Genomic DNA, 56,198 nt, shown 5'->3' on the forward strand with positions numbered 1-56,198 from the left:
CCTCCAACTTCCGCGGCGAGGTGCAGAAGATCCTCAACCAGAGCAAGGCCGAGGCGCTGGACGAGCTGGCCCTGCAGAGCGCCCAGGAGACGGGCGACGTGGTCGAGGGACTCGTCAAGGTGGCCGACGAGAACAAGAACTCGGACATCGGCGAGAAGGCGCTCTACGGCGCGTTCACCGCGGCGCGCGAGAAGCGGGACATGTCGCGCGAGCGCGAGCTGGGCGCGAAGCTGGTGCAGGACTACCCCAAGAGCCAGTACCTCTCGGACGTGCTGCTCACGCTGGGCCGCCACGCCGCCGAGGCCGCGGCCTTCCCGGAAGCAGCGGGCTGGTTCGAGCAGGTGGGCCAGAAGCTCGGCGCGGACTTCGCGGCGGTGGATGGCTGGCTGGCCGCCGCGCGCCTGCGCATGGGGCTGGGTGACTACAAGGACGCCGCTCGCAACCTGGAGATGGCGGCCGAGGTGGCCGGCGCGCGCAAGGGCGAGGTGCTGGCGCTGTTGGCCGACACGCGCCTGAAGCAGAAGGACATGGGCCGCGCGAAGACGGCGGCCGAGGCCGCGCTGAAGCTCGACAAGGGCAACGTGGCGGCCGCGGCGGTGCTCGCCGAGGTGCAGGCCACCACGGCGGCGAACGCGGCTCCGGACGCGCTCATCTCCACCCTCACCACCGCGGTGCAGGGCCCCAACGGACAGACGGAAGAGGCCGCCAAGGGCCTGTGGTTCCTCGGCGAAATCCTCTACCGCCAGTTCAAGGACCTGCCGGCGGACAAGGTCGAGGAGAAGGTCGCCGCGCTCCAGTCCATGGAGGGCGTGTACACGCAGGCCGCGTCGCTCGGGTACCCCGAGTGGGCGGTGGCCTCGCTGTGGAAGCTGGCGCTGGCGTACGGACACATCGCGGACGTCGTCGAGCAGACGCCGGTGCCCGCGGGCCTGTCCGCCGCCGAGTCCCGGCAGTTCCAGGATGCGGTGAAGCAGCAGGTGGGCCCGCTGAAGACGCGCTCCGAGGAGGCGTTCAAGGCGTGTCTGTCTCGCGCGGAGTCGCTCGAGGTGTACAGCACCGCCGTGCTGGGCTGCCGCAACCACACGGACGTGGCCTCGCTGCCGCTGCCGCAGCCGGGCACGCCCACGCAGCCCGCGGTCCTGGAAGACCTGCGCAAGAAGGCGGAGAAGGTGCTGTCCGCCGAGGCGCTGGAGGCCCTGGGCATGGGCTACCTGGACGCGCGTCAGTACGGCATGGCCCAGCTCACCTTCGGTCGCGTCACGGAGCTGCAGGACACGCGGGCCTCGGCGCACAGCGCGCTGGGCTGGGCGCTGCTCAACACCGGCGACGCCATGGGCGCTCGCGCCGCGTACGCCAAGGCGCTGGAGGCGGACCCCACCTACGACAAGGCCCGCATCAACCTGGCCGCCCTGCGCTGCCGCTTCGGCGACACGGACGGCGCGCGCCGCGAGCTGGCCGTCCTCAAGGACGTGGCCAACCTCAACGGCCCGGACGTGGACGCGGGGTGGAAGGCGTGCAAGTGAGCCCCTCTCACATCGCGGTGGCCCTGGGCGCGCTCCTGGGCCTCACCGCCTGCGGTGACAAGGAAGGCGGCGCCCTGGAGGGGAGCGTCACCCCGCTGCTCGACCTGCGCTACCAGCGCAGCGAGGCGCGGGTGGGCGAGGGCGAGCTGTCCATCAGCTTCCTCCAGGACCAGGGCGCGGGCTCCAACACCGTGCTCAAGGTGAGCGCCCGCGTGGACGACATGCTCCCCGAGGGCTACACCGACTCGCTCGACATCGACCTCGCGCAGGTGCTCGACAACGGCGCCCAGCGAGGCACGGTGGGCCGCAGCGTGCTGGACGAGCCGGTGCGCGACTTCCCCAAGCTCGCGCGCGGCAACCTCTTCGTGCGCACCATTCCCCAGCCGGGCAGTCGCGTGTCCGGCGAGTTCAACGTCACCTTCGTCAACGGCACCGACGTCTACTCCGGCCGCACCATCTTCGGCCGCTTCGAGGCGACCGTTCCATGAAGTCCTCCTTCCTGATCGCCCTGTCCCTCCTGGCCGTCGCATGCGGCCCCCGCTACGGCATGCGCGTGCCAGACGGGCTGGTGAAGAAGCTCCCGTACGAGTCCCGCATCGAGCTGCTGGAGGCGGAGAACGACCTGGCCCTGGCCATCGACCGCGTGGACGAGGCGGACAACGAAATCAACCGCGCGCGGGACAACATCCGCCGCGCCAAGTCCCGGCAGGCCGCCGCCGAGGACGAGGTGGACCGCGCCACCGACGAGGTGTCCCGCGAGGTGGCGAAGCTCGCCATTGAAGAGGCCGAGGCTCGCGTGACGTTCCTGCGCGCGCACCAGCGCCTCAACGTGGGCCTGCGCGACGTGGAGAAGCTGGCGCGGCAGTGCGCCTTCGCGAAGTTCGAGCTGGCGCGCCTCACCGCCGCGCGCAAGGCGAAGGTGCCGGGCAGCGAGAAGTTGGATCCAAAGGAGTTCGAGCAGCAGGTGTCCGAGTGCGATGCGGGCGTGAAGGCCGAGCGCGCCGACCTCGCCGAGGACACCAAGGAAGAGCAGACGGCGCGGGGGGCGTGGGAGACGAAGAAGGCCGCACTGGCGAAGAAGACCTTCGACGCACGAGCAAGTCCCTACGTGGAGAACCTGTGATGACGAGAGCCGGCGTCCTAGTCCTCCAGCTGCTCACCGCCCAGGCCCCTGCCCCCGAGGCCTCTCCGCCGGAACGTCCCGCGGCGGAGGCCGCCCGTCCGGACAAGCTGCCGGATGACCCGGACGCGCTCTACAAGCTGGGCACGGCGTTCCTGGCGCAGAATCAGCCGCGCCGCGCGGTGGCGCCCTTCACCAAGTTGGTGGGACTGACGCCGGACGGCATCCCCGCGCGCGTGGCATTGGCGCGGGCGCTGCGGCTGTCGGGTGATGCGGAGAAGTCTCGCGCGGTGCTGGACTCGGCCATCGCGAGCTTCCCCGAGGAAGCCACGCTGCGCGCCGAGCGCGGCCTGTTGGCCCGACTGCTGGACGAGAAGGACGTGGCCATCGCGCAGTACGCGGTGGCCACCGAGCTGTCCCCCAAGGACGCCGAGCTGCGCTTCAACCTGGGCGAGGCCCTGGAGAGCGCGGGCCGCACCGACGACGCCATCGAGGCGTACCGCGAGGCGCTCAAGCTGGATGGCGCGCTCAACGTGGCGCGCATCAACCTGGGCAAGGCCCTGGCCGACAAGGGCCTGACGGGCGAGGCCAAGGAGATGCTGCGCGAGGCCCTGCGCCAGAAGGCCACGGACGCCGAGGCCCACTACAACCTGGGCACGCTGCTCATGCGGGACAACGACCTCGCGGGCGCGGTGGCCGAGTACCAGGCCGCCCTCGCGGCGGACCCCAAGCACGCGCGCGCCCACAACAACCTGGGCGTGGTGCTGGACGAGCAGGGCAACCACCGCAAGGCCACTGAGTCGTTCTCGCGGGCCATCGCGTTGGATCCGAAGTACGCCGAGGCGCACTTCAACCTGGGGCTCGCGTACTTCCAGCTCGGAGAGAACGCGCGCGCGACCAAGGCCTTCGAGAAGGCGCTGCTGTTGGAGCCCCGGCGCTCCAGCGGGCCGTACACGCAGCTCGGACAGCTCTACCTCGCGCAGGGAAAGAAGACGCAGGCGGTGGAGGCCTTCAAGAAGGCCATCGAGAAGAGCACCGAGGACGGGAAGAAGACGCCCGAGGCGTACCAGGGCTTGGCGCGCTCCTACTTGTCGCTGGGCAAGGTGGATGACGCGGTGGCCACGCTCAAGACCGCCGTGGACGCCTTCCCGAACGAGGCCGGAGCGCACTCGGCCTATGGCGACGCGCTGAAGGCCAAGGGCGACCTGGACGGCGCCATCGCGCAGTACGAGGCGGGCGTGAAGCTGTCGCCCACGCCGGAGAATCGGCTGGCGCTGGCCGAGGCGTACTCGCGCAAGCACGTGGCGGCCAAGGCACGGCCTCTCTACGAGGCGATGCTGGCCGAGGATCCGAACCACCGCGCGGCGAAGCTGGGGCTGGCGGATCTGCTCCTGGCCATGGGCGACTACGCCGCCGCCGAGACGCTGCTGAAGGTGAAGGACGGCGAGGAGCCGGACACCGCGGCGCTCTCGCGGCTGGGCATCTTGCACTCGCGGCGCCAGCGCCCCGACCTCGCGGTCCCCGAGCTGGAAGCCGTGGTGGCCAAGGACCCCGCGCAGTTGGAGGCGCGCGCGGAGCTGGGCTTCCTCTACTTCCGCGGCGGAGATGAGCAGAAGGCCGTGCGCGTGCTGAGCGACGTGCTGGCGGTGGAGCCTCGCAACGCGCTGGGCCTCTTGTACCTGGGGCACGCGCTGTACCGGCAAGGCAAGGCGAAGGACGCGGAGAAGTCCTTCCGAGGCGCCGTGCAGGTAGACCCGGGACTCGGCGAGGCGCACTTCGCGCTGGGCCAGCTGCTGGAGGCCACCGGCAAGACGGACGAGGCGCGCAAGGAGTACGAGACCACGCTGCTCCTCCAGGCGAACCACGCCGACGCGAAGCTGGCCCTCAAGAAGCTGGGCGCGGCCACGCCTCCCTGAGGCCTCGCCTCACCCGGGCCAGCCGAGCAGCACCGTGCCCACCGCGACGAGCCCCGCGCCGGCGAGCTGTCGGCGCCCGAGGCGCTCGCCCTGCAACGCCGCGAGCCCCAGCGCGAAGGCGATGGAGGTGTTGCGCAGGGTCATCACCGCGCCCGCCCCCGTGCGCGAGAGCGCAATCAGCATGAAGGCGAAGGACAGCGTGCACACGATGCCCGCGGCCACCACCCGCGCGGGGCTCGCCAGCGCTTCTTGACGGAAGACGCGCCAGCCCAGCCGGTGAACGCGCTCGCCCACCAACATGGGCAGCGCCACGCACATGGAGAGGCTGAAGAGGGCGGGAGGTTGGGTGCCCGCGCCCAGCGCCAGCTTGTAGGACAGGTGATAGCTGGCGATGCACACCGCGGCCACGGCCGCCCACGCCACGCCCGTGGCCACGGGGCCCGTGGGCCGCGCGAGCTGCATGAGCAACAGGCCCAGGCCGATGGTGACGGCGCCCGACACGGTCCACACCGAGACGGTCTCCCCCAGCCACAACACGGACACGGGCCACACCCACAACATGGCCCCACCGCGCGACACCGTGTACGCGATGCCCAGCGGCGCGTGACGCAGCGCCCGCGCAAGCGACGCGAGATAGACGGTCTCGAAGACGCCCGCGGCCAACGTCCACGCCACACCGCGCGAGGACGCGAACGCGGGACCGTGAAGCCCGAGCGCCCACACGCCGCCGCCCACGAGGGACACGGCGATGACGCTCACCACGCCCACCTCGGGATTCGGGTGACGCTTGAGCATCGCGTTCCACGCGGCATGGAAGAACGCGGACGACAGGACCAGCACCAGCGCAACGCTCTCCACTGCCACTCCTCGCGAGCCGATGCGCCTTTGTAGCCCGCGCGCGCCTCGGGTGCAGGCAATCCCGCGTCCTCCCCGGGCCGCTCGCCTTGGAGGACCGAGCGGCCCAGGGAAGACAGCGGGTGCCCCCGTCAGCGAGGGCGGACGGCGGCAGCAGCGGGCACGACGAGCGGCCCGGGAGCACCAGGGCGTTCGAGCACCTCGACCCGGACGCCGAAGGTCTCGGAGATGAGCGCGGGCTGGAGCACCTCCGCCGGCGTGCCCAGCGCGACGAGCCGCCCCCCAGCCAGGACCGCGAGCCGGTGCGCGTAACGCGCGGCGAGGTTCAAGTCATGGAGGATGGCCAGCACCGACCCACCCGACTGAGCGAAGCGCAGCGCTTCTTCCAACACGAGGTGCTGGTGCGCCAGGTCCAGGCTCGCCGTCGGCTCGTCGAGCAGCAGGTAGCACGGGCCTTGCGCGGGCGCGTCCCAGAGCTGGGCCAGCACGCGAGCCAACTGCACGCGCTGGCGCTCTCCTCCCGACAGCGTGAGGTACGAGCGCTCCGCGAGGTGACGTGTGCCCGTCGCATCCAACGTCGCCAGCGCCACGCGCGTGTCGTCCTCGCCCGTGCCGCCGCCGAGGTGCGGACTGCGGCCGAGCAGCACCACCTCGCGCGCCAGGAAGCCGAAGCCCAGCGAGGCCTCTTGGGGCAGCACCGCCAGCCTTCGCGCGCGCTCGCGCGGGAGCCATGACGACAAGGGGCGGCCCTCCATCCGCACCTCGCCCATGGACGTCGCCTGCTCTCCAGCCAGCACCGACAGCAGCGTGGACTTGCCCGCGCCATTGGGGCCCACCACGGCGACGAGCTCGCCAGGATGTAGCTCCAGTGACATGTGGCGCAGGGTGACGCGGGCGCCTCGGCGGACCTCCACATCGCGAGCAACGAGGCTCATGCGCGACCTCCGCCCCGCGCGAGCAGCACGATGAAGGCCGGAGCGCCCAGCGCCGACGTCAGCGCGCCAATGGGCAGCTCCAGCGGCGCCACCACCGTGCGAGCCACCACGTCCGCCCCCACGAGCAGCGCGGCGCCCATCAAGGCCGAGGCTCCGAGCAGTCGCCGATTGTCCGGCCCCAGCACGAGCCGCAAGAGCGACGGCACCACGAGCCCCACGAAGCCGATGGTGCCCGTGAACGCCACCGCCGCGCCCACGCCCAGCGCGGCCGCGAGGATGAGTCGGCGCTGAAGCCGCTCCACATCCACGCCCAGGTGACGTGCCTCGCGCTCGCCCAGCATCAGCAGGTTGAGGCGCGAGCCCTCGCTCAGGAGAAGGACGAGCGCGGCCCCGAGGGGAATCACCGCCACGCGCACCGCCTCCCACGACGCCCCGCCCAGACTGCCCAGGTTCCAGAAGGTGATGGAGCGAAGCTGCGCGTCCGTGGCCACGGAGATGAGCAACCCCACGCACGCGCTGGCGCCCGCGGAGATGGCCACGCCCGCGAGCAGCACACGCGGCCCCTCGGTGCGCCCACCCCGCAGGCCCAGGCGGTACGCGAGGACGGTGGCGATCAGCGCGCCCAGGAAGGCCGCCGCGGGGACCGACAACGCGCGCAGCGGCCCCAGGTGCGAGGCGAGGACCGCGTCCAGGAGGATGGCGGTCACCGCGCCCACCGACGCGCCCCCCGTCGTCCCCAGGAGCCCCGGGTCGACCAGCGGGTTGCGGAACAGCGCCTGGAGCGCGGCCCCGCTGAGCGCGAGGACCGCGCCCACCAACATCCCCAGCAGCGCGCGGGGCAGCCGGATGGAGAGCAGCACCGCCTCCTGCACCGGCTCCAAGCGGTGCGCCGTGTCCACGCCCAGCGCCGCCAACACCGAGCCCACCAGCGACGCGGGCGGCACGGGCACCGCCCCCACCGCGATGCCCAGGAGGAACACTCCGCCCAACAGCCCCCCGAGCACGGCCCACGAGAGGCCGGGCCCGAGGGAGCCTCGCGCGCGGTGCCCCCAGGACGGGGCCGGCGCCACGTCCGGAACGCTCATGGCGCGCGCCGCGCGGGAGCCGGGGCTTGCAGCCGCTCTCCCAACTGGTTCACCGCCGTGCCCAGGCGAGGCCCCAGCCCCATGAAGTGAACATCCTCCACCGTCACCACGCGCCAGTCCTTCACGAGCGACAGGCCCGGCACTCGCGCCAGCCCCTCGACCCCTCCGGCGAGCGGCAGCGAACCCTCGGGCAGCAGGATGAAGTCAGGCGCGGCCTCGACCACCGCCTCTTGTGTCAGCGGCCGAGTGCCCGTCCACGCGGCAACGGTGTTCACGCCGCCCGCCAGTTGGATGAGCTGATCCGCCGCCGTCCCACCACCCGCGACCATCCAGTTGCCAGCGCCGCGCGCATAGAGCGCCAACACGCGCGGACGCCGAGCCGCACTCTTGCTCCGAGTCGCGGCCTGCTCCAGCTCACGGTTCATCGAGGTGACGAGCGCCTCGCCCTGCTCGACGCGACCCAGCAGTCGAGCCACCTCGCGGATGCGCCGACGCGTCGCCTCCACGGTGGGCGTGTTGGGCACGATGACCACGTCCACGCCCGCTCCGCGCAACTGTTCCAGCACCGTGGGGGGACCGGCCTCCTCGGTGGCCACCACCCGAGTCGGACGCAGCGACAGCAGCCCCTCGGCCGACAGCGCGCGCTGATAGCCCACGCGCCGCGCGCCCGCCACCCCAGGCACCGCCATGCTCATGTCATCCACACCCACGAGCCGCGCGCCTTGCCCCAACGCGATGACCGTCTCCGTGATGGCGGGACCCACCGACACCCAGCGAGGCTCGGCGGGCTCAGCGGCCAGCGCCACCGGAGCCATCGCGACGAGGCACAGCGCCAGCCAGCGCCCCACCGTCGCGCGGCTCATGACACACCTCCCGCGACGGGCTGCGTCCGCGCCAACTCCTCCGCGAGCGCGCGCCACGATGCATCCTCGGGGATGCCCGGCTTTCGCGCGCCGAAGAGCAGCGCGATGTTCTCGCCGTCGGCGTCGAACAACTCCACGGACGTCACCACGCCGTCGCGCGTGGGCTTGCGCACCACCCAGGCGCTGTGGATGTGGTCCGCGCGCACGTGCAGGTTGAAGCCCGGGTCCATGACGTTCATCCACGGCCCGAGCGGCCGCACCGTGTTCACCGGCCCCGTGTGAATCTGGATGGCGCCCGGGTTGCCCACGAACACCATGATGGACTGCCCCGACGCCGCGGCCCGCGTCAGCGTCCAGCCGAGCGCCTCCGTGCTCACGGGCTGCGCCAGCTCAGGCCCCGCCAGCCGCAGTGCCTGCACTCGGCCCGCCTTGAAACGCTGGAGCATGCCGAAGAACTCGTGCGTGTCCTGGAGCGCTCGCCACGCGGCGCGCATCCCCTCCGCGTCCACCTCCGCGTCGGGCCGAGGCGCGGGAGCCACCTTCCGAGGCTCCACGGGCGGCAGCGTGTAGCCCGAGCCCGCGGCCAGCTCCGCCACGAGCGACTCGAAGGCGCCCACGTCGCTGCCCTCCTGGAGGTGCACCTTGTGCACGGCCGTCCCGGCGGCGTCGAAGAACTGGAGGCTCCGCTTCACCGTGCCCGCGGCGCTCTCCCGCACCGCGAAGGCGAAGCGCCAGTGGGACAGGAACAGGCGCAGGTCGATGTCCGGGTCCAACACCAGCGCGCGCGCGCCGCTCAGCTCCACGTTGCGGTAGACGCCGCGCTTCTCATGCACGGCGTGCTCATTGCGCGTGAGCGCCATGACGGGCCCCAGCGACTCGAGGCGCGGCAGAATCACATCCAGGCGCGGCTGGAGGACGATGACGTCCTCGCCGATGCCGGTGGCGATGAGCTCGGCCTCGCTGACGCCCAGGTGCTCGGCGGCGTCGCGCACGCGCACGCGGGGCTGCTCGTCTCGCAGCGCGCGCCAGCGCAGACGCAACTGGACAGGGTCTCGGTGCTCTCCCGAAAGGGAAACGGACTGCATGGTGTCACCTCGTCGAAAAGAGGGAATCAGAAGTGGGTCGCGCCGGGACCGGTCCACGCATACTCGAGCGTGAACGCGCCGGACGCGTAGGTGAGGAAGCGCAGCTTCGCGAAGCCGCCATCGATGGTGCGCACCACGAACACCTGGGACTTGGGCGTCACCACGTGCGTGTTCACGTCGTAGTCGTACCAGGCGCCCAGCACGGCGTTGCCCGAGGCCTCGCCACTGCCCGGCGGGCCCGCCACGGGCCTCATCGCGTCCTGCACATAGGGACCCGTCGGAGCCTCGGTCACTTCGCCCAGCGAGGTGAACTCGGTGACGACCGCGCCCGCGGTGCCCGTGCCGCTCGTCCCGCTGTTGGTTCGCACCCACGTGCGGCTGAAGGAGATGTCCCAGTTCGAGCCGGGCGCATCCGCCGCCAGCGCGGCCACCGTCCCGAGCCCGAAGCGAACACCCACCACCTTCTGCGCATCCGAGGCGTCCACCGTGAGCTTCGTCACCCCCACGTCGACAGGCACCGCCGCGAGCTGCACGGTGTAGCGGCCCGCGGCATACGCGGTGATGCGCAGCCGCGCGTAGCCACCCGACGCCGTGCGCACGAGGAACACACGCGCCTTGGGCGACACCACGTGCGTGTTCACGTCGTAGTCGTACCAATCGCCCAGCACCGCGTTGCCCGGAGCCGTGTCACCCGTGGGCCCCGGCGACGTCAGCACCACGTCCTGCGCGTAGCCCACGCTGGGCGCACGCTGCACCGCCGCGACATCCGTCGAGTCCGCCACGCGCGCGCCACCCAACCCCGGGCCGCTGGCGCCACCATTGGTGCGCCACTGCGTGCGCCGCACCGCGATGTCCCAGTCGCGCGAGGTAGAGGAATCCGCCACCTGCACCACGCCGCGCCCCACCTGGAGATAGACCCACGCATCGGACGCGGAGGCATCGACCTGCAGCTCGCCGTTGCCCGGGGCCTGCACCTTGCCCCAGCGAAGCTGGAGCATGGCCGGCGTGCCCGCGGCGTCGTAGTACGTGAGCATCCGCACCTTGAACCAGGTGCCCTCATCCGAGCGCACGACGTACACGCGGTCGCGCGGGGACAGCTTGTGCGTCACCGCGTCGTAGCTGTACCAGGCATCGCCCACCTCGAAGGCGGTGTCCGGGTCGGTCCCCACGTCATCGCCGTCCGCGGCATCCGTGGCGTAGCCCGCCGTGGGCGCCTGAGACAGTTGCGCGAAGTCCGCGCCCGAGAGCGTGGCCACCTCCACCCCACCCTTCCCGTTCACGCCACCGCGCGCGCGGATGTGGAAGCGCTGGAAGGCCAGGTCCCACTTCGCGTCCTGCGTCGCATCCACCTGCCGGCCCGTGTCCAGGTCCAACGCCACCCAGACGTCCTTGCTCGTCGCATCGACGGTGGTGGTGAACGTGCCGTCGCCGTTGTTGGCGTGGTGCATGTTCGCGTCACCGCCGTCTTCGGTGGGCGTCTCGGGAGGGTCTCCCGGCTTGGGCTGAAGGTCGTCGTTGCAACCCGCGAGCAGACACAGCGGAAGGACAAGTCGGCGCAGCAAGGCGAGACCGGAGGACGGTCGGTACATGCGGTTCTCCTGAGGAAAGACAGACGGTCAGTGGCGGATGACGAGTCCGGCGCGGAACGAGCGCGGCGCGAGCGGCAGGTCGTTGGGGTTGCCCGCGCCCGTGAGGTTGGTGCCCTCGACGAAAACCTGGAGTCCCGCGGGGAGCTGGCGCGCCACGCGGGCATCCAGCGTCACGTAGGGAGAGGCCTCGTACGGGTCCGCGACGCCGTCTCCATCCGAGTCCGGAGCAAAGGGCCGCGCGCCAATCCAGGCGCCGCGCACCCACGTCTCCAGGCCCCAAGGACGGGAGCGCCACGTGGCCTGCGCGGTGACGCGGTGGCGCGCCTGTCCCTCCAGCGGCAACCCCGAGTCCTGGTCCTGCCCATCGGTGAGCGAGTAGGTGGCCTCCAACAAGAGGCCCCCGGGCAGGCGCTGCCGCGCGCCCAGCTCGCCGCCGCGCACCTTCGAGCGCGCCACGTTGACGTAGACGAAGTGCTGTCCCTCCGCGTCTTGCTGGAGCGACACGCCGATGCGGTCGCGCAGCGCATGCTGATAGACGCTGACCCACAGGAGTGAAGCGGGAGTCGGCCGCACCTCCACGCCCAGGCTCGCGCTGCGCGAGCGCTCGGGCCGCAGGTCCGGATTGCCGTTCACCGTGTATCCGACGGTGGGGTTCTCGAAGTCGAGCAGCAGCTCCTGGAAGCTGGGCGCGCGCAATCCCCAGCCGTAGCTGGCACGCACCGTGAGCCACTCCAGCGGATCCACGCGCACCGCGAGCCGAGGCGTGACCGCCGCGCCGAACTGCGTGTCCGCGTCCAGTCGAGCCCCGGGAACTAGAACCAAGCGCGGCGCCGACGCCACCGACCAACTGTCCTGCACGTACAGCGCGCCCCGGCCCCGCTCACCGCGCCCACCTTCCAGCCGGTCCGACGCGAGCCGCTCGCCGAGCAACTCCAGGCCCGCCACCAGCGCATGGGACTCTCCCAGTCGCGCGTCGAGCTGCGTGCCCAGTCGCCCCTGCTGCTCGCGCGTGTCCTCCACGCTGTCCAGCGCGGAGGCCTGTCGCTGATCTCTCAGCGCGCGCCGCGCGAACCACGCCACGTGCCCTTCGGTGCGGAGCGTGGTGGACTCGCCCAGTCGCCACGAGGGCGCCACGCGCGCGTTGAGTTCCTCGTCGCGGCTCGCCCGGTCGAAGACCGCGCCGGCCGTGCCCAGGTCCACCCCGCGCTGGATGCGACGCGAGATGGACACCGTGCTCGCCAGGTCCATGGCGCCCTGTCCGCGCAGGTCTCCGCGCGCCGAGAGCTGGAAGCCCTCCACGCTGCTGCCCGTCGTGCCCACGTCGCTGGGGTCCAGGTCATACGCGTTCCGGCGCTGCACGCCGCCGCTCACGCGCAGGCCCCACGTCTCGCCGCGCGCCTCGCCCGTGCCGTCCAACTCCAGACGCTGGAGGCTGCCGTACGACAGGCGCAGGTCCCCACCGAGCGGGCGCTGCGCGCGACGGGTGATGAGGTTCACCACGCCCGCGACGGCGTCACTCCCATAGAGCGCCGACGACGGCCCCTTGACGATCTCCACCTGCTCGATGTCCTCGAGCGACAGCCGCGACAAGTCCACGCTGCCCGCGACGCGGCCGGTGACGCGCTCGCCGTCCACCAGCACGAGCGCGTACTCGGGGCCCAGGCCCTGGATGCGCAGCGATGCGCCGGAGAAGGTGTTGTCCACCTCCAGCCCTGGATGGGCGGCGAGCAGCGACGCGACATCGCGCTTCCCGCTCGCCTCGATGTCGCTCCGGGTGATGACCTCCGTGGCCACGGGCGCGTCGACCAGCCGCTCCGGGCTGCGCGACGCGGTGATGACGGTGCGCGCGACGGGCACGTCCTCCACGCCCGCATCGGGGCTCGAGGGCAGCTCCTCGCCCATCACCAGGCCGGGCACCGCCCAGGCCACGACGAACACCACCCCACGCCAGGACATGCCGCGTCCTCCGGCTCACGGCCGGCTGGCCCTCCTCAGGGGAGGACCCATTGGGCGCTGGGCTCTCGGGCCTCGGGCCTCAGTCAATCCAACTCACGTCGTGCGCTATCCCCGAGCCGAGGGCACCGGGGACGGCGACGACTCCAACGGAACCACCTGGGTCCGATGACAGCGACGGCACTTCAGCTCCACGCCACCGGGGACCAGCCGGGCCAGCAGGCTGCCGCACATGCACCGCAGCTCCCCTTCCGCGCACCCATCCTTCATGCACCGCTCCCGGCTCGAAACGCCAAACACGATATTGATACTCATTATCAATGTCAAATGACCCACCGGACGATGCGGACACACGGAGAGCGGACGCGTGAGGGCGTCACGTCCCGCGCAAGTCCGGCCTCGGGTGAGGGGTCAGTGAAGCTTGGGGCGGGCACCGGCCTCGCGGGACGCGCGGGGCTTGCGCGTGACCATGCGGGCGATGCCGAAGTAGAGCTGTTCTTCGGTGTACACCTTGCGCACCCGGCGGCTGCGCGCGCCTGGGTGGTAGGCGGGACCGGGGCGCTCCAACCACTGGAAGATGCGCACCTCGCCGGTGTGCGCCAGCTCGGACAGCAGCTCCACGGGGCACAGCTTCAGGTAGCGACGGACGAGCGGGCGCAGCTTGCGCGAGAACTCGGCGCCGAGCACCGCGTGGCGGCGGCCCGCGTGCAGCGTGCCGTCGAAGCGGCGCGACATGTGGAACAGCTCGTGGATGACCGTCTCCACGCGCGCCTGGGCCGTGGAGCCTCGGAAGAAGAGGGGCCGCAGCGTGATGCAGTACAGCATCCGCCGGCCACGGATGCGCACCACGGGCTTGCGGCGTCCGGCGCGGTCCGCGGCCCGGCCGCCTCGGAAGCACAGGGGCTTCACGGTGCCACGCGACGCTCGCCTCGCTTCTCCGGCCACCACGAGAATGCGGCTGGCCTTCACGTGGCTGAACTCCGGCATGCGCGCCGCGATGTCGCGGATGAGGGCGCGGACCGTCTTGTTGAAGTTGGGGCGGCGGGGGGCCACGAGTGGTGGACAGTCTAGCGGAAAAACCCTTGGGGTCAGCCTTGGCGATACCCACAATGTCCACCGTGATGCGCTCGACCTGCCAGATGGCTCTCATGGCGGTGCTCCTCGCGGGGGTCGCCGGGTGTGCCTCGGCGCCCGTGCGGCCCGCCGGTCCCTCCGTCTTGACCGACCCGAGCACCTCCGTGGTGGCCCAGGGCCTCACGGAGACCACCCTGCGCTTCAACGGGCGGCTCACGAGCCCCGGCGCCGCCGTCCTGGACCGGGCCGAGTACGAGTTCGTGTCCGACGGGCAGGTGGTGAAGGCGGGCACCCAGTCACTGGGGCTCGCGCTGGCCCCGGGCACCCCCACGGAACTCGCGTTCCAGGAGGTGGCGCCCTACGCCCGCTCCGCCGAGGAGCTGGCGCGACTGGGCGACACGGGGGGCACGGTGCTCGTGGCCCTGCGGGGCACCTTGGTGGTGCGCGCGGGCGCGACCGAAGAGCGCCTCCCCTTCGCCGCGAGCCGCACGGTGCGCGTGCCCCGCCCGCCCGTGGTCGTGCTGGAGGGACTGGAGGGCGCGCGGTACTCCGCCGAGGAGGTGCAGCTCAACCTCCGGCTGGGCGTGCGCAACCCCAACCCGTTCCCCCTGCGCCTGGAGCGCCTGACGTACCAGGTGGGCATCGCGGGGAAGCTGCTGGAGGAGGGCACCGCCACGCAGGCGGACACCGTCGCGCCAGCGTCCACGGGCGTCTATCCGGTGGAGATCTCCGTGACGCGCGCCACCTGGGGCCCCGAGGTGCGAGCGCTCATCTCCAAGGGAGCGCTGCCCTGGACGGTGAAGGGCGAGCTGACGGGCCCCACGCTCAAGGTGCCGTACACGCTCGGCGGGGACGTGAAGCTCAACGTGTCCCGGTAGGATGCGGCGCACGGTGCCTCTCTACCTGCTGAGCGACGAACATCCGGAACTCTTCCCTCCCCCCGCGCGCGCGGACAAGTCAGGCCTGCTGGCGGTAGGCGGTGACCTGCGCCCCGAGCGGCTCCTCGCCGCGTACTCGCAGGGCATCTTCCCCTGGTACAGCGAGGGCGACCCCATCCTGTGGCACTCGCCCAACCCGCGCTTCCTGCTGGAGCCGGCGAAGCTGCACGTGGGTCGCTCGCTGCGCAAGGCGATGAACAAGCGCCCCTACGAGGTGCGCTACGACACGGCCTTCGAGCGCGTCATCGCCGCGTGCGCGCGCGTGCCTCGGCCCGGCCAGGACGGCACGTGGATCACCGACGACATGCAGCGCGCCTACGTCGCGCTGCACACGCTGGGCTTCGCGCACTCGGTGGAGGCGTGGGAGGGAGACACGCTGGTGGGCGGCCTGTACGGCGTGTCCCTGGGCGCGGCGTTCTTCGGCGAGAGCATGTTCGCGCTGGCGCCGGACGCCTCGAAGGTGGCCTTCGTCACCGCGGTGGAGCGCTACCGCGAGTGGGGCTTCCACTTCGTGGACTGCCAGGTGGAGACCGAGCACACCGCGCGCTTTGGGGCGGAGCACTGGCCCCGCCCTCGCTTCCTCGCCGCGCTGGGCCGCGCGCTGAAGGAGCCCACCCGTCGGGGCTCCTGGAGCTGAAGGCGCGCGCTACGGCTGCTTGCACGGAGACAGCGTGCGGCGGCTGTGCAGGCGCTCGTCCTCGGTGAGGCTTCCATACCGCACGGCCTTGGGCGCCGACTTGAGGCGCGCCGGGTCATACACGTACAGCGTGCCCTCCTTGCGGCTCAGCAGGTAGCGCAGGCCCGCCGCGTCGTGGAAGCCGCCGTAGAGGATGCCCCCGGGACGCAGCTCCTCCATGCTGGTGAGGTCCGGCCGCCGCAAGAGGAGCAGCGACGTGTCCTCCACCTGCCAGCCGCACGGGTCCCGGCCGTTGCGCTCCATCCACGACACCGTGAGGTCATAGGCGCCGGTGCCCTCCTCGAAGGTGGCGCCGAAGTGCTCCCACAATCGCGCGCAGTTTGGAGGCGCGCATTCGTGGTCGGGCACGCGGTCCGCCATGTCTCCGGGGAGCGGGTCTCCGTCCTTGCCCGTCTCCGTCCGGTTCGGGCGGCGCAGCTTGCAGCCCGTGGGCGCGTCCTTCTGGCGCAGCGCCACGGGCGTGCCGGACAGACGGCCGGGAGGCAGCAGGTCGCAGTCCACCTGCACCTCGGCCATGAGGTACGTCTGCCGGTCTTCGTCGGTGCCCATGCGCACGGCCCACCACGTGGTGGGCAGCGCGCGACACGGGGCCGCGTCCGACTTGCCGAACACCCAGAGCGGCACCTTCGGATCCGCCGCGCCCATCCGGCGCGCCTGGTCCTCGGGGACGGGCTTCACACCGGAGCGCGAGCGCTCGGCGCGCTGGAACCATCGGTCCTTGGCCTCGGGGATGACGGCTTGATGCGCCAGCCAACCCGAGCGCGGCAGTCCCGCGACGGACATCGCGGTGAAGGGGACCACGTCTGGCTTCGCGGGGCAGCCTCGGTCCATCTCGGGCGGAGGAATCACCACCGCCTCGCCATCATCCTGGGCGAACGCCGTCGCGCCTCCCACGAGCCACAGCACCCACGCGGCCAGCCCGGCGCGCTTCATCGCAGCCTTCATCGTCGTGCGACCTCCCCGCCCCGTCATACCGCACCGGCGCGCGAGGGCGCAGCGCCCAACCTCACCCCACCTCCCGCGACAAGGTCGAGAGTCCACCGCACCGCGTCCGGTAGCATGACGCGCCCACAGCTCTGCACCTTCGGGGGAATCGCCGTCATGCGCCACGCGTCGCCGCTGCTTCTCGCGCTGTTCCTGTCACTGCCTGCCTGCAAGGAAGAGCCGGTGCCGCAAGCCCCCACCCCGGTCCTCGTCGAGGACGGGGACTGGAACGACACGGGCGCCTTCGCGCCATGCCTCGTGGTGACGCGGGCCCCGTGCGGTGCGCGCAACAACTTCGAGTCCGGTGCGTGCGACCCCGCGAGCCTCGCCGCGTTCGACACCGAGTCCGCGTACACGATGCACGTGCGCGTCACCCGCCCCGCCTACGCGGAAGCGCTCGGCTTCATACCCCAGGCGATGCTGCCGTCGGCCTCGGACGCCGGCACCGCGGGGGGCTACCCGCTGACGGAGCGCGAGGTCACCCCGAGCAGCTTCTTCCTCACGTCCCAACACGAAGACCTCCAGGGCCGCGTCATCCGCCGCACATACCTGGGCTGTCGTCAGCCCACGCCGGGGCACCTGCAGGGCTGCTACGTCGAATGCACCAACGACACCGTGGCCGCGCACGGCACCTTCGATGCCTGGAAGTTCACCCCCGCCGCGAACGAGCCCGTCGCCTCGGGACTGGAGCAGGTCTCCGAGACGCGCATGGACCTGGGCACGCCCGCGGACGTCTACGTCACGCACGGCCACGCCTATGTGGTGTCGCTGCGCGGCGGCCTGTACGTCTACGACGTGCGGGACCCCGCCCACCCGGTGCTCACCGCGCACGTGTTCCGCGAGACGGACAACTACTGGAACGGCGTCTGGGCCAAGGACAACGCGCTGTACGTCGCGAGCGCCGCGCGAGGCGTGCTCGTCTTCGACCTCCAGGACCCGGCGCATCCGGTGCTCGCGGGCGCGGCCCCCACGCAGTCCATCAACGTGCACACGTTGTACATCACCGAGAACCTGCTGCTGGCCGCGTCGTCGGATCCCGACGGCGTGGTGCTCGTGTTCGACATCACCCAGCCGCTGCGCCCCGTGCTGCTGTCCCAGTTCCAGGCGAACGGCTTCAATCCCTCACGCTCCTATGGTCCGCACGACATGTTCGCCTTCGAGCGGCGCCTGTACGTGAACTACTGGGGCGCGGGCTACGTGGTGGCCTCGCTGGAGGACCCCACCGCACCGGTGGAGCTGGGCCGCTTCCGCTACGAACACTCCACCAGCCACGCCAACGCGGTGGGCCGCATCCAGGGCCGGCTCATCGGCTTCGAGGGCGGCGAGGACTGGGGCGCGCACCTGCGCGTGCTGGACCTCACGGACCCGGCCGCCCCGCGCCGTATCGGAGAGCACCAGCGCTCCGGCCATGTCTCCATCCACAACATGGTGCTGGTGGGCACCCGGCTCTACGTCGCGTGGTACCACGAGGGCGTGCGCGTGCTGGACGTCGCCGAGCCCGAGCACCCGCGCGAGGTGGCGTGGTTCAACACGTTCCGCGCGACCGACCCAGAGCGCGGCGTCAGCTTCTACGAGGGCACCATCGGCATTCGCGTGCCAGGGGATGGCTACGTCTACGCGGTGGACACGTCGCGCGGCCTGCTCGTGCTGCGCGAGCAGTGAGCTTCAGCGCGTCGGCTTGCGCTTGGGCAGTGGGGCAACAGGCGGCGGGCTCGCGGGCGGCGTGACGGTCCCCGCGTCCGGAGCGGGGGCGGCCGGAGCAGGCGCCTCCACCTCCACGCGGTCCTCCAGCGGCACGCGGCCCACGGCTCGGCGGAACAGCTCCCAGAGGGCCTTGTGGTGGGCCTCGGCGCTGGCCTTGCCCGACATCACCAGCCCCGCGCCGCTGTAGCGCACCGTCACGCCCGGCGGCAGGGCCGCGCTGAACGCGGCGAGCTGCTCCTGGAGCATGGCCACCTCGAACGTCAACTCCAACTCGCGCGCCACATACGCGTCCGTCCGGAACAGCTCCGAGAGCGCCGCGCGACATGCGGCATCCTTCACCGTCACGGAGAGGGAGCGCTCCGGCGTCGCCACTTCCTTCAGGTCTGGACACGCCTTGGTCGCGGCGGCGCGGCGGGACGCCACGTCCTCGGGAGCCTGCGGCCCCACGGTGATGCGCCACACCGCGAAGCGCCCCTCGGCGTACAGGAGGGCGAGCGTGCGCCCCGGCTTCTTCCCGGTGAGCAGCAGCTCGCCGCTGCCCGCGAAGGCCTCCACGCTGACCACGGACGGGTCCTCGACTTCCACCCAGTCCACCGCGGTCAGCTTCTGGAAGCGCTCCTGGCCGGGCTCCACTGAGACGCGCTGGTCCACCGGCCAGGCCAGGGCCAGGGCAGGCAGCAGGAGCGACAGCAGCCCTCCAACGATGGACATCCCACGTGCAAGCATCGCGCCTCCCGCCTGGGTGGTGGTGCGACCCTCTAGCACGGGTTAAGAACATCGCTCTATGCCAACCTGGACCCTCTGGGTCGCCTGCCTGGCCCTCAGCTACCTGCGGGCCCTGGTCGCCGCCGCGGAGTCCGCGCTGTACGGCACCTCGGACCTCAGCGCTCAGGAACTCGCCAAGACTCACGGCCGCGCGGGCCGCCGCGTGCTGCGCCACAAGACGGAGCGCGAGGCCACCGCCACCGCGCTGCGCCTGGGCACCCTCCTCAGCGGCTTCCTGGCCGCCGCCATCGGCGCGTTCGTCCCGCCGCGCATGCTCGACTTCAGCCGCTTTGGCGAGGCGGCCTGGGTGCCGCTCGCCACGGTGTGCGCGGGCGCCCTCTTCGTGGGCGTGCTCGCCAGCCTCATGGAAGTCACCATGCGCGGCCTGGCCAACGGCAACCCCGAGCGCTGGGCGCTGCGGCTGTCATGGTTGGTGTCGGGGCTGGTGACGGTGCTGTACCCGCCCATGCGCCTGACGCTGCGGCTGCTCAACCTGGGCGCGCGCACCTTCGGCCGCACGCTGCGCTTCGAGGCCCCGCCCCCGCCGCTGGAGGAGCTGGAGAAGCTCTTGGCCGCGCAGGCCGCCAAGAACGAGGTGGACAAGAGCGCCCCGCAGCTCATCCGCTCCATCTTCGAGCTGTCCGACAAGCGCTGCCGCGACGTGATGGTGTCCCGCACGGAGGTGGTGACGGTGGACATCACCACCACGCCCGACGAGGTGCTGCGCCTGCTGGCCGAGGAGAACCACTCGCGCATCCCCGTGTTCCGCGATGACGTGGACCACATCGTCGGCGTGCTGCACGCGCGCGACCTGATTCCCCTGCTGCTGCACCCGGAGCTCATCGTCCTGCAGGACATCATCCGGCCCGCGCACTTCGTGCCGTGGATGAAGCCCATTGGCGACCTGCTGCGCGACATGCAGAAGCGCAAGATTCACATGGCCGTCGTGGTGGACGAGTACGGCGGCTTCATGGGCGTGGTGACGCTGGAGGACATCCTGCGCGAAATCGTCGGCGACATCGGCGACGAGTTCGAGGTCGAGGAGAAGCAGGTGGAGAAGCTGGCCGACGGCAGCTTCCTGGTGGACGCCGGCATGGAGACGGACCGCTTCACCCAGGCCTTCGGCTTCCCCCTGCCCGAGGGCGACTTCGACACGCTGGGCGGCTACCTGTCCTCGCTGGCCGGGCACCTGCCGGACGTGGGCGAGCGCTTCACGTACAACGGCTGGCAGTTCGTGGTGTCCGCCAAGGAGGGCGCGCGCATCGACCGCGTCCGCCTGAGCCGCCTCAAGGCCCCGCCTCCCGCCAAGGAGGCCCCGCCCGCGAAGGAGAACACGCCCCGCCCCCCCGAGCCGCCCACGGCCCAGCTCAAGAGCTGACGCTCAGCGCTCGGCACCGGCCTCGGGAAGCAGCGCCCGAGGCACCGTCAACGCCGCGCCCAGCTTGAACGGCGCGCGTCGCTCCACGCCGCCAAAGCGCAGCACGACGCCGCCGTCGACCTCCACCATCGCGTCCTTGGCGTCCGGAAGCGCGTCGCCGCGCACCGAGGCTTGAGGGCGCGGGTTGGGGAGCAACAGCGTCACGTCCACCTTCACTTCGCGCTCGGCATCCACCGGCACGTCGAGGGTCTGCTCGGTGACGGCGAAGCCCCGGCCCGCCAGGCGCACGGCGAAGTCCACCCGCGTCAGCGTGGCCGCGTCCGAGGAAGGGTTGCGCACGCCCAGCGCCAGCAGCAGCTTCGCCGAGCCGTCCGGCAACCGCTCCACGCCGAGGCTGCGCACGCGGGCCGCGTCGTCGTAGGCGCGCGGCTGGAACGGCACCACGCCCAGACACCCGCCCAAGGGCACCGCCACCGCGAGCGCCAGCAGCGCCCGGCGCGAGCGCATCAGCCCCCCAGCAGAGGCTGCAGCGCCTCCACCGTCAGCGGCCAGCCCGCGCGGCGCGCCAGCACTTCCAGCGCCTTGAGGAACTCGCCCGCCGTCTGGAAGCGCCGCGCGCGGTCCGCGAACAGCGCCTTGCGCGCCACCTGCGCCGCGTAGTGCGGCAGCTCGGACGTCACGGACGAGAGCAGCGGCACGCGCGCGTCGCGCACCTTGTGCATCAGGTCCGCCTCGCTCTCGCTGTGGAAGAGGCGGCGGTTGGCCCACAGCTCCCAGAGGACGACGCCCACCGCGTACAGGTCCGTGCGCGCGTCCACCGGCTGCCCGAGCACCTGCTCCGGGCTCATGTACGGCAGCGTGCCGCGCAGCGCGCCGGCGTCGCCTCGCATCATCCCCTCCACCTCGGCCACGCCGAAGTCGGTGAGCTTCACGTCACCGTTGATGCCCAGGAGCACGTTGGCGGGGTTGATGTCGCGGTGGATGATGGTGGAGCCGTTCTCCGCCACCTTCGCCCGGTGGATGTAGTCCAGGGCCTTGAGCAGACACCACGCGATGTAGCAGGCGGACTCGGGCGGCATCGCCGTGCCGGCCTTGATGAGCAGCTCCTGCATGTAGCCGAGCGTCCGGCCACTCACGAGCTCCTGCACCATCAAGTAGTCCGGCCCCGCGCGGAACAAGCGGAAGGTGCGGACGATGTGCGGATTGCGCAGGCGGACGGTGAGCTTCGCCTCGTCGACGAAGGCCTTCACATAGCCAGGGTCACCGCGGAAGGACGGGTGCAGCCGCTTGATGACGACATCGTCCGGCTCGCCAGGGGAGCGCTGCGTGCCCTCACGCGCGCGCACCTGGTACACCTCGGCCATGCCACCCACGGCCAACCTGCCAACCACCTCGTAGCCACCCAGGTCCGGAGCTTCCGCCACGGCTGCAAGCCTACAGCCAAATTCGCACGGGCCCCACTATTCCGTTCACAAGGCTGCAAAGAGGGCTTCGTACCGCCGGGCAGACGCCGCCCAGGAGAAGTCCTTCTCCATCCCTCGGCGCCGGAACGCGGCCATCCGAGGCGGGTCCGCATAGAGGGCCAGCGCGCGCCGGATGGCGGCCAGGAGCGCCGCCGGGTGGAACGCCTCGAAGAGCAGGCCGTTGCCCTCCAGCCCGCCCTCCACCGTGTCCAGGAGCCCGCCCGTGGCGCGCACGATTGGCACCGTCCCGTAACGCAGCGAATACATCTGGTTGAGCCCGCACGGCTCGTAGCGGCTGGGCATGAGGAAGAAGTCCGCCCCCGCCTCCAGCAGATGGGACAGGCCCAGGTCGAAGCCGAGGTGCACGCCCACCTGCTTGGGGAAGCGGGCCTGGAGCGCGCGCAGGCCGTCCTCCAGCGGGCCCTCGCCGTTGCCCACCGCCACGAAGCGCAGGTCCGCCTGCAGCGCGGTGGGCAGCACGTCCAGCAGCAGGTCCACGCCCTTCTGCCAGGCCAGGCGCGTGACGATGCCGAACACGGGCGCGTCTCCTGGCGGCAGGCCAAAGCGCGCGAGCAGCTCCCGCTTGCACGCGGCCTTGCCCGTCAGGTCTCCCGCGTCGAAGCGCGCGGGCAGGAACGGATCCGCGCCCGGGTCCCACGCCTGCGTGTCGATGCCGTTGATGATGCCGGTGAGCGCGTGCGCGCGGCGGCGCAGCAGGCCGTCCAGTCCGTAGCCCTGCTCGGGCGCCTGGATCTCCCGCGCGTAGGTGGGCGACACGGTGGTCAGCGCGTCGGAGTAGACGAGCCCCGCCTTGAGGAAGTTGACCGTGTCGTGGAACTCCAGGCCGTTGTCCGCGGTGAACACGTCCCACGGCAACCCCAGCTCGCCCATCACGCTCTTGGGGAACTGCCCCTGGTACGCCAGGTTGTGGATGGTGAAGACGCTCTTGGCGCGAGACAGCGCCGTGCCCGCGTAGCCTCGCCGCAGCGCCAGGGCCGCCAGCCCCGCCTGCCAGTCATGGAGGCTGACGATGTCCGGCGCGAAGTCCAACCGCTGCGCGGCCTGGAGCGCGCCCACGGACAGGTAGGCGAAGCGCCGGGCGTTGTCCCCAAACTCGCCATGCATGTCGCCGTAGAGCCCGTCACGGCCGCCGTACAGCGCCTCGTTCTCCAGGAAGAGCACCTCCAGGCGCTCGGAGAGGCGGGCGGACAGGATGGGGCCCCGCAGCGCTCCGGAGGGGAAGCGCACCTCCAGGGAGGCGCCGGTGGGCACGAGCCGCCCGCCATCCCGCACGTCGCGGTAGCGCGGCGTGACGACCTTCACGTCATGCCCCAGCGCGGCCAGCGCCGCGGGCAGGGCCCCCGCCACGTCCCCCAGCCCTCCCGTCTTGGAGAAGGGGGAGACCTCGGAGGCAATGAAGAGAATCTTCATGCTCCCACCATCGCGTGTCCCACCCGCGAGTCAACCGCGAACGTGCGCGGCCAGCGACCGTTGCCTATGTTCCCCCCGTGTCCATTCCCCCTGACCCCATCCAGCGCTTCGCGGCCCTCTTCGAGCGGGCGAAACAGGCCATCCCCGTGGATCCGAACGCCATGGTGGTGGCCACCGTGGACGACGCCGGCCGGCCGAGCGCGCGCGTGGTGCTGCTGAAGGACTTCGATTCGCGCGGCTTCGTCTTCTTCACCAACCACGAGAGCCGCAAGGGCGAGCAGCTGCGCGCGCACCCCTTCGCCGCGCTCTGCTTCTACTGGCAGCCGCTCGACCAGCAGGTTCGGGTGGAGGGCCGCGTGGAGCGCGTGACGGACGCGGAGGCGGACGCCTATTTCCAGAGCCGTGCCCGGGGCAGCCAGGTGGGTGCCTGGGCCAGCCTCCAGAGCCAGCCGCTCGCGGAGCGGGAGCTGCTGGAGCAGCGCGTGGCCGACGTGGAGGCGCGCTTCGAGGGGCGCCCGGTGGAGCGGCCTCCTCACTGGAGCGGCTTTCGCGTGGTGCCGGATCGCATCGAGTTCTGGCATGCCCGCCCCAGCCGCCTGCACGAGCGCCATGTCTACCTGCGCGAGGCGGACGGCTGGCGCACACAGATGCTGTATCCGTGAGCGGCGCCAGGGGGCCGCTGGCCGAGCGCCGCTACCAGACGACCTCCGCGCCCTCGAAGTCAAAGAAGCGCCCGCTCTGCTCCGGCGTGAGCCCGTCGATGACACGCAACATGCCGCGCACGGAGACCTCGGGCACCACCGGCGCGTCCGGACCGCCCATGTCTGTCTGCACCCAGCCCGGGTGCAGCAGCACGCAGGAGAAGCCCTCCGCGCGCAAGTCCAACGCCACCGAGCGCACGCCCATGTTCAGCGCGGCCTTGGACATCCGGTAGGCGTACGCACCGCCCTCGGTGTTGGACGAGACGGCGCCCATGCGGGAACTCACGTACGCGACTTTGCGTACGGTGCCTTGTCTCAGGGCGGGCAGCAGCGCGGCCGTGATGCGCAGAGGACCGAGCGCGTTGACCGCGAGCGTGCGAGCCATGTCGTCATAATCCAGCTCGTGCAGGCCCACCCACTGTCCTGGCACACCGGCGTTGTTGATGAGCACATCCACCGGCTCGAAGCAGACATCCGCCGCGAAGTTACGGACACTGACCGGGTCCGACACATCGAGCGCATGGATGCGCAGGCGGTTTCCCGCGACCTGGTGAAACGGCTCCAGCCGCAGCGCCTGCTCCGGCGCGCGGACGCCCGCATCCACGGTGTCCCCTCGCCGCAGCAACTGCTGGACGAACTCGAGGCCGATGCCGCGACTTGCCCCTGTGATGACGTAGCGCATGCTCTGCATTAACGCGCCGAATGACAGTCCTTGGCAAAACACTCCCCATTGACCCAGGGGGAGTGCACGCTGACGACAGTCGGGAAGCGCTCGGAGGAGAGACAGATGACAGTCGCCGTCGTCGGAGGAGGTATTTCCGGGCTCGTCGTGGCGCAGCAATTGCGCGCGGACGGCAAGGCTGTGGTGTTGCTGGAGGCGGACTCTCGTCTCGGTGGAAACGTGCACACCCGCGCGCGTGACGGTTTCTTGCTCGAGTCTGGCCCGAACAGCTTTCTCGACCGCGAGGTGGTGACCCGCAGGTTGACGACAGCGCTGGGTATCACGGGTCGCATCCGCGCGGCGGACGTGGGCGCGAAGAACCGTTATGTGTACACACGCGGGCAGCTGCGCGCGGTGCCAGGCTCGCCGCCGGCGTTCCTGAAGTCTGATGTCCTGCCCTGGAGTGCGAAGCTTCGTGTGATGGCGGAGCTGTTCACGCCGAGGCGGCCCAACGCTGAAGATGAATCACTCGCGCAGTTCGGCCGCAGACATCTGGGACGTACCGCGACGCGAGTCCTCTTGGATGCGGTGCAGACCGGCATCTTCGCGGGCGACGTGGAGACGCTGAGCACGGAGGCCGCGTTCCCCATGCTCATGAAGCTGGAGCGCGAGCACCGCAGCCTCATCCTCGGTGCCATCCGCTCGCGTGGCGCGAAACAGAAGGCCCTGCCCTCTGGCACATCCGAGCCCGCGCTGAGCGGCGCGCTCAGCACCTTCGATGGCGGACTCCAGGTGCTCATCGACGCGCTGTCCACCGCGCTGGGCGAGGTGGCGCGCACGAACGCGCGCGTGCTCGCGCTGGTGCCCATGCCCAACGGCTGGAAGCTGACTGTGCGCGAGAAAGAGCAGACGTCGGAGCTGCTCGTTTCGCAGGTGGTGCTGGCGGTGCCCGCGCATGTCGCCGCGGAGCTGGTGGATCCCATCGACGACACGCTCGCGGACGCGGTGGGCAGCATTCCCTATGCGCCCATGGTGGTGGTGAACCTGGGCTTCGCGCCGGGCACGACGCCCGTGCCGGACGGCTTCGGCTTCCTCGTGCCGTCCGAGGAGAAGCGCGCGCTCTTGGGCGCCATCCACACGTCCACCACGTTCCCCTTCCGCGCGCCGCCGGGCCACGTGCTCTACACCTGCATGATGGGCGGGGCGCGCCAGCCCGAGCGGGCGAGCCAGGACGAGGACTCGCTGGCGGCCCTCGCGAGAGAGGAACTCCGAGCGCTGGCGGGCGTGACGGCGACGCCCGTGCTCACCGACGTGGTGCGCTGGCCGCGCGGGATTCCGCAATACAACGTGGGGCATCTGGCGCGCATGGCCGCCATCGATGCCCTCGTGTCGCGCTGGCCCGGACTCCACCTCACCGGCAACGCCTACCGCGGCGTGGGCCTCAACGACTGCATCGTCCGCGGCTGCGAGCTGGCCGAAAAGCTCGCCCCCCACTAGGCACCGCCGCCGCGCGACCGCCGGCTGTCCGCTACCGACCGTTCGGCGCGACCCGACTCGGGGCCCCCTGGGAGCACGTCAGACTGTCCTGGCATGCTTCGAGAATTCCGGGGGCCTCCATGTTTACACTTCCTTCGCCTCTTTTCGTTCTCGCGGCCATCCTGCTCTTCCCCGTCGTGCTGGCGGGCAGCATCGCGCTCGACGCCCTGGAGGCGGAGTGGGAGGGGCAGCCGTAGCGGCGGGCGCGGTGTAGGCTCCCGCCGGAGCATGCTGGAGCCGGCGGAAGCGTCCATTGTCCGCGCCACGTGGCGCGCCCTCGTCACGCCGCGGCGGCTGTTGCCCATCGTGTTGGTGTCCCTGCCGCTGATGTTCGCGCAGGTGCACTACAGCGCCGAGCGGCAAGCGGTGTGGCTGGCCCTGCTGCTGTGCCTGCTGTTCGTCGCGGTGGCGCCCGTGTCGTACCGCGTCCTGTTCCCCGAGGGGCTGGACCTGAGCCACGGCGGCATCCGGCTGGCGCTCTACGCCACGGTGGGCGCGGGCGTGGTGCTGGTCTCGGGCTTCGTGCTGCCGCAGTGGCTGGGCATGGGCCCCACCTTCCTCACCGAGCCCGCGAGCCTGATGGTCTGCGGCGCCCTCTTCCTCGTGGGAGGTTGGGGCCTGGGGCGAGACATCGGCTTCGAGGAGACGCTCGCGCGGGAGCGAGCGCGCGGGGCGCGGCTGGCGCTGGAGGCGGAGCAGGCGCAGCTGCTCGCGCTGCGCAGCCACTTGGACCCGCACTTCCTCTTCAACACGCTCAACGCCATCGCGGAGTGGTGTCGCGAGGACGGCGTGGTGGCGGAGTCCGCCGTGCTGCGGCTGTCCACCATGCTCCGCTCGGTGCTCTCGGGGGTGCGCAGCGCCACGTGGCCCCTGGCGAAGGAGCTGGAGTTGATGCGCACGCTCTTCGACCTGCACCTGTTGCGCGACCCCGCCCTCTTTCAGCTCGGCATGGAGGTGACGCCGGGCGTGGAGGACGTGCCCGTGCCGCCGCTCGTGCTCCTGCCACTCGCGGAGAACGCCGTGAAGCATGGGCCGGGGGCGGGACACCGCGGGCACCTCACCGTGGCGGTCTCCCGGCGCGAGGGCGGCGTGGAGCTCCTCATCGAGAATCCGGGCGCGTCGCGAGGTCCGCGTGAGGGCAGCGCGGGACTGCCCACCGTGGAGCGCCGGCTCGCGCTCGCCTATGGCGGCCGTGCGCACCTGTCGCTGACGAGCGACGGTGAGCGCACCCGCGTCACCGTCTTCTTGCCCACCTCGGGCCCTGTGCCGGGGGTCCTCACATGAGCTCCGCCCTGCGAGTCCTCATCGCCGATGACGAGCTGCTCGCGCGCAAGCGCCTGACCCGGCTGTTGGCCGCGCTCCCGGACGTGGAGGTGTGTGGCGAAGCCGCGGACGGCGAGGCGGCGCTCGCGGCCATGCGCGCGGGCGGCGTGGACGTGGTGCTGCTGGACATCCACATGCCGGGGCTGAGCGGACTGGACGCGCTGGCGCTGATGCCGGAGCGCCGTCCCCACGTCATCTTCTGCACCGCGCACGCCGAGCACGCCGTGGAGGCGTTCGAGCACGGCGCGGTGGATTACGTGCTCAAGCCCGTGGAGCCCGCGCGGCTCCAGAAGGCGCTCGAGCGCGCGAGGGAGCGGCTCGCCCCGGCGCAGCGGCCTGAGCCCACTCCGCCTCGGGACAAACCCTCGGCGGCGCTCGGACTGTCTCGACTGCCCATTCCCACGCGGCAGGGAATCGTGCTCGTGGATCCCGACACCATCTCTCACGCCACGCTGGAAGATGAGCTGGTGACGGTGTTCACCGCGCAGGGCGACTTCCTCACCGACTTCTCGCTGAACGAACTGGCGGAGAAGCTGCCCGCCGAGCGCTTCCACCGGGTGCACCGGCGCGCGCTGCTCAACCTCACCCACGTCGCGCGACTGGAGCCGCTGGAGACGGGCGGCTACCTGGCCAAGACCGCGCGCGGCCACTCCGTGGAAGTGAGCCGTCAGTCCGCGAGAGAGCTGCGGCGCATGCTCGGCCTGCGCAAGGGCTCCGAGGACGAGGGCTGAGCCGCTACGGCGTTCCGTACAGCCGATGAACCTGGCCCGCGTCCTCGCCCAGCACGTCCGCCAGCACCGCGCGGTCAGGGTCGGGCAAGGCCACTCCGGCGCGGGCGCAGCGCGCGGCTTCGTCTCGCGTCACAGCGGGAGACGTGCACCATGCGTCGCGCCAGCCCTCCACCAGCTTGCGCGCGAAGATGTGCTCGTAGCCCAGCAACTGGGCCTCCAGCCACGCGCCTCCCACGGGCAGGTTCGCCCTCCGAGGCGACACCCCGCCCGGCGTGAACGTCACGTCGTGCTCGTAGCCCGAGGCGGACAGCGCGTCCTCACCCTTCACCGCCAGCGGCGAGTGGGCCCCTCGCAACAGCGCCTCCGTCACCAGCACGAAGCGAAGATCCACGCCGCGCTGGAGCGCCTTGTAGTCGAAGGACCGCTGCTCATCGCGGTAGCGCGTCACCTCCACCGTCGTGGTGTATTCCACCGTCTGGTACTTCGTGACCTTGCGCGTCTTCGTCTCGTTCTTCTCTACGTACGTCTCCTCGACGGTGTAGGGCACCTCCACCGAGGCCTTGCGGTCCTCGTGGTCGGTGTACGGGACGCTCTCCGTCCACGCGGCGGTCAGCTCCACGGGCTGACTCCACGCGCGCTCCGAGAACGCGCCCTCCAGATTCAATGGAGCCTGACGCGGCGCTTGCGCCGAGAACCACGGAGAAGCCTCGAAGGCCCGCGCCAACCGCTCCTGGAGGAACGTCACCACGTGGTCCTCCATGCCCTCCACCGACACGTGCCAGGTGGGCACGCCCAACGCCTCCGGGAACACGGGCGCCTCGGGCGCCGCCTGCCGATAGTGCCGGCAGTAGCGCGAGACGAGCCCTACCCAATGAGGCCCTGCGTCCCCCGGCAGCGCCTTCAGTCGCTCGCACGTGGCGCGACCGCCCTGCTGCACGGCCTCCTCCAGATCGCGGCGAATGGGCGCCATCTCCGCGAAGGCGAGCAGCGCCTGCTTGCGCCCGAGCTGCGCCTCGGCGGTGAGCGCGTCACCTCGCTTCGCGGGCCCGGAGATGAGCAGCCGCAGGTGCCGGTGCGTGCTCTCCATCTCATCGAGCAGCGAACTCTCCAGCGCACCGTCCAGCTTGCTGCCCCACTGCGCGCGCCGGGTGAGGAACTGCTCCAGGCTCATCTCCGCCTCTTCGTCCCGCTCCTCGAAGCGAGACTGGCGCGCCTGCCCCAAGAGCTGCGAGAGGCCGCGCCAGCGCAGGTCATCGCGCGCCGTGAGCAACCCCGCGTCATTCGGCGCCTCGCGCAGGAGCTGATCGTAGAGGTCCGCGGCCTCCACGAAGCGCCCCTTCTTCGCCAGGTCATTGGCTTTGCCTCGCAGGGACGAGCACGCCGCCAACAAGAGCAGCGGGAGGACCACGGCGAGGCGACGTGAGAGGAGAAACTGGCTGGAGGCGTTCACGCTCGAGACCCTGACGGCACGCACGACACGGCGCGCGTCGGACGGGCGCGGCGTGCGGATATTCAGGCCGCCTTCTACTACTGCACCGGCCAGGTGTGCACGGGGGCACCGGAGTCCGCCTGCGCCAGGTACCGCTCCAGCATCGCGGCCAGGGCCTCATGGCGGGGCAGGCGAGCCTCCAGCTCCGCGAGTACCCGCCGCTGCCACCGAGCCCCCGTCATGCCGCGCGCCAGCCGCTCCGCCACGAGGTCCAGCTGCGCATCCGCCTCCCCCGCGTCCACGCCCGCCAGCAAGAGGCCCCGCCTCGCCACCGGCAGCAGCCGAGGCACCAGCGCCGCCACCGACTCCGGCCGCGGACTGGGCGCCACCTCCGAGGGCCACATCAGGACCGCATCCAGTCCCGAGCGCGCGGCACGGAAGAAGTTGCTCCGAGCCTGCGAGAAGGGCAGCGCCGGCAGCAACGCGTCCATGCGCTCCATCAACCCCAGCGTCAGCCCCAGCAGGAACGCGCCGTTGGCCACCATGTCCGCCACGGACGGACCCGCGGGCAGCGCGCGCATCTCGATGCGCAGGTGGCCACCGCAGAGCGGGTCATAGATGGCGCGGTTCCAGCTCCACACCGTCCCCTGGTGCAGCCGCAGCTCCGCGAGCCGAGGCAGGCACTGCGTCGCCACGCACTCGAGTGGGGACTCCTCCGCCAGCACGGGCAACAGCGGCGGGTAGAGCGCCACCGCCTCGCAGAACAGCTCGTAGGCTCCTTCGCGCGCCCACCCATGGCCGAACGACACCCGCGCGTGCGGAGGGATGTCACCGGACTCGCGCGCGCCTCGGTCATCGGTGGCCTGACGGAAGAGGGCCACGCGCGTCTCGTCCCAGAGCCGCCTCCCGAGAAACAGCGGCGAGTTGCCCGCCACCGCCAGCACCGGCGCGGTGGCCAGCTGCGCGGCGTTGTAGGCGCGCGCGAAGTCCGCCGGGCGCACGCGCAGGTGGTACTGGAGCGACGTGTTCGCGCCCTCCAGCGTCACGTCGTCCCAGGTGAGCGCTAGCGAATCGTCTCCGTGGATGGCCACGTGGAAGGGCACCTCCGCGCGACGCTGGCGGATGGCCGCGGACAGCGCTCGATAGCGAGGCTGCGCGGTGAGCGCGGTCCGGCCCAGGTCCTCCTCGCGCAGCGTGGGCAGGATGCCGATGACGGCCACGCGCGCGCCTTGAGTGGCCGCCGCCCGGCGCACCTCCGCGAGCGTGTCCTCGAACTCCGAGCGCAGCGCCGTGAAGGGCCGGCCCGCCAGCGCGCACGGACGCAGGTTCGTCTCCAGGTTGAACCGGTCCATCTCCAGCGTCACCCGAGGGTCCATCGTCCGGGCCAACACCTCGCGATTGAGCGGCAGCGGCTGGCCTCGCGCGTCGACCAGGAACAGCTCCAGCTCGGCCCCCACCGTGGCGGGCCCCTCGCCGAAGCCCGGTCGTCCCAGGAGCAGGCGCAGCGCCTCCAGGCACTCGGCGAGCCGCACCGAGAACGCCTCCCTGTCCTCGGGGCCAAACGCCTCCTGCTGGATGAGCAGACCCATGGCCTCACAACCATGCCCATGGCCCGGCTCCCTCGGCGGTGGACACTTGAGGCTCGGCCGTTCGGGCGCCCGGCGAACGGGCCCGGGCCCGTCCGCGCCGGCTGTGTTATCTGGCAGTTGGCCATGCCGTCCGAGACCGCCACGCCCGCCCCCCACCTGCACGACCTCACCCGCCCCGCCCTGGGCGCGCTGCTCGCGGACTGGGGCTTCGGTGCCTACCACCGCGACCTGCTGTGGACGGGGCTGTACCGCCAGCGGGCGGAGTCACTCGACGCGGTGGAGGGCCTGCGCCCGGACCTTCGCGCCGCGCTCACGGAGCGCACGCGCCTGGAGCCGCTCGTCGCGCCCCACCACGAGAGCTTCAGCAGCGACGGCCTCACCCACAAGCTCCTGCTGCGCCTTCGCGATGGGCAGACCATCGAGACGGTGCTCATGCGGTTCAAGGGCCGCGCCACCGTGTGCATCAGCACGCAGGCGGGCTGCGCCATGGGCTGCGTGTTCTGCGCCACGGGGCAGATGGGATTGGCGCGTCACCTGACGCCGGGAGAAATCGTGGGGCAGGTGCTCCACGTCACGCGCATCCTGGACGCCTCGGGCGAGTCGCTGCGCAACATCGTCCTCATGGGCATGGGCGAGCCGCTGCACAACTACGAGCACACGCTCGCGGCGGTGGACATCCTGGTGGACGCGCTGGGGCTGGCCATCGGGCCGCGCTTCATCACGCTGAGCACCGTGGGCGTGGTGCCGGGCATCCGCCGGCTCGCGGACGAGGAGCGCCCCGTGCAGCTCGCGGTCAGCCTGCACGGCGCCACGGACGCGGAGCGCGCCGCGCTGGTGCCCGCGGGCCGCCGCTGGCCCTTGGATGAGTTGATGGACGCGTGCCGCTACTACATCGCCAAACGCGGCCGACGCATCTTCTTCGAGTGGACGCTCATCGAGGGGCGCAACGACACCGCGGAGCACGCGCACACCCTGGGCCGGTTGCTCGGAGGCATGGACGCGCACGTCAACGTCATCCCCTTGAATCCCACCGTGGGCTACGACGGCGGACCCAGCACCGCGCCCGCCGTGCGCGCGTTCCAGGACGTGCTCGCCACTTACGGCGTGCCCAGCACGGTGCGTCAGCGGCGCGGAATCGACATCGACGCGGGCTGCGGTCAGCTCAAGGCCGAGGTGGAGCGGAGAACGCGGCGTTCACTTCCGATCGCACCGTAGGCGCCCCGAACAAGCGCGTCACCCAGCTTCGCTAAGGTGCCTCCTCCCGCTCTACGGAGGACCTCATGCCCTCAGTTCCTTCGTCGTCTCCTCGCGCATCCACCGCGCCGGGTCAGCGCGCACTCGCAGGTGCTTCGCGTCGCTTGCCTGGCCATGCGGCCGTGGCGCGGGTCCACTCCAACACCCCGGGCGTTCGCCACGCATCGTCACTGGCGGATACCTGACGGGAAACCTGAGGTGGGGCCCTTGCACCGCACATGGACGTGGGCACATTCTTCCCAGCGGCTTCACCGTCGGAGGTGAGCGATGCTTTCCATCCAGGAGCATGGAACGGTGGAAGAAGCGAGCAACAACCTGCTCGACTTCATCCTCCTGCCGGACAACTGGCTCGCGGCATCCTTGGCGAGCCCCCGCCCGCAGGCCTGGCCTGCACCAGACATCCAATACCAACGTCGCGTCGGCCCGCTGCGCATCTGCGCCTCGGTCGACGTAGCGCCCTCGCTGGACGTCGTGTTGCACATCGCCTTCCGAGCACCCGGCCTCACACCCGTGAAGGCCGCGGACCACCTCGAGGATTTCCTCAAGCAACGCCTGCCGCTCACCCCGAACACCGAGTGGCAGGTGGAGGTGGACGAGCGCCGGTGGATCCACTTCACGCGGCGCTACGTCAGCGCGCACCTGAAGGCCTGAGCCGGCGCGCTATCGCTGCAGGCGGAAGTGCCGCAGCGGGTGTGCCACGTTCTTCACGGGCGTCTCCGTGAGCGGACCGAACTGAAGCTTCTGAATGAAGGGCTCGCGCGAGGTCCGCAACGCCTCGCGCGCGCTCTCCATCACCAGCGTCTCGCGGAAGCCCGCGAGCGACTGGAGGCGCGCGGTCTGGTTCATCCCGCTGGAGAACGCCGTGTAGTTGCGGTTGGGACCGAACAGGCCGCAGTTGGCGTTCGCCAGGTTCACGCCCACCGCCACGCCCAGCCCGGGCAGCTTCACGCGCTCGCACAGCGCGGCCACTTCCTCGCGCGCGCCCATGGCGGTGGTGAGGTCCTGGATGTCGCACGCGGCGCGGAGCGCGGCCTCGGCGCGGCGCACCCGGTCTCCCTGGAAGAAGGGCGGACCGAACAGACCGATGACGCAATCACCCACCATCTTGTCGAAGACGCCGCCGTGCTCCCAGATGCAGCCCACGGCGCGCTCGCTCCACTCGTCCACGAAGCGGCCGATGCTGCGCGGGCTGTCGAAGCCTTGCTCGCAGATGCGCGTGAAGCCGTTGATGTCCGCGAACAGGATGCCGACCTCCTGGTCCTGCGCCCGCAGGTGCTGCGCGTAGTCGGGGTCCTGGAGGAGCGCGTTGATGACGCCCGTGGGGAAGAACTGCGACAGGTGGATGCGCTCGCGGTGGTAGTCCAGCAGGCGCTGGCTGAGCGTGGAGGCCAGCACCCGGATGAGGTCCATCGTGTAGGCGGAGAAGCCGTCGTCGCTCCAGACGACAATCTTCCCCAGCGGCTCGCTGCCCGCGGCGGCGGCGATGAGCACCGCCTCGGTGGTGCGCCCGGGGAACAGCGTCCGCAGCACGCCCGGCTCGCCGGACAACAGCCGCGTGCCGTGCTCGCGCAGCACCTGCTCCAACGGGGCACTGGGCTGCTCGCCGCTCTCGTACTCCAGATGGCCGTGGCGGTACGTGCGGTAGTGCAGCTCCTGCGGGCGCACGGCGTCGCGGTACAGCAGGAGGAAGCCCGGCAGCCGCACGCGCTGCGACAGCGTCAGCACCGCCTGATCCATGCCCGCCTCGAACACGGGGTTGGCCAGGTGCTGGTTGCAGTGGAGGATGAGCTGGTGCTTCTCCGACGCGGTGTGCACGAGCACCAGCACCGTGTCGAGCTCCTCCGCGATGGCGTCCAGCATGCGCAGCCTCCGCCCGACGAGCTCGCCATCTCCCGCGTCTCCCGCGAAGCGCAGGCCCAGCGTGCCCACCCGCGTTCCGGCCACGTCCAGCGCCTGCGTGACGAGCGTGTCCGCGTCCAGCCGCCGCGCGCCCTCGGGCCCCTGCAACAGCGTGCCGGGGAAGCGGTCGCCCCAGTCGCCCTCGCTCCAGGTCTGCTCTTGGAGTTCCTCGTCGCGCGTGGTGACCGCGACGGCCTTCGCGCCCGTGAGCGCGAGGACGGACGGGAAGCAGCGGCGGAAGGTGCGCGTCAGGTTCTCGCGCTCGCGCAGGCTCTCCTCCAGCAGCGCGTCCACGGCGCGGCTCAGCTCGCGCAAGGCCTTGTACTCCTCCACGGACAGGTCGGCGGTCAGGGACGAGAGGGTGGGAGCATGGCGCATGGGCGCCCTTCTACCGCCGAGGCCCCCCGCTGTCACAAACGGGGGACGTGCCGCTGCCCGCCCACCACCGCGCCACCCGACACCTCGATGAGCCAGCCGCCCTCGTGGCCTGCTTCCGTCGACGAGCCCGCGCCGAACAGGTGCGGGCGGTCCGCCGTGGCGGGCAGGTGATAGCGCTGGTGGATGTGGCCATGCAGCACGGCGAAGCGAGGCCCGCGCAACAGGCCCAGCAGCGCGTCCGCGTCACGCAGTCCGTGGAGAAAGTGGTCCGGCTTGTCCTCCGCCGTCCGAGGCGCGTGATGCACCGCCACGAGCAGCGCGCGACGGGCCAGCCGGGAGTCCGCCACCACGGCCGCCAGCCCCTCGAGCTGCGCCTTCCCGACGTAGCCCCCGGCAATCCCGGGCGCGGGCGGCACGCGCGCCGAGCACAGCCCCACGACGGCGGCGCCCTCTCCCACCAACCGCACGAACGGATACGCCCCCTCCCGGCGATGCTCGGGCAGGTCGCTCTCCATCAGGTGTCCGAAGTGGCGCGCGAAGCGACCCGCGCGTTGGCTGCCCGGCGTGAAGACATCGTGGTTGCCGGGGATGACCGTGCAGCGCCGAGGGTCCGCGGCGAGCGAGCCCAGCGCGGAGCGCGCCCCCTGGAACTCGGCCTCCAGGGCATAGGCGGTGAGGTCTCCCGAGAGGATGAAGTGCTCTGCCCCGAGCGCGCGCGTATCGGCGGCCAGCGTGGCGAGCGTGCGCCGTGCGTGTCGGTACGCTCGCGCGCGTCCTCCCACCGACAGCTCCGCGAGCGCGAGCCACCGCCGCCACCCCAGCTTGCGCCAGGGCAAGGCGAGGTAGTCCTCGGTGATGTGGACATCGGAGCAGTGGAGGAAGCGCATGGAACCGACTCCCCGGGTCGAACGACCGGACCCTCGGGGCCATTCTGGCGGGAAGCGGCGAGCAAGAAAGGCCCACCTGTGCATGCAGTGACGGTGGATGTCGTTCCGACGATGAACTGTTCCCTCTCACGGACCGGCGCGCCATTCTCGGGGGCGCCGGACGCCGAGGAGGTGGATGCCCATGGACGCGCTGGCGGACCTGCTGGAATCCCAAGCCGGGGAGCTGGCGAAGCGCTGGAGCGCGCGGCCCCTTCCCCTGCCGAGAGACCTGCCCGGGCTCCTGCGCGTGCTCGCCGAGGCCCTGCGCGCATCCTCCTCCGCCCCGCCCCCCAGCGCCGAGCCCGTCTCCGCGCCCACGATGGACCCCGCGTCACGCGTGCGTGCGTATGCACGACTGCGGAGCCTGCTCTTCGCGTGGTTGGACGCGCAGCCCATCCCGGTCCGCCTCTCGCAAGTGAGCGCGCTCACCGCCACGCTCGATGCCGCGCTGGAGCAGGAGCTGTCGGAGCACGGCACGCCGACGCGGGCGAGCAAGGCGTCCGCGGAGCTGGAGGCCATCTTCGCCAGCATGGTGGATGCCGTCTACGTGGGGACCCGCGATGGAATCACCCGCGCCAACGGGCCCGCGTTGGAGCAACTGGGTTACGACAGCATCGAGGACCTCAATCGCAACATCGGTGCGCTCGCGCAGGAGATCCAGACGCGGCGGGCGGACACGGGTGAAATCCTCTCGCTGGAGGACCAGGCCTTCAGCCACGCGCTGAACGGCGAGCGGGACGTGCAGGAGGTGCTCATCCGCCACCGCAAGACCGGGGAAGACCGGGTGGTGCGCGCCGCCTGCGGCCCCATCGTGATGAACGGGCAGGTGGTGGGCGCGGTGGCCATCAACACGGACATCACCCAGACCCGGCGCGCGCGAGACGCCCTGGCACGCACCGAGCGAGAGCTTCGCGAGCTGGCCGAGTCCATGCCCCAGTCGGTGTGGATCGCCACGCCAGACGGAGACATCACCTACGTCAACCGGGTGATGGAGACCTTCACGGGCTGCCCGCGGGAGCTGCTGCTGGGCCGGCACTGGGAAGACATCATCCACCCGGACGACCAGGCGCGCTCCTGGGAGCACTGGAAGCACGCGCTCGACACAGGCTCGTTCTACGAGGTGGAGCATCGCTCGCGGCGGCACGACGGCACCTATCGCTGGTTCCTCGCGCGGGGCCGGCCCCTCAAGGACGAACGTGGGCGTGTCCTCAAGTGGCTCGGCACCAGCACGGACATCCACGACATGAAGATGGCGCAAGAGGAGGCGCGGCGGCGCGCGGGCTTCGAGCAGCAGCTCATTGGCATCGTGAGCCACGACCTGCGCAACCCCATCAGCGCCATCCTGCTGGCGACCACCGCGTTGACTCGCCACTCGGAGGCCCTGGATGAGCGGACGCTCAAGGGGCTCTTGCGCATCCAGGCCATCGCCGAGCGCGCCACGCGCATGGTGCGCGACCTGCTGGACTTCACCCAGGCGCGGCTCGGTGGCGGACTCGGCGTGCGCAAGGCCCGGCTCGACCTGGCGGTCCTCGCGCGGCAAGTGGTGGACGAGGTCAAGGCCACCCACGTGGACCGGGACGTCCACCTGGCCATCCAGGGCGAGACACGCGGCGCATGGGACGCGGACCGACTCGCGCAGGCGCTCATCAACCTCATCACCAACGCGCTCCGCCATGGGTCCTCGACCGCGCCCGTCATCGTCACCGTGCGCGGGAATGGGCAAGCCGTGAGCGTGGGCATCCACAACGAGGGGCCCCCCATCCCGGCGGAGCACGTGAGCCGCCTCTTCCAGCCGTTCCAGCGCGGGGCGCCGGATGCGGACTCCGCGGGGCGCAGCGTGGGGCTGGGGCTCTACATCGTGGACCAGATCGTGCGGGCCCATGGCGGCACCGTCGACGTGCGCTCCACCCGAGAGAAAGGCACCACCTTCACGGTGCACCTGCCGAGAAACCTGGGCTGAATGACGCGCGCGCCAGCGCTATGGTCCCCGCCGATGCGCACCGCGCTCCTCCTCAGCCTGCTCCTGGCCCCCGCGTCCTTCGCCGCACCTCGCAAGGTGGCCGTGCTGCCCATCCAAGCGCTCTCGGGTGATGTCCCCACGCGCGCGGGCCCTCGCGTGACCGCGCGGCTCGCCTCGGAGGTGCGCGCCGTGGAGGGACTGTCGCTCTCCGAGCCTCCCGCGACACCGGCGCCCTCCGACGCGCTCACCCGCGCCCGCGCCGCCATGCGACAAGCCACCGAGGCGCGCGAGGCCCATGACTTCCCTCGCGCGGAGGCCGCGCTCACCGAGGCCCGAGACGCCTACGCCGCCGGGGCCTCGGGCCTCACGGATCCGGGTGAAGTGGCGGACGCCTACGCCCTGAGCGCCGCCGTCCGCTACGCCACGGGCCAGGACGACGAGGCCGAGCGGCTGCTCACCCACGCCCTCACCTTGGCCCCGGGACGGACGCCGCCGCTGGCCGCGACCTCGCCCTTGTTCGCGCGGACCGTCGAGCGCACGCGCGCGGCCCTCCAGGCTCGGCCCCCCGGTGTCGTGAGCGCGGCATCCATCCCTCCGGGCGTTCCGCTCTCGCTCGACGGTCGGCCCGTGGGCGTCACGCCCCTGCGCATCACCGAGGTGCCTCCTGGCGCGCACCTGTGGCAGGCCCGGCTCCCCTCGGGCGAGGTCGCCGGCGGCGTGGTGGTGGTCGCGCCCGGGAGCGAGACGCGGGTGGACATCGCGCCCACCGCGAGCACGGGACCGGACTCCGTGCTCGCCAGGGCCCTCGCGGGCAACACGCTGGATGCGGCCTCGCTCGAAGCGGCGACCACGTTGGGGCGCGCGGCGGGGGCGGACCTCATCGTGCTGGGCGCCGTGTCGCGCGCGGGCGGCGGGCTCGCCTTGGATGCGTTCGTGTTCGCGCCCGGTGACGCGGCTCCGCGCCGGCTGCCGCGACTGGCGCTGGACAATGAACTGCTCGACTCGGGCGAGCCGCTGCGCCAACTCGTCGCCACGCTCGTGTCGCGAGAGCTGGCGGAGGCCACACCCGTGACGCTGCCCGCGTTGGCATCCCGTGAGCCGTTGCCCACGCCGCGCGCCACGCTGGCCCCCTACCCCACGGGCGAGGCCCCGGCCCGTCCGGTGGACCGCTCGCAGACAGCGCCGATCCGACGCCCGTTGGTCAAGCCATGAGCGGCGCGCGGGGACGCTTCGCGCCCAGCCCCACGGGGCGCATGCACCTGGGCAACATCCGCAGCGCACTGCTCGGCTGGCTCCAGGCGCGGGCGGCGGGCGGCGCGTTCCTCCTGCGCATCGAGGACCTGGACCGCGCGCGCTGCAAGCCCGCGCATGTGGACGCGCTGAAGGAGGACCTCGGTTGGCTGGGCTTGGACTGGGATGAGCCCCCGCTCATCCAGAGCGAGCGCGACGCGGAGTATCGCGAGGCCCAGGCGCGACTGGAACGCGCGGGGCTCGTGTATCCGTGCTTCTGCACGCGCGCGGAGATCGCCCGCGCCGCCAGCGCGCCTCACGGATTGACGGACGAAGGCCCGCGCTATCCCGGCACCTGCGCGCACCTCACCGCGGAGCAGGTGTCCGAGCGCTCCCGCACGCGAGCGCCCGCCTACCGATTCCGAGCGCAGCCCGGCGAGGTGCGCTTCGTGGATGGGCTCCTCGGCCCCACCACGCAGGACGTGGAGGCCTTGGTGGGGGACTTCGTCATCCGGCGCAACGATGGCGTGGCCAGCTACCAGCTCGCGGTCGTGGTGGACGACGCGGCCAGCCGCATCACGCACGTGCTGCGCGGCGACGACCTGCTGACGTCCACGCCCCGCCAACTCCAGCTCTACGCGGCGCTGGGGTTGAGCGCTCCCGACTTCCTCCATGTGCCCTTGGTGCTGGGTGAGGACGGCAAGCGTCTGGCCAAGCGGGAGGGCGCGTTCGCGCTCGCGGAGCTGCGGGAGCGGGGGGTCGCGCCCGAGCGAGTGCTCGGGTTGCTCGCCTCCTGGAGTGGCCTGGGGGATGGCGCTCCGGTTCACCTCGACGAGCTGGTGCGCCGCTTCCGAGTCGAGTCGCTGCCACGCGAGCCCGTGGTGGCGCGCGAGGCCACGCTGCGCGAGGCGCTGGGCCTGGGCTGAGCCTGACGCCCCGCGCTCCGAGGAAGCATCCAGGCCCTGCGTACCGTGCCGTAGCGAACACGCGTCCCATGTTTGCCGCGGATGCGGGCGCGCCGTCGGCAGGCGAGCGCGCTCCCTCATCAGTGGGAGCAAGCAGCCATGGCAGCCATCGTAGAGACAGAGAAGACCGGCTTCATCCCCGCCACACCCGGCACGCCGTACAAGCTGAGCTGGGGGGCCATCCTGGGAGGCGCCTTCGTCGCGCTCGGGATGTGGATCCTCCTGTACTCGCTGGGGCTCGCCCTGGGGCTCTCGTCAGTGGACCCCAACAATCCGGGCAGCGCGCGCGCCGCGGGCATCGGCACGGGCATCTGGAGCCTGCTGGCGCCGCTCATCGCGCTGTTCGTCGGCGGCATGGTGGCCTCGCGCACCGCGGGCGTGGTGGACAAGGCAGGCGGCGCGCTCCACGGCGCGGTGCTGTGGGGGCTGACGACGCTGGCGGGCGCGGTGCTCATGGGGGCGGTGCTCTCATCGCTGCTGGGCGCCGTGTTCAGCGTGGGAAAGACGGCGGTGGGTGCGACGGGCGCGGCCGTGGTGGGCGTCGCGAGCCAGGGAGGACAGGCCGCCCAGGCGTTCGGCTTGAATGCCAATGACGCCATCGCCCCGCTCAACCAGCGGCTGCGCGAAGCGGGCAAGCCCACCGTCACCGCCGAGCAGCTCCAGGCGGCCACGCGCGACGTGGTGGGCGACGCGGTGCGAGCGGGCCATCTGGACCGGGAGATGCTCGTCACGTCCATCGCGCAGAAGACGAACCTCTCGCGCGCGGACGCGGAGGACGTCGCCAACCGCGTGGAGGACCAGTTCAATGTGGCCCAGGGCAAGGCGCAGCAAGTGGGTCAGCAGGTGCAGCACGGCGCCCTGAAGGCAGCGGACCAGACGGGGCACGTCTTCTGGGGCGTGTTCTTCGCGCTGCTGCTCGGGCTCGTGTCAGCGGTGCTGGGCGCCACCTTGGGCGTCAGCAAGCGGCAGCGGATCCGCGCCGAGGGCGTCCTCACCGCGACCTCGCGCCGCGAAGTCTACCCCTGAGGGCGACGGCGACAGCCCGACACCGGGGATCCGCTCGCCATGTTGAGCCCTCCGCGACGGAGCGCTGGGATATCCTCCCGCGGTCGTCACGGAGGGACACCGGGGCCATGAGGCGCCGCGAGGACACGTCCCCTCCGTCTCGCAGGGGTGGATTCTCGTGAGCCGAAACGCCGTGCTGTCGTCGCTCGTCCTCGCCGCGCTGGCCCTGGGCGGGTGCAGCTTCATGAAGACGGACGTCCTTCTCGACACCCTCAACAAACCCACCCCACCCGACCCCTCCTCGCCGCCCGCGCGCGTGACGCCCGTCGAGCGCGTGGCGTCCCTCACCCGCGCACAGCTCGTGGACGCCTATGTCGATCCGCACGCCGTGGCCGGCTGGATGACGGGGCTGGGCAACGCGCCCGCCATCGTGCTGGACATGACGCAGTGCCTGCTCGACCGGGCCGGCGGCAACAGCGGCGGCTGCTACGAGGACACCACGCACCCTGGCTTCATCGATCGCGCCGTGAAGGCCTCCGCGTGGGGAATCCCGCGAGCCCCCGCGTCGGTGAACGCGAACACGCCGGACCCGGTGGAGGTGGATGCCCAGCGCTTCCTCTCCAACGCGATGACCCTGGCGCCCTCGCTCATGGTGCTCCAGCAGTCACTGGCCCAGTCGCTCACGCGTGACGAGCTGGCCACGGGCATCAAGCTGGGCGCCGCCTCCGCCGCTCGCTACGTGGAGGCCCGAAGCTGGCACCGGATGCTGCAGCGTCCCTCCAACGCCCTCGTGCTGAGCGGCGGCGGAGCCAACGGCGCGTTCTCGGCGGGGGCCGTGTGGCGGCTCCTGGGCATCCTCCAGCAGTGTCGCGGCAAGCCCGCGCCGGAGGGCTGCGCAGACGCGCGCATCGACCTGGCGGCGGGCACCAGCACGGGCGCGCTCATCAGCACCATGGTGGACCTGTTCCACACGCCGGGCCAGGAGCAGGCCGCGCGCGACCTGCTGGTCAGCAACTACACGTGCACGGTGGAGTCGGACCTGTACTGCGTGAACTCGACGTGGCTGTGGAACCTGGCCAAGAACACGCGGGGGCTCGTGCGCTTCGACGGCGTGGTCTCCAAGCTGGACACCGCCATCCATCCCGAGATGCTGCACAACGGCACGGAGCTGGTGGCCGTCTCGGTGGACTTCCCCACGGGCGACGTGTTCGGCATCAGCGACCAGGACCCGGCGGACTTCGAGCCCGAGGCGTCCGACCTGGAGCGCAAGCACGGCCTCACCCAGGCGATCGTCGCGTCCATCGTCGAGCCCGTGTTGTCGGATCCCATCGAGGCGCTGCCCTCGCGCTCAGGCAAGCGCTGGAGCGCGTACTTCGATGGCGGGGTGCGCTCGGGACTGCCGCTGCTCCAGGCCGTGCAGCGCGGCGCCGAGCGCGTGCTGGTCATCTCCACGGGGGGCCTGACGCCTCCCATGGCGGCGAAGCCCGCGCACGCGATGGACGTCCTCATGCGCACGCTCGACCTGTTCATCGCGCAGCCGCGCATGGGCGAGGTGCAGCAAGCGGAGCTGTCCGCGGTGACGCGCCGGTTGGCCGAGTACAACGTGTGCGCGCTGCGCCTGGGGCGCGACGACACCGGCAACATCGAGGCCTTCTGCCGGCGCACTGGCACGGCCTTCCAGCCGCACGCGCTGCGCGCTCCGGAGGCCGGCATCCCGCTGTGGATGGGACCTGCTCGCTTCGAGCAGGTGGCCACCAGCTGGCGCACGTCCTGGATGTTCCGCCCGGAGAGCGACCTGGAGTCGGCGAGCGGCTACGCGTTCTCGCCGGACGTCATGCAGCCGCTGTTCGTGCAGGGCGTGGAGTCCTTCCAGAAGCGCTGCATGGAAGTGATGACCCTCTTCAACATCCAGGGCACCCTGGCGACGCAGGAGTGCGAGCGCGGCCCGCAAGAGGTCGCGGCGGAGGCTCGCGCGGCGCTGCCCTCGGCCGCTCAGTGCAAGCAGGGCAAGCCCGCGCGACGCACCTGCGAATGACCTCGCTCGCTCGGCGCGGGGACTGGGCCCGAGGCCTCGGCGGTTTCTGGTAAGGGAGCGACTGACCTCCCGCGACGCGACATGCCGAAACGCCACTTCATCCGCTGGGTCCTCATTCCCGGCCTGAGCCTGGGCGCGCTGGTGCTCAGCGCGGCGCTCGCCGCCTGGCTCACGCGCCCCGCCCCCGCGCCCGCGCCCACCCCGCCCGCGCAAGAGGCGCCCCCGCCCACGCGCGAGCCCCTCACGCCGCCTCCGCACCTGAAGCCGCCCACCGTGGCGGCTCCGCCCGCCTTCCCTTCGCCACCGAGCGCCGTGCCCGGCCTCGCGGGCGCCCCGAGCTGGGACACCCGCCGCCTGGAGGACGCCGACCTCGTCATCGAGGATGCCTCCGGTCGCATCGACCGGGCAGACATCCGCGTGGCCGTGCGAGCGGTCTCCCCCTTGGTCCAGCAGTGCTTCGAGGACGTGGCCCAGCGCAACCCAGGCCCGCAGGAAGTGAAGCTGCGCTTCACCGTGCAGGGCAGCGGCGAGGCGGGACAGCTCACCCATGGCGAGCTGCTGTCGAGCACCATCGCCGACCCCATGGTCCAGGCGTGCGTGCTGGACTCGCTGCTGGACGCGCAATTTTCCGCCCCCTCCGGCGGTGGGAAGGCGACGGTCGTCTACCCGTTCCGCTTTCGGACACCCGGGGAGGCTGGCCCGTGAGGTCGGCTTTTGCGTAAGGTGGCCGGACCGCTCCTTTCGCGCCCCCGAGGCCCCTCGCCAGCGAATGCCAGTCACTGTCGAACAGCTCGGCCCTCAGGACATGTCCGCCCTGCGGACCCTGTTGGCCAAGGACCCGGTGCACAACCTCTACCTGCTGGGGTTGTTGGAGGAGTTCGGCGTCTCGCCACGCGGAGGCAGCGTCCAGTTCGCCTACCACGGCCGCTTCGACAAGGGCGTGCTGACGGCGGCCGTCTTCGTGGGCGGAGACGGCGGCCTCGTCGTCCCCAGCGCGAGTGACGCCACCGCCACCAGCATCATCGCGGACGCGCTCGCCGCCTCGCTCCGCATGCGCGCCACCGTGGGAGACAAGGCCGCCGTGGACGCGCTGGTGCGCAGCCTGTGCGCGGGCAAGCCTCGGCTGTCGCGCACGCAGCGCTTGTTCAGCGTGTCCGCGGATGACCTGGGCCCCTTCACCAACCCCACGCTGCGGCTGGCGCGCGAAGAGGACGTGCCCCGGCTGATGCCGCTGGCCCAGGGCTACGTGCGCGAGGCGATGGAGCGAGACCCCCTCCAAGAGGACCCCGAGCACTTCGAGTCCCGCGTGCGCCAGCGCGTGCGTCAGCGCCGCACCTACGTGCTGGAGGAGAAGGGCGAGCTCGTGTTCAAGGTCGACATCGGCAGCCGCTCGCAATACGGCGCCGAGCTGGAGGGCCTCTACACCCTGCCCTCCGAGCGTCACCAGGGCCACGCCACGCTGTGCCTGGGCCAGATTTCCCGGCACCTCCTGTCCTCGCTGCCTCGGCTGACGCTGCGAGTGGATGAGCGCGACGAGCGCGCCGCGCGCATCGCGCGCAAGGTGGGCTACCTGGCGGGCCGCACGCAGCGCCTGGTGCTGGTCGAGTGAGTTACAGTCCGCGCGCCCCATGAGCCGTCCCACGCCGACCCGCCGTCCCCTCTCTGGAGAGGGCCCCGTCATCCTCCACGCCGCCACCGACCCGCGGTGGCTCCCCCTGGCCCTCGAGCGCTTCGACGAGGTGCTCGTCGACCACGCCCACTGCGAGAAGAAGGCCGCGGCCAACGCGCTGTCCATGCTCCAGGCGTACCCGGACCTGCCGGGGCTGCCGGCGCAGATGGCTCGGCTGGCGCGCGAGGAGAGCGCCCACCTGGCGCGCGTGCTGGACTTGATGGCCGAGCGCGGCTTGACGCTGACCAAGGACGCGGGTGACCCGTACGCGCAGGCCCTCCAGAAGCAGGTGCGCACGCCCGGCCCCGAGCGCCGCGTGGACCGACTGCTCGTGGCCGCCATCATCGAGGCCCGCTCCTGTGAGCGGCTGTCGCTCCTGGCCGAGGGCCTCACGGACCCCGCCCTCGCCCGCTTCTACGGCGAGCTGGCGCAGTCCGAGGACGGGCACCAGTCCCTCTTCTTCCGCCTCGCTGTGACTGCGTCCGGAGGAGACGAGGCCGCCGTGCGCGCCCGCATGGAGACGCTGCTCGCCCGCGAGGCGGAGGTCATCACCGAAGTGGGCCTGCGCGCCGCCATCCACTGAGCCGTGAGCCTCAGGGCTGGAAGGGCCACATCCAGGGCACGGCCACCGCGAGCAGCACGAGCAGCACCACGGTGAGCGGCGTGCCCAGGCGAAAGAAGTCACTGAAGCGATAGTGCCCGGGCCCGTAGACGAGCACACAGCTCGGCTCCAGCGGGGTGATGAACGAGCAGCTCGCGGCCAGCGCCACGCCCATGGCGAAGGGCCGCGCGTCCACGCCCAACCTCCGGGCCACGTCCACCGCCACCGGCAGCACCACCAGCGCCGCGGCCTGGTTGCTCATGGGCGCGGACAGCCCGAGCGTCAGCACCATCAGCAGCACGAGCACGCCGCGAGGCCCACCGGACGCGCCCAGCCGGGCCACCACGCCGCCGAGGAAGTGCCCCGCGCCGCTCACCTCCATGGCCACGCCCAGCGCCATCATGCAGCCGATGAGCAGCACCACGCGCCAGTCCACGCGGAAGGCCTGACGCGCATCCACGCAGCGCGTGGCAATCATCGCGAGCATGCCCGTCAGCCCCGCCACCGACAGCGGCAGCACGCCGAGCGAGCCCGCCGCCAGCGCGCCCAGGAACAAGGCCACCGCGAGCGCCGCCTTGCCATAGCGCGGCGGCTGGTACTCGTGGCCGCCGAGCACGACCAGCTGCGTGCCGCTCGCCAGCGCCTCCACCTTCTCGCGAGGGCCGCGCAAGAGCAGCACGTCCCCCACGGACAAGGGCAGCATGGACATGGAGCGCTCGCCGAAGACGCGGCCCAGGAGCTGGAGCTTCGTCGCGCGCTGGATGGCGGGCCGCCGATGCAGCGCCAGCGCCACCAGTCCGTAGCGCTCCACGAACGCGACCTCCTTCAAGCCGCGCCCCACCAGCGGACTGCCCACCGGCACGCTCGCCTCCACGAGCAGCGCGTCGGGTGCGCCCAGCTCACCCTCCGCCAGACGCACGTCGGGCCGCAGCTCGATGCCCCGCAGGTCCTTCACCCGCAGGATGTCCTCGCGCTGCCCTTCGATGAGCAGCCGCTCGTCTCCTCGCAGGCGCAGCGAGGGTGTCGCGGCCAGCGTCCGCCCCTCGCGCAGCACGCCCACCACGCGCAGCCCGAGCCCCTCGGTGAGCTCCGCCAGCTCGCGCCCCGTGTAGCGCGAGCCGGGCGGCAGGATGGCCTCCGTCAGGTAGTCGCGCAGCGTCCATCCGCCCTCGGCGTCCTTGCCCTCGCGCGCGGGCAAGAGCCGAGGCCCCAGCAGCACCACCACGAGCAGGCCCACGAGCACCACGGGCAGCCCCACCGGCGTCAGCTCGGTGACGCCCATGGGCCGCATCCCCAGCCGCTTGAGCGCGGCGGACACCACCAGGTTGGTGGACGTGCCGTACAAGAGCAGGGTGCCGCCCAGCATGGACGCATAGGCCAGCGGCAGCAGCACCTTGCTCGTGGGCACCTTGGCCCGGTTCGCCGCGCCAATGGCCACCGGAAGGAAGGCCGCCGTCGTCACGGTGTTGGAGATGATGGAGGAGAAGGCCGCCACCGTCACCATCATCGCCAGCAGGAAGCCGCGCTGGCCGAAGCGCGCGAAGAAGGCCAGCCGCTGCCCGATGAGCTGCACCACGCCCGTGGAGGCGAGCCCCTGGGTCATCGCCAGCAGCGTGAAGATGAAGATGACCGTGTCGTTGCTGAAGCCCTCGAAGGCCTGCGCTGGCGTCAGAACCCCCGTCAGCGCCAACAGGCACACCACGCTCAGCGCGCTGAACTCGAGGGGGATGGCGTCGAACGAGAAGAGCACCAGCGCGACGAGCACCAGGCCCAGGACGATGGCGATGTTCATGGGGTCCACGCCCCACCCTGGAGTCGCGCTCCGCGTGAAGACAGTCCCCTGGCGCACTGCGCCGTCAGCTACTGGATGACCGCCTTCTCATAAGTGGAATTAGTGCGGACCGGGGCCGGGGCCGGTTGACTGCCGGACGCCAGTTGCTTTTGGAGCGCCGCTCCAGAAGGTTTGTCGCTCTTCCGCAAGTAGGGTGATCCCCCCTTGGACCAGACGCGGGAGACCCTAACTTGAGACAACACGAGGAGACTCCGATGGCTACGACGCAAGCGGCCGCCGTGGCGCAAAACGCGCCCACGAAGAACCCCACGCTGCTGGCCTGGGTGGCCAAGATGGCGGCAATGACCCAGCCCGATCGCATCGTCTGGTGCGACGGTTCTGAGGCTGAGAAGAAGCGGATGACGGAGGAGGCCGTGAAGGACGGCACCCTCATCCCGCTGAACCAGGAGAAGCGCCCGGGCTGCTACCTGCACCGCTCCAACCCCAACGACGTGGCGCGCGTCGAGCACCTCACGTTCATCTGTACGCCCAACAAGACGGACGCGGGCCCCACCAACAACTGGATGGAGCCGGACGAGGCGTACACGAAGCTGGGCCAGCTCTTCGATGGCTGCATGAAGGGCCGCACCATGTACGTGGTGCCCTACGCCATGGGGCCGCTGGGCAGCCCGTTCACGAAGATTGGCGTGGAGCTGACGGACAGCAACTACGTGGTCCTCAACATGCGGATCATGACCCGCATGGGGAAGGCCGTGCTGGACCTGCTGGGCGACAGCGATGACTTCAACCGCGGCCTGCACAGCACCGGCGACGTGAACCCGGACCGCCGCTACATCTGCCACTTCCCCCAGGACAACACCATCTGGAGCTTCGGCTCTGGATATGGCGGCAACGTGCTCTTGGGCAAGAAATGCCTGGCGCTGCGCATCGGCAGCTACCTGGGCCGCGAGGAGGGCTGGCTCGCCGAGCACATGCTCATCCTCGGCGTCACCAGCCCCCAGGGCGAGACCACGTACGTGGCCGCGGCCTTCCCGTCCGCGTGTGGCAAGACCAACTTCGCCATGCTCATCCCGCCCAAGGAGTACAAGGGCTGGAAGATCGAGACCGTGGGCGATGACATCGCGTGGATGCGCCCGGGTCCGGATGGCCGCCTGTACGCCATCAACCCGGAGGCCGGCTATTTCGGCGTGGTCCCCGGCACCAACTACAAGACGAACCCCAACGCGATGGAGACCATCGCCAAGGACACCCTCTTCACCAACGTGGCGCTGACGCCCGACGGTGACGTGTGGTGGGAGGGCAAGGACGGCGAGGTCCCCGAGGAGCTCACCGACTGGCAGGGGCGGCCCTGGAAGAAGGGCAGCGCGGAGAAGGCGGCGCACCCGAACAGCCGCTTCACCGCGCCCATGACGAACAACCCGGTGCTGAGCGCCAAGTCCAACGACCCGATGGGCGTTCCCATCAGCGCCATCATCTTTGGCGGCCGTCGCTCCAACACCGTCCCGCTCGTGCTCCAGGCCTTCAACTGGACCCACGGCGTGTTCCTGGGCGCCACCATGGGCAGCGAGACGACCGCCGCCGCCACCGGCAAGGTGGGCGTGGTGCGCCGCGACCCCATGGCCATGCTGCCCTTCTGCGGCTACCACATGGGCGACTACCTCCAGCACTGGCTGGACATGCAGAAGTCCATCCCGCAGCTGCCGAAGATCTTCCAGGTCAACTGGTTCCGGCAGGACAAGAACGGCAAGTTCCTGTGGCCAGGCTACGGCGACAACATGCGCGTGCTCGAGTGGATCGTGAACCGCGTCCACGGCCGCGTGCCCACGCAGGAGACGCTGCTGGGCTGGGTGCCGCGCAAGGACCAGGGCCTCAACCTCCAGGGCCTGGACGTGGCCCCCGAGGCCATCTCCGAGGCCACCTCCATCAAGGAGGACGAGTGGAAGACCGAGCTGAAGAGCCAGGAAGTCTTCTTCGAGCAGCTCGGCACCAAGGCGCCCGAGGCGCTGATGCTCCAGCGCAAGCTGCTGATGTCCCGCCTGGGCGGGTAGTCGAGCACGCCTGACGTTCGAGTGAGTGCCCGCCGGGGCCGCCCTCACCCTTCCACGGGGTGCGCGCGGCCCCGGTTCATTTGCGGGGACAGGTGGGCGGGTGTTCGCTGGCGGAACGATTCAGCGCTAGGCTGCCGGCCCCATGAGACTGGTCTTCGTGTTGACGGTGGCCCTGGCCCTGGCGCCCGCGGCCGCGCTGGCCCAGCGGGGCGGCACGGCGAAGAGCGCGAACGCTCCCGCCCTCATCAAAGAGGGCGAGCGCCTCTACAAGGCGGGCAAGTACCGCGAGGCCGCCGACGTGTTGAAGAAGGCGAACGAGGCGCAGCCGCACCCCAAGCTCCTCTTCAACATCGCCGTGGCGCTGGAGTACGCGGGCGAGCTGCGCGAGTCGCTCACCTGGTACCAGCAATACGTGGGCAGCTCCGAGGGCACGGACCCGGAGCTGCTCAAGAAGAGCACCCGCTACATGGAGCGCGTGCGCGCGCAGCTCGAGCGCGAGGAGCACGCCCAGTCCACCGCCGACGCGGACCGCAAGCGCCTGGAGGCGGAGGCCGAGGCCTCGCGCCTCAAGGCCGAGCAGGAGCAGCAGGCCGCTCGCCGCGCCGAGGAAGAGAACCGGGTGCGTCAGCAGGCCGAGGCGGAGCGCGAGATGAAGTCCTACAAGCGCCAGCGCCTGGGCGCCTTCGCCGCGGGTGGCGTGGCGGTGGTGGGCGTGGGCGCGGGCGTGCTCTTCGGCATGCAGGCGCGGGACGCGCGCAAGCAGTTCGACTCGGCGACGAAGCTGGCGGACAAGGAGAGCTTCAAGAGCGACACGCGCAGCAAGGCGCTCCTGGCGGACATCGGCTTCGGCGTGGGCCTGGTGAGCGCCATCACCGCCATCGTGCTGTATCCCAAGGAAGGTCCCCCGGCCGCGGGCGAGGTGCGGGTCACGATGGCGCCTCGGGGCGCTGGTGCCGGTATGGAGGTGAGCTTCTGATGCGCGCGCTGGGATTCATGGCAGTGGGAGCGGTGCTGTTCGCCGGGTGCAGCTTCACGACGGCCGGCGGCCTCACGGAGTGCGAGACGAGCGCGGACTGCGGCGCCAACCGCGTGTGCACGCAGGGCTACTGCCTGCCGCAGCCGGACGGGTGCGACCGCGTGCTCGGCGCCACCACGGTGGCCAACGCCATCCCGCTGGGCGCCGTGCTGCCCATCACCACCAGCGAGGGCACGGACGAGTCCGAGGAGCAGGACCTCAACGCGCTCAAGCTCGCGCTGGATGAGGTGAACCAGTTGGAGGGCGTGGGCGGCCGCCGCTTCGTGCTCTACGTCTGTGACTCCCACGCGGACACGGACCGGGCCAAGACGCAGGCCCAGTGGATGGTGGGCGACAAGGGCGTGTCCGCCATCTTCACCTCGGGCAGCGCGCAGACCATCTCCATCAGCAGCATCACCATCCCCAAGGGCGTGCTGCTGATGAGCTACACCGCCACCAGCGCGGCCATCAGCAACCTGAGCGACAAGAACGGCGGCTCCACGGGCCTCGTGTGGCGCACCACGCCCTCGGACGTGCTCCAGGGCCGCGTCATCGCGGACATCCTCCAGGGCCGCATCACCATCAACGACCCGGCGGGGACGTTCACGCCGCCCACCAAGGTGGGCGTGGCCTACGTCAACGACGCGTACGGCCAGGGCCTCTACTCGGCCCTTCTGGACCGCTTCCAGCCCAAGCAGGTGCCGGGCGTGCAGTACCCGCGCAACGGCGACGTGGCCGCGGCGGTGACCCAGTTGGTCACGGAGAAGGCCAACCTGACGGTGCTCGCGGGCTTCCCCGAGGACAACACGCGCATCATCAACCAGGCGGTGAGCGCGGGGCTGACGCAGGCGGCGGGCTACCGGTGGTTCTTCACCGACGCGAACAAGACGTCGGACCTGTTCCCCGCGCTGGGCAACAACAAGACCGAGGTCGCGGGCGCCTACGGCACCACGCCGGCGACGGAGCGCCCCAACGACTCCGTCTATTCGCTGTTCGCCGCGCGCTTCAAGACGGCCACCAACAAGGAAGCGGGCCAGTACTCGTACACGGCCCACGCGTATGACGCCATGTACCTGGTGGCGTTGGGCCACGCGTACGCGGTGGGGCCGGACATCAACTCGCCGCAGCCCATCACCGGCAACCGCGTGGCGGAGGGGCTCACCTTCGTCACGCCGCCCGCGGGCGCGAGCCCCGCCCCGCCCACCTACGCCATCGGGCCCATCCAATTCACCTCCGCGCGCGACGAGGTGCGCGCAGGCCACGTCATCAACGTGCGCGGCGCCAGCGGCGAGCTGGACTTCGACAACGCCAAGGGCGAGGCCCCGTCGCAGTACGAGCTGTGGAAGATCGAGAACAACAAGTTCACGACCCTCCAGCTCATCACCCCGCAGGCGGACTGACGGCGCGGGCGCGGCGTTCCCGGCGCGGCGGCTACCCCGCCGGGAACATCCGCCCGAGCCCGTCCACGAGGACCTGGAGCGCGGCGGTGAAGCGCTCGGGCGGCGCCAGCAGCGAGAGCACCAGGAAGGCACCGCCCTCGAAGTCGTAGAAGTATCCCGGTTGGACTCGCACGCCCGCGTCGAGCAGCGCGAGGCACGCGGCCTCTTCCCCGGGCTCGGCGGGCACGCGCAGCACCGCGTTCCAGCCGCCGTGCGCTCGCACCACGTCCCAGGTCGCCCCGCGTGGCCTTGCGGCGAGCAGTCGCGCGCGGTTCGCGAGCACCCGCTCACGCAGCGCCTGTTGGAAGCAAGGCGCGTGGGCCAGGAGCGCGGGCACGGCGTGTTGCGCGGGCGTGTTCACGGACAGGAACGCGTCCGCCACCCACTCCAATCGGGCCAGGGCTTCGTCACGCAGTGGCTCGGGGCCGCCCACGTGCGTCCAGCCCACCTTGAGGCCGGGCAGGCCCACGGACTTGGACAGCCCACCGAGCGCGAAGGTGAGGCAGGGCAGCGCGCGGCCCGCCACGGTGGGCACGCGGTCCGGCTCGTCGTCCCAGGGGAACTCGGAGAAGACCTCGTCGCAGATGAGCGCCAGGCCTCGGCGCGCGCAGACGTCCGCGAGCGCGGCGAGTTCTCCCTCGTGCAGGAAGTGGCCGGTGGGGTTGCCGGGGTTCACCACCACCACGGCGCGGGTGCGCGCATCGCACGCGGCCTCCACCGCGCCCGCGTCCAGGCCGAAGCCATGCGCTTGCGGCAGGCGATAGGCACGCGTCTGGACGCCCTCCAGTCTCGCGAGGACGTCCACCAGGGGGTAGCACGGCGCGGGCACGAGCACGGTGTCCCCGGGCTCGCACAGGAGCTTGAGGAGCCAGCCGTAGGTCTCGCTGGTGCTCGCGGACAGGAGGATGTGCTCGGCGGACACGTGAGCGCCGCGCGCGAGCCAGGACTCCGCCACGGCGTGACGGGCGGAGGTCAGGCCCAGGGGCTCCGGGGCATAGCCCAGGCCCCCGGGGAGCGACAGGAGGTCCACGTCGGGCGCGGGCAGGCCCACGCGCGTGGGGTTGGACTCGGTGAGGTCCAGGAGTGGAAGCCCGCGCGCCTGTCGCGCCGCGTGGGCCTCGGTGAGCGCGTTGGGCGCTCGGGGGAAGTCCGTTCGGAGGGAGAAGCGGCTCACAGCCCCGTTTGGAGCATCGCGTTCGCGACGCGGCGGATCAGGTCGCGGCGCAGCTCCTGCCGACAGTATTCGATGGCCTTGTCATGGGGCTTGGGGAGTTCCGGATCGCGGGTGCGCAGCGCCGTCCGAAGCACAAGCTCCACCTTCGAAGGTTCGAGGTGGAACAGCCGAGGGCCGTCCTTCTGGAGAAAGTACGAGAGCCCGCGCTGATCAATGAGCTTGAGGAAGAAGCGCCGGACGTCCGCGAGGAGCGTGAGGTCGATGATGTCCGCCATTCGTGACGGCTTTCTCGCGCGGAAAAAACGACACGTCCATTTCACGGACGTGCACACGCGAAAACTTGCGCGACCTGTAGCACTCCTCCGGACGGCGAAGCGCCGGAGGCCGATTTATCGGCCTCGCGCGCGTTCGCTCACCAGCGGGCGGAGCGCGCGACGGAACGCGGCGTGGCGCGCGCGCGCATCCTCCAGGTAAGGCACCGGTCCCAGGACCGGAACGCCGTGACGCGCTTCCAAAAACTGGCGGTTGTCGCGTTCGGAGGGATCACGCGCGGCCGTGGAACGCGACAGCACCACCGCGCGCACCGGCACCTCGCGCGCGGCCAGCGCCTCCAGCGACAGCGCGACGTGGTTGAGCGTGCCCAGGCCCGCGCGCGCCACCAGCACCACGGGCAGGCGCAGCACCTGGATGAGGTCGATGACGTCGTGCTTGGCGTCCAGCGGCACGAACAGACCGCCCGCGCCCTCCACCACCACGGGCCCGGTGCGCAGCCGCTCCCAGGCGGCGAGCGTGACGCGGAAGTCCGGCTCCCGCCCCAGGCGGTGCGCGGCGATGCCCGGGGCCAGCGGCGCGCGGAAGCGGTGCGGACACACGGCCTCCACCGGCAGCGTGCTGCCCGCCGCCTCGCGCAGCGCCAGCGCGTCCGCGGGGTGCTTCAGCGACTCGCAGCCGCTCTCGTAGGGCTTGAAGCCCTGGGGCTGCACGCCCGCGTCCGCCAACAACGACAGGAGCGCGCGCGACACCTGCGTCTTGCCCACGCCCGTGTCGGTGCCGGTGACGAAGACCTGGAACGGAGCCTTAGCCATGGAACACCCCCACCGCGCGCAGCGCGTCCAGCGCCAGGTCCAGGTGCCCCATCGTGTGGCCCGCGGACAGGCAGAAGCGCAGGCGGCTCGTCCCCTCGGGGACGGTGGGCGGACGGATGGCCTTCACCAGGATGCCGCGCTCGCGCAGACGGCGGGCGGCGTCGAGCGCCCTCTCGGGCTCGCCCAGGACGACCGGGAAGATGGCGCTGCGCGTCTCCGCCGGGAGCCCCAGCGCGCGCAGCCCCTCGGCGAAGCGGCGGATGTTGCGCCAGAGCTGCGCACGCAAGTCGGGCACGCCCTCCACCATGTCCACCGCGGCCTCGGCGGCGGCGCACAGCGCGGCGGGCAGCGCGGTGGAGAAGATGAACGGCCGCGCCCGGCTGATGAGCAGGTCCACCACCGCGCGCGACGTGGCCACGTAGGCCCCCATGCCGCCCAGCGACTTGCTCAGCGTGCCCATCCGCAGGTCCACCCGGTCCTCCAGGCCCAGCTCCTCGCACAGGCCCGCGCCCCGAGCGCCCAGCACGCCCGTGGCGTGGGCCTCGTCCACCATCAGGGCCGCGCCATGGGCCTCGCATGCCTCCACCAGCTCGGCGAGCGGCGCCACGTCTCCGTCCATGGAGAACACCGTGTCGGTGACCACCAGCTTGCGCCGCGCCTCCGTGCGCGCCAGGGCGTCGCGGAGCGCGGACACGTCCGCGTGCGGATAGACGACGACGCGCGCGCGGGACAGGCGACAGCCATCCACCAGCGACGCGTGGTTGAGCGCGTCCGAGAACACCGCGTCCTCGGGCCCCACCAGCGCGGGGAGGATGCCCGTGTTGGCCGCATAGCCGGAGTTGAAGAGGAGCACCGCCTCGGCGCGCTCGAAGGCGGCCAGCCGCGCCTCCAGTCGATGGTGCGCGGGCGTGTCCCCCACCACCAGCCGGCTGGCGCCCGTGCCCAGGCCCAGGTGCTCCACCGCGAGCCGCGCCGCCTCGCGCACCGGGGCCGACGACGCCAGCCCCAGGTAGTCATTCGAGGAGAAGTTGATCAGCGTCTCGCCGCCCAGCCGCACCACCGGGCCCTGCGGCGAGTCGAGCGGCTCCACGTAGCGACGCAGCCCGCGGGCGGAGAGAGTCTCCAGGTCCGCGCGGGCCCATGCCGCCGTCACTCCACCACTCATCACGGCTCCTGTCGGGGCTCCAGCGGCCGGATGCCGGCCTTCTCCAGGAGCGCCATGTCCTGCGTGTACTGGGGGTTGCCGGTGGTCAGCAGCTTCTCGCCGAAGAAGAGCGAGTTGGCGCCCGCCATCATGCAAAGCAGCTGGGCCTCCTCGTTCATCTGCATGCGGCCGGCGGACAGGCGCACCATGGACTGCGGCATGAGGATGCGCGCGGTGGCGATGGTGCGCACCATCTCGATGGACTCGACGCGCTTCTGCTCGGCCAGCGGCGTGCCCGCCACGGGGACCAGCGCGTTGATGGGCACCGACTCCGGGTGCATCTCCTGATTGGCCAGCGTGCGCAGCAGGTTGCAGCGGTCGTCCACGGACTCGCCCATGCCGATGATGCCACCGCAGCACACGGAGATGCCCGCGTCACGCACGCGCGCCAGCGTGTTCAGCCGGTCCTGGTACGTGCGCGTGGAGATGATGTCCTCGTAGTGCTCGGAGGACGTGTCCAGGTTGTGGTTGTACGCGGTGAGCCCTGCGTCCTTGAGGCGCCGAGCCTGCGCGTCGGACACCATGCCCAGCGTGGCGCAGGCCTCCATGCCCATCGCGCGCACGCCGCGCACCATCTCCAGCACGCTGTCGAACTGCGGGCCGTCCTTCACCTCGCGCCAGGCCGCGCCCATGCAGAAGCGGGTGGCGCCGGCCTCGCGCGCCTGCGACGCGGACTTGAGCACCTCCGGCACCGACATCAGCTTCTCCGCCTGGACGCCCGTCTTGTAGCGCGCCGCCTGCGGGCAGTACGCGCAGTCCTCCGGGCACCCGCCCGTCTTGATGGACAGGAGCGAGCACAGCTGGACCTTGTTCTCCTGGAACACGGCCCGGTGCACCGTCTGCGCCCGGAACACCAGCTCCAGCAGCGGCAGGTCATAGAGCGCGCGAATCTCGGCGAGCGACCAGTCGTGACGCACGGTCACGCCCGGGGGCGGCGCGGCGACGTGGTGGGCATGGCCGTGGAAGGACTCGCTGGCGGACTCGGACATGGGCTCCTCGAGCAGGCGGGTGAGGGGCGCGAAACTGCGCGGTGCGCCGGGCATTGTCAACGCTGTCGCGAGAACAGGTTGACGACTTCCGGTCGGAGCATGGCTCCGAGTCTTTCTCGCCTTGACACCCCCGCTCGGCCGCCGAGCGTGCGGCCCGGGGCGACGAGGCAGGGAAACGTCGGGGGTCTGGGGTAGACACCCA

General features: G+C 71.4%; 50 protein-coding genes (1 of these 50 only partly in view). 25 read left to right on the plus strand and 25 right to left on the minus strand.

The window, feature by feature from the left end; translation table 11 throughout:
• The 4 genes in view from JGU66_10065 to JGU66_10080 are tightly spaced (each overlapping or abutting the next) and all read left to right on the plus strand, a layout consistent with a single transcriptional unit that may run on beyond the window.
• Positions 1 to 1,523, plus strand: the end of a protein-coding gene (locus JGU66_10065; GenBank protein MBJ6761107.1) for a tetratricopeptide repeat protein. 1,750 nt of this gene lie to the left of the window's left edge; only the last 1,523 of its 3,273 coding nucleotides appear in the window; the start codon falls outside the window, past its left edge; the stop codon is at positions 1,521 to 1,523.
• On the plus strand, positions 1,505 to 2,011 hold the full coding sequence (locus JGU66_10070; GenBank protein ID MBJ6761108.1) for a hypothetical protein: 507 nt from the start codon (positions 1,505 to 1,507) through the stop codon (positions 2,009 to 2,011). The genes JGU66_10065 and JGU66_10070 overlap by 19 nt, the downstream gene beginning before the upstream one ends.
• Positions 2,008 to 2,646 (plus strand): hypothetical protein, encoded by a 639-nt coding sequence (locus JGU66_10075; protein MBJ6761109.1) that lies wholly within the window; start codon positions 2,008 to 2,010, stop codon positions 2,644 to 2,646. Before JGU66_10070 ends, JGU66_10075 begins: the two co-directional genes overlap by 4 nt.
• Positions 2,646 to 4,559 carry a tetratricopeptide repeat protein gene (locus tag JGU66_10080; protein MBJ6761110.1) on the plus strand — a complete coding sequence of 638 codons (1,914 nt, stop codon included), beginning with the start codon at positions 2,646 to 2,648 and terminating at the stop codon, positions 4,557 to 4,559. Before JGU66_10075 ends, JGU66_10080 begins: the two co-directional genes overlap by 1 nt.
• A gap of 9 nt (positions 4,560 to 4,568) precedes the next feature.
• On the opposite strand, the gene JGU66_10085 is transcribed toward JGU66_10080, so the two are convergent.
• The 9 genes from JGU66_10085 to JGU66_10125 all read right to left on the minus strand — a co-directional run bounded on the left by JGU66_10085 (position 4,569) and on the right by JGU66_10125 (position 13,977).
• Positions 4,569 to 5,354 carry an EamA family transporter gene (locus JGU66_10085; GenBank protein MBJ6761111.1) on the minus strand — a complete coding sequence of 262 codons (786 nt, stop codon included), beginning with the start codon at positions 5,352 to 5,354 and terminating at the stop codon, positions 4,569 to 4,571.
• A 191-nt stretch (positions 5,355 to 5,545) separates the two neighbouring features.
• A complete protein-coding gene (locus tag JGU66_10090; GenBank protein ID MBJ6761112.1) occupies positions 5,546 to 6,349 on the minus strand; it encodes a heme ABC transporter ATP-binding protein in 804 nt (267 codons plus the stop codon).
• Positions 6,346 to 7,434 (minus strand): iron ABC transporter permease, encoded by a 1,089-nt coding sequence (locus JGU66_10095; GenBank protein MBJ6761113.1) that lies wholly within the window; start codon positions 7,432 to 7,434, stop codon positions 6,346 to 6,348. The genes JGU66_10090 and JGU66_10095 overlap by 4 nt, the downstream gene beginning before the upstream one ends.
• Complete coding sequence (locus tag JGU66_10100; protein MBJ6761114.1) at positions 7,431 to 8,297, minus strand: ABC transporter substrate-binding protein; 867 nt, start codon at positions 8,295 to 8,297, stop codon at positions 7,431 to 7,433. The genes JGU66_10095 and JGU66_10100 overlap by 4 nt, the downstream gene beginning before the upstream one ends.
• Entirely contained in the window at positions 8,294 to 9,382 is a 1,089-nt protein-coding gene (locus JGU66_10105; GenBank protein ID MBJ6761115.1) for a hemin-degrading factor, read from the minus strand. Before JGU66_10105 ends, JGU66_10100 begins: the two co-directional genes overlap by 4 nt.
• Before the next feature lie 26 nt (positions 9,383 to 9,408).
• On the minus strand, positions 9,409 to 10,971 hold the full coding sequence (locus tag JGU66_10110) for a hypothetical protein (protein ID MBJ6761116.1): 1,563 nt from the start codon (positions 10,969 to 10,971) through the stop codon (positions 9,409 to 9,411).
• Positions 10,972 to 10,998: 27 nt separating this feature from the next.
• The gene (locus tag JGU66_10115) at positions 10,999 to 12,927 is read right to left on the minus strand and encodes a TonB-dependent receptor (protein MBJ6761117.1); all 1,929 of its coding nucleotides are present in this window, start codon (positions 12,925 to 12,927) and stop codon (positions 10,999 to 11,001) included.
• Between the two features lie 105 nt (positions 12,928 to 13,032).
• Positions 13,033 to 13,194: a hypothetical protein gene (locus JGU66_10120; protein MBJ6761118.1), complete on the minus strand. Its 162-nt coding sequence runs from the start codon at positions 13,192 to 13,194 to the stop codon at positions 13,033 to 13,035.
• A gap of 141 nt (positions 13,195 to 13,335) precedes the next feature.
• Entirely contained in the window at positions 13,336 to 13,977 is a 642-nt protein-coding gene (locus JGU66_10125; protein MBJ6761119.1) for a hypothetical protein, read from the minus strand.
• Positions 13,978 to 14,033: 56 nt separating this feature from the next.
• Between JGU66_10125 and JGU66_10130 the strand changes: the two genes are divergently transcribed.
• Both JGU66_10130 and JGU66_10135 read left to right on the plus strand, forming a co-directional pair.
• Positions 14,034 to 14,876 (plus strand): LEA type 2 family protein, encoded by an 843-nt coding sequence (locus JGU66_10130; GenBank protein ID MBJ6761120.1) that lies wholly within the window; start codon positions 14,034 to 14,036, stop codon positions 14,874 to 14,876.
• A gap of 13 nt (positions 14,877 to 14,889) precedes the next feature.
• Positions 14,890 to 15,573 (plus strand): leucyl/phenylalanyl-tRNA--protein transferase, encoded by a 684-nt coding sequence (locus JGU66_10135; protein ID MBJ6761121.1) that lies wholly within the window; start codon positions 14,890 to 14,892, stop codon positions 15,571 to 15,573.
• Between the two features lie 9 nt (positions 15,574 to 15,582).
• On the opposite strand, the gene JGU66_10140 is transcribed toward JGU66_10135, so the two are convergent.
• Complete coding sequence (locus tag JGU66_10140) at positions 15,583 to 16,578, minus strand: hypothetical protein (protein ID MBJ6761122.1); 996 nt, start codon at positions 16,576 to 16,578, stop codon at positions 15,583 to 15,585.
• Positions 16,579 to 16,734: 156 nt separating this feature from the next.
• Here JGU66_10140 and JGU66_10145 point away from each other — a divergent pair, with 156 nt between their 5' ends.
• Positions 16,735 to 18,279, plus strand: a complete 1,545-nt coding sequence (locus JGU66_10145) for a hypothetical protein (GenBank protein MBJ6761123.1) — start codon at positions 16,735 to 16,737, stop codon at positions 18,277 to 18,279.
• 3 nt (positions 18,280 to 18,282) lie between these two features.
• Here the strand turns inward: JGU66_10145 and JGU66_10150 are convergent, their stop codons facing one another.
• Positions 18,283 to 19,047 carry a pilus assembly protein N-terminal domain-containing protein gene (locus tag JGU66_10150; protein ID MBJ6761124.1) on the minus strand — a complete coding sequence of 255 codons (765 nt, stop codon included), beginning with the start codon at positions 19,045 to 19,047 and terminating at the stop codon, positions 18,283 to 18,285.
• A 58-nt stretch (positions 19,048 to 19,105) separates the two neighbouring features.
• Between JGU66_10150 and JGU66_10155 the strand changes: the two genes are divergently transcribed.
• A complete protein-coding gene (locus JGU66_10155; GenBank protein ID MBJ6761125.1) occupies positions 19,106 to 20,464 on the plus strand; it encodes an HlyC/CorC family transporter in 1,359 nt (452 codons plus the stop codon).
• A 3-nt stretch (positions 20,465 to 20,467) separates the two neighbouring features.
• Here JGU66_10155 and JGU66_10160 read toward each other — a convergent pair whose 3' ends face one another.
• From JGU66_10160 to glgA, 3 genes are read right to left on the minus strand one after another with little or no spacing between them, the layout of a single operon-like run.
• On the minus strand, positions 20,468 to 20,971 hold the full coding sequence (locus JGU66_10160; GenBank protein MBJ6761126.1) for a hypothetical protein: 504 nt from the start codon (positions 20,969 to 20,971) through the stop codon (positions 20,468 to 20,470).
• Positions 20,971 to 21,888 carry a serine/threonine protein kinase gene (locus JGU66_10165; protein ID MBJ6761127.1) on the minus strand — a complete coding sequence of 306 codons (918 nt, stop codon included), beginning with the start codon at positions 21,886 to 21,888 and terminating at the stop codon, positions 20,971 to 20,973. Before JGU66_10165 ends, JGU66_10160 begins: the two co-directional genes overlap by 1 nt.
• Positions 21,889 to 21,933: 45 nt before the next feature.
• Positions 21,934 to 23,358 carry a glycogen synthase GlgA gene (gene glgA, locus JGU66_10170; protein ID MBJ6761128.1) on the minus strand — a complete coding sequence of 475 codons (1,425 nt, stop codon included), beginning with the start codon at positions 23,356 to 23,358 and terminating at the stop codon, positions 21,934 to 21,936.
• Positions 23,359 to 23,435: 77 nt separating this feature from the next.
• Here glgA and pdxH point away from each other — a divergent pair, with 77 nt between their 5' ends.
• Complete coding sequence (gene pdxH / locus JGU66_10175; GenBank protein ID MBJ6761129.1) at positions 23,436 to 24,020, plus strand: pyridoxamine 5'-phosphate oxidase; 585 nt, start codon at positions 23,436 to 23,438, stop codon at positions 24,018 to 24,020.
• 31 nt (positions 24,021 to 24,051) lie between these two features.
• Here pdxH and JGU66_10180 read toward each other — a convergent pair whose 3' ends face one another.
• Entirely contained in the window at positions 24,052 to 24,741 is a 690-nt protein-coding gene (locus tag JGU66_10180; GenBank protein ID MBJ6761130.1) for an SDR family oxidoreductase, read from the minus strand.
• Between the two features lie 105 nt (positions 24,742 to 24,846).
• Here JGU66_10180 and hemG point away from each other — a divergent pair, with 105 nt between their 5' ends.
• The 3 genes from hemG to JGU66_10195 all read left to right on the plus strand — a co-directional run bounded on the left by hemG (position 24,847) and on the right by JGU66_10195 (position 28,310).
• Entirely contained in the window at positions 24,847 to 26,217 is a 1,371-nt protein-coding gene (gene hemG / locus JGU66_10185) for a protoporphyrinogen oxidase (GenBank protein MBJ6761131.1), read from the plus strand.
• Positions 26,218 to 26,484: 267 nt separating this feature from the next.
• On the plus strand, positions 26,485 to 27,540 hold the full coding sequence (locus JGU66_10190; protein ID MBJ6761132.1) for a histidine kinase: 1,056 nt from the start codon (positions 26,485 to 26,487) through the stop codon (positions 27,538 to 27,540).
• Entirely contained in the window at positions 27,537 to 28,310 is a 774-nt protein-coding gene (locus JGU66_10195; GenBank protein MBJ6761133.1) for a response regulator, read from the plus strand. Before JGU66_10190 ends, JGU66_10195 begins: the two co-directional genes overlap by 4 nt.
• Before the next feature lie 4 nt (positions 28,311 to 28,314).
• Here JGU66_10195 and JGU66_10200 read toward each other — a convergent pair whose 3' ends face one another.
• The gene (locus JGU66_10200; protein MBJ6761134.1) at positions 28,315 to 29,760 is read right to left on the minus strand and encodes a hypothetical protein; all 1,446 of its coding nucleotides are present in this window, start codon (positions 29,758 to 29,760) and stop codon (positions 28,315 to 28,317) included.
• A gap of 77 nt (positions 29,761 to 29,837) precedes the next feature.
• Positions 29,838 to 31,328: a glutamate--cysteine ligase gene (locus JGU66_10205; GenBank protein ID MBJ6761135.1), complete on the minus strand. Its 1,491-nt coding sequence runs from the start codon at positions 31,326 to 31,328 to the stop codon at positions 29,838 to 29,840.
• 123 nt (positions 31,329 to 31,451) lie between these two features.
• Here JGU66_10205 and rlmN point away from each other — a divergent pair, with 123 nt between their 5' ends.
• Positions 31,452 to 32,543, plus strand: a complete 1,092-nt coding sequence (gene rlmN, locus JGU66_10210) for a 23S rRNA (adenine(2503)-C(2))-methyltransferase RlmN (protein ID MBJ6761136.1) — start codon at positions 31,452 to 31,454, stop codon at positions 32,541 to 32,543.
• Positions 32,544 to 32,849: 306 nt separating this feature from the next.
• A complete protein-coding gene (locus tag JGU66_10215) occupies positions 32,850 to 33,233 on the plus strand; it encodes a hypothetical protein (protein MBJ6761137.1) in 384 nt (127 codons plus the stop codon).
• Positions 33,234 to 33,242: 9 nt separating this feature from the next.
• On the opposite strand, the gene JGU66_10220 is transcribed toward JGU66_10215, so the two are convergent.
• A complete protein-coding gene (locus JGU66_10220; GenBank protein MBJ6761138.1) occupies positions 33,243 to 34,859 on the minus strand; it encodes an adenylate/guanylate cyclase domain-containing protein in 1,617 nt (538 codons plus the stop codon).
• 32 nt (positions 34,860 to 34,891) lie between these two features.
• Positions 34,892 to 35,746, minus strand: coding sequence for a metallophosphoesterase (locus JGU66_10225; GenBank protein ID MBJ6761139.1), 855 nt, complete (start codon positions 35,744 to 35,746; stop codon positions 34,892 to 34,894).
• Between the two features lie 181 nt (positions 35,747 to 35,927).
• On the opposite strand from JGU66_10225, the gene JGU66_10230 reads away from it, so the two are divergent.
• From JGU66_10230 to JGU66_10265, 8 genes are all read left to right on the plus strand, one after another.
• Positions 35,928 to 37,745, plus strand: a complete 1,818-nt coding sequence (locus tag JGU66_10230; GenBank protein ID MBJ6761140.1) for a PAS domain S-box protein — start codon at positions 35,928 to 35,930, stop codon at positions 37,743 to 37,745.
• 33 nt (positions 37,746 to 37,778) lie between these two features.
• Entirely contained in the window at positions 37,779 to 38,957 is a 1,179-nt protein-coding gene (locus JGU66_10235; protein ID MBJ6761141.1) for a hypothetical protein, read from the plus strand.
• Positions 38,954 to 39,901 carry a tRNA glutamyl-Q(34) synthetase GluQRS gene (gene gluQRS, locus JGU66_10240; GenBank protein ID MBJ6761142.1) on the plus strand — a complete coding sequence of 316 codons (948 nt, stop codon included), beginning with the start codon at positions 38,954 to 38,956 and terminating at the stop codon, positions 39,899 to 39,901. Before JGU66_10235 ends, gluQRS begins: the two co-directional genes overlap by 4 nt.
• A 138-nt stretch (positions 39,902 to 40,039) precedes the next feature.
• The gene (locus JGU66_10245; protein ID MBJ6761143.1) at positions 40,040 to 40,966 is read left to right on the plus strand and encodes a hypothetical protein; all 927 of its coding nucleotides are present in this window, start codon (positions 40,040 to 40,042) and stop codon (positions 40,964 to 40,966) included.
• 223 nt (positions 40,967 to 41,189) lie between these two features.
• Entirely contained in the window at positions 41,190 to 42,980 is a 1,791-nt protein-coding gene (locus JGU66_10250; GenBank protein ID MBJ6761144.1) for a patatin-like phospholipase family protein, read from the plus strand.
• Positions 42,981 to 43,061: 81 nt separating this feature from the next.
• Entirely contained in the window at positions 43,062 to 43,685 is a 624-nt protein-coding gene (locus JGU66_10255; protein MBJ6761145.1) for an AgmX/PglI C-terminal domain-containing protein, read from the plus strand.
• A gap of 64 nt (positions 43,686 to 43,749) precedes the next feature.
• Positions 43,750 to 44,589, plus strand: coding sequence for a DUF4081 domain-containing protein (locus JGU66_10260; GenBank protein MBJ6761146.1), 840 nt, complete (start codon positions 43,750 to 43,752; stop codon positions 44,587 to 44,589).
• 19 nt (positions 44,590 to 44,608) lie between these two features.
• Positions 44,609 to 45,232, plus strand: a complete 624-nt coding sequence (locus tag JGU66_10265) for a tRNA-(ms[2]io[6]A)-hydroxylase (GenBank protein ID MBJ6761147.1) — start codon at positions 44,609 to 44,611, stop codon at positions 45,230 to 45,232.
• 10 nt (positions 45,233 to 45,242) lie between these two features.
• On the opposite strand, the gene JGU66_10270 is transcribed toward JGU66_10265, so the two are convergent.
• Positions 45,243 to 47,042, minus strand: a complete 1,800-nt coding sequence (locus JGU66_10270) for an SLC13 family permease (GenBank protein ID MBJ6761148.1) — start codon at positions 47,040 to 47,042, stop codon at positions 45,243 to 45,245.
• A 254-nt stretch (positions 47,043 to 47,296) separates the two neighbouring features.
• Here JGU66_10270 and JGU66_10275 point away from each other — a divergent pair, with 254 nt between their 5' ends.
• The 3 genes from JGU66_10275 (at position 47,297) to JGU66_10285 (ending at position 51,505) form a co-directional block, all read left to right on the plus strand.
• On the plus strand, positions 47,297 to 49,090 hold the full coding sequence (locus JGU66_10275; protein MBJ6761149.1) for a phosphoenolpyruvate carboxykinase (GTP): 1,794 nt from the start codon (positions 47,297 to 47,299) through the stop codon (positions 49,088 to 49,090).
• 142 nt (positions 49,091 to 49,232) lie between these two features.
• Positions 49,233 to 50,066: a hypothetical protein gene (locus JGU66_10280; protein MBJ6761150.1), complete on the plus strand. Its 834-nt coding sequence runs from the start codon at positions 49,233 to 49,235 to the stop codon at positions 50,064 to 50,066.
• Positions 50,066 to 51,505: an ABC transporter substrate-binding protein gene (locus JGU66_10285; protein ID MBJ6761151.1), complete on the plus strand. Its 1,440-nt coding sequence runs from the start codon at positions 50,066 to 50,068 to the stop codon at positions 51,503 to 51,505. The genes JGU66_10280 and JGU66_10285 overlap by 1 nt, the downstream gene beginning before the upstream one ends.
• Positions 51,506 to 51,536: 31 nt before the next feature.
• On the opposite strand, the gene JGU66_10290 is transcribed toward JGU66_10285, so the two are convergent.
• The 5 genes from JGU66_10290 to bioB form a co-directional block, all read right to left on the minus strand.
• Complete coding sequence (locus JGU66_10290) at positions 51,537 to 52,718, minus strand: pyridoxal phosphate-dependent aminotransferase (GenBank protein MBJ6761152.1); 1,182 nt, start codon at positions 52,716 to 52,718, stop codon at positions 51,537 to 51,539.
• A complete protein-coding gene (locus JGU66_10295) occupies positions 52,715 to 52,993 on the minus strand; it encodes a hypothetical protein (protein MBJ6761153.1) in 279 nt (92 codons plus the stop codon). The genes JGU66_10290 and JGU66_10295 overlap by 4 nt, the downstream gene beginning before the upstream one ends.
• A 114-nt stretch (positions 52,994 to 53,107) precedes the next feature.
• Complete coding sequence (bioD, locus tag JGU66_10300; protein ID MBJ6761154.1) at positions 53,108 to 53,803, minus strand: dethiobiotin synthase; 696 nt, start codon at positions 53,801 to 53,803, stop codon at positions 53,108 to 53,110.
• Positions 53,796 to 54,968, minus strand: coding sequence for an 8-amino-7-oxononanoate synthase (gene bioF / locus JGU66_10305; protein MBJ6761155.1), 1,173 nt, complete (start codon positions 54,966 to 54,968; stop codon positions 53,796 to 53,798). The genes bioD and bioF overlap by 8 nt, the downstream gene beginning before the upstream one ends.
• A complete protein-coding gene (bioB, locus tag JGU66_10310; GenBank protein ID MBJ6761156.1) occupies positions 54,968 to 55,996 on the minus strand; it encodes a biotin synthase BioB in 1,029 nt (342 codons plus the stop codon). The genes bioF and bioB overlap by 1 nt, the downstream gene beginning before the upstream one ends.
• Positions 55,997 to 56,198: the final 202 nt, after the last annotated feature.

The organism is Myxococcaceae bacterium JPH2, from assembly GCA_016458225.1.
GTDB lineage: Bacteria > Myxococcota > Myxococcia > Myxococcales > Myxococcaceae > Citreicoccus.

Excerpts from the sequence above, each read along its gene's own strand:
- JGU66_10075 (MBJ6761109.1), top strand. The coding sequence starts at position 2,008 with ATGAAGTCCTCCTTCCTGATCGCCCTGTCCCTCCTGGCCGTCGCATGC.
- JGU66_10080 (MBJ6761110.1), top strand. The coding sequence starts at position 2,646 with ATGACGAGAGCCGGCGTCCTAGTCCTCCAGCTGCTCACCGCCCAGGCC.
- JGU66_10085 (MBJ6761111.1), bottom strand. The coding sequence starts at position 5,354 with ATGCTCAAGCGTCACCCGAATCCCGAGGTGGGCGTGGTGAGCGTCATC.
- JGU66_10090 (MBJ6761112.1), bottom strand. The coding sequence starts at position 6,349 with ATGAGCCTCGTTGCTCGCGATGTGGAGGTCCGCCGAGGCGCCCGCGTC.
- JGU66_10095 (MBJ6761113.1), bottom strand. The coding sequence starts at position 7,434 with ATGAGCGTTCCGGACGTGGCGCCGGCCCCGTCCTGGGGGCACCGCGCG.
- JGU66_10100 (MBJ6761114.1), bottom strand. The coding sequence starts at position 8,297 with ATGAGCCGCGCGACGGTGGGGCGCTGGCTGGCGCTGTGCCTCGTCGCG.
- JGU66_10105 (MBJ6761115.1), bottom strand. The coding sequence starts at position 9,382 with ATGCAGTCCGTTTCCCTTTCGGGAGAGCACCGAGACCCTGTCCAGTTG.
- JGU66_10110 (MBJ6761116.1), bottom strand. The coding sequence starts at position 10,971 with ATGTACCGACCGTCCTCCGGTCTCGCCTTGCTGCGCCGACTTGTCCTT.
- JGU66_10115 (MBJ6761117.1), bottom strand. The coding sequence starts at position 12,927 with ATGTCCTGGCGTGGGGTGGTGTTCGTCGTGGCCTGGGCGGTGCCCGGC.
- JGU66_10120 (MBJ6761118.1), bottom strand. The coding sequence starts at position 13,194 with ATGAAGGATGGGTGCGCGGAAGGGGAGCTGCGGTGCATGTGCGGCAGC.
- JGU66_10130 (MBJ6761120.1), top strand. The coding sequence starts at position 14,034 with ATGTCCACCGTGATGCGCTCGACCTGCCAGATGGCTCTCATGGCGGTG.
- JGU66_10140 (MBJ6761122.1), bottom strand. The coding sequence starts at position 16,578 with ATGAAGGCTGCGATGAAGCGCGCCGGGCTGGCCGCGTGGGTGCTGTGG.
- JGU66_10145 (MBJ6761123.1), top strand. The coding sequence starts at position 16,735 with ATGCGCCACGCGTCGCCGCTGCTTCTCGCGCTGTTCCTGTCACTGCCT.
- JGU66_10150 (MBJ6761124.1), bottom strand. The coding sequence starts at position 19,047 with ATGCTTGCACGTGGGATGTCCATCGTTGGAGGGCTGCTGTCGCTCCTG.
- JGU66_10155 (MBJ6761125.1), top strand. The coding sequence starts at position 19,106 with ATGCCAACCTGGACCCTCTGGGTCGCCTGCCTGGCCCTCAGCTACCTG.
- JGU66_10160 (MBJ6761126.1), bottom strand. The coding sequence starts at position 20,971 with ATGCGCTCGCGCCGGGCGCTGCTGGCGCTCGCGGTGGCGGTGCCCTTG.
- glgA (MBJ6761128.1), bottom strand. The coding sequence starts at position 23,358 with ATGAAGATTCTCTTCATTGCCTCCGAGGTCTCCCCCTTCTCCAAGACG.
- JGU66_10180 (MBJ6761130.1), bottom strand. The coding sequence starts at position 24,741 with ATGCGCTACGTCATCACAGGGGCAAGTCGCGGCATCGGCCTCGAGTTC.
- hemG (MBJ6761131.1), top strand. The coding sequence starts at position 24,847 with ATGACAGTCGCCGTCGTCGGAGGAGGTATTTCCGGGCTCGTCGTGGCG.
- JGU66_10190 (MBJ6761132.1), top strand. The coding sequence starts at position 26,485 with ATGCTGGAGCCGGCGGAAGCGTCCATTGTCCGCGCCACGTGGCGCGCC.
- JGU66_10195 (MBJ6761133.1), top strand. The coding sequence starts at position 27,537 with ATGAGCTCCGCCCTGCGAGTCCTCATCGCCGATGACGAGCTGCTCGCG.
- JGU66_10205 (MBJ6761135.1), bottom strand. The coding sequence starts at position 31,328 with ATGGGTCTGCTCATCCAGCAGGAGGCGTTTGGCCCCGAGGACAGGGAG.
- rlmN (MBJ6761136.1), top strand. The coding sequence starts at position 31,452 with ATGCCGTCCGAGACCGCCACGCCCGCCCCCCACCTGCACGACCTCACC.
- JGU66_10215 (MBJ6761137.1), top strand. The coding sequence starts at position 32,850 with ATGCTTTCCATCCAGGAGCATGGAACGGTGGAAGAAGCGAGCAACAAC.
- JGU66_10220 (MBJ6761138.1), bottom strand. The coding sequence starts at position 34,859 with ATGCGCCATGCTCCCACCCTCTCGTCCCTGACCGCCGACCTGTCCGTG.
- JGU66_10225 (MBJ6761139.1), bottom strand. The coding sequence starts at position 35,746 with ATGCGCTTCCTCCACTGCTCCGATGTCCACATCACCGAGGACTACCTC.
- JGU66_10230 (MBJ6761140.1), top strand. The coding sequence starts at position 35,928 with ATGGACGCGCTGGCGGACCTGCTGGAATCCCAAGCCGGGGAGCTGGCG.
- JGU66_10235 (MBJ6761141.1), top strand. The coding sequence starts at position 37,779 with ATGCGCACCGCGCTCCTCCTCAGCCTGCTCCTGGCCCCCGCGTCCTTC.
- gluQRS (MBJ6761142.1), top strand. The coding sequence starts at position 38,954 with ATGAGCGGCGCGCGGGGACGCTTCGCGCCCAGCCCCACGGGGCGCATG.
- JGU66_10245 (MBJ6761143.1), top strand. The coding sequence starts at position 40,040 with ATGGCAGCCATCGTAGAGACAGAGAAGACCGGCTTCATCCCCGCCACA.
- JGU66_10250 (MBJ6761144.1), top strand. The coding sequence starts at position 41,190 with ATGAAGACGGACGTCCTTCTCGACACCCTCAACAAACCCACCCCACCC.
- JGU66_10255 (MBJ6761145.1), top strand. The coding sequence starts at position 43,062 with ATGCCGAAACGCCACTTCATCCGCTGGGTCCTCATTCCCGGCCTGAGC.
- JGU66_10260 (MBJ6761146.1), top strand. The coding sequence starts at position 43,750 with ATGCCAGTCACTGTCGAACAGCTCGGCCCTCAGGACATGTCCGCCCTG.
- JGU66_10265 (MBJ6761147.1), top strand. The coding sequence starts at position 44,609 with ATGAGCCGTCCCACGCCGACCCGCCGTCCCCTCTCTGGAGAGGGCCCC.
- JGU66_10270 (MBJ6761148.1), bottom strand. The coding sequence starts at position 47,042 with ATGAACATCGCCATCGTCCTGGGCCTGGTGCTCGTCGCGCTGGTGCTC.
- JGU66_10275 (MBJ6761149.1), top strand. The coding sequence starts at position 47,297 with ATGGCTACGACGCAAGCGGCCGCCGTGGCGCAAAACGCGCCCACGAAG.
- JGU66_10280 (MBJ6761150.1), top strand. The coding sequence starts at position 49,233 with ATGAGACTGGTCTTCGTGTTGACGGTGGCCCTGGCCCTGGCGCCCGCG.
- JGU66_10285 (MBJ6761151.1), top strand. The coding sequence starts at position 50,066 with ATGCGCGCGCTGGGATTCATGGCAGTGGGAGCGGTGCTGTTCGCCGGG.
- JGU66_10295 (MBJ6761153.1), bottom strand. The coding sequence starts at position 52,993 with ATGGCGGACATCATCGACCTCACGCTCCTCGCGGACGTCCGGCGCTTC.
- bioD (MBJ6761154.1), bottom strand. The coding sequence starts at position 53,803 with ATGGCTAAGGCTCCGTTCCAGGTCTTCGTCACCGGCACCGACACGGGC.
- bioF (MBJ6761155.1), bottom strand. The coding sequence starts at position 54,968 with ATGAGTGGTGGAGTGACGGCGGCATGGGCCCGCGCGGACCTGGAGACT.
- bioB (MBJ6761156.1), bottom strand. The coding sequence starts at position 55,996 with ATGTCCGAGTCCGCCAGCGAGTCCTTCCACGGCCATGCCCACCACGTC.